The following is a 57,671-nucleotide window of genomic DNA, read 5'->3' on the forward strand; positions in this document are numbered from 1 at the left end:
AACATGGCTCGTGGTATGGCTGAATACAAAATTGCGTTTGACAAAAAAGTACCAACAACAATCACGGAGACATTTAAAGTCCTATCCATGGCTTTGATTTCAAAAGTTGGCGGAGCTTCTGGTCCTTTATATGGTACTGCGTTTATGAATATGACTAAAGCGACAAAAGATTTGGAAACCATCAGTTCGCCAGAGCAATTAAAAGAAATTGTTCAGCAAGGTCTAGCTGGGATTCAGATGCGTGGCAAAGCTGAACCAGGAGATAAAACGATGGTTGATGTCTGGGCACCTGTTGCTGAAGTAATTGGAACGGAACAATTTAATGAAGAAAAAATTGAACAATTTGCTGAAGCAACAAAAGATTGGGTGGCGAAAAAAGGACGTGCCTCTTATTTAGGGGAACGAGCAATTGGTCATATTGATCCAGGAGCAGCATCTAGTGCATTATTATTTGAAGAACTAGTCAAAGTAATCAATCAATAACAGTGAGAAAAAAGTTTAGCAAGTGCCTCTCTTGAAGCGCTTGCTAAACTTTTTTTATAAATAATGGTTTCTTTTGTTCATCTATGGGATAATTTAAGTAACAAAAAATAACAAAGATAGACAAATGGGGGATTTAAAGATGAAAAAGCATGTGATTGTGGGATGTTTATTAATCGTTAGCTCAATGTTTGTAAGTGCTTGTGGAAATTCGTCAGACGTGACCACGGAAAAAACCAGTGTCACAAAACAAGTCGAAGCTACGGGACAAAGCACATCCTCTTCTGTAGACCAAACCAAGTATGATGCCATTATTACAGAAGCTAAAAAGTTAACGGCAGAGGGGCAATATAAAGAATCAGAAGAAAAATTAGCTACGATCCCTGTTAGCGATTTAGGGAAACCACACTATTCGATCGTTAAAGAAACGGTTGAGAAACTAAATAATCAAAATAATGAAGGCTTAAAAAGACAAGAAGAAGTCGCGGTTGAAAAGCAAACGAAGTCGAGTCCGGCACCAACGGAATCACTTAAACCAATTCCAGATGAATTTGCTAAATGGGCAACCACGTATCTTTTTTATTATCCACGAGGAGATCAAAAGCAAGCGGGTTTAATCATTGAAGCGAATGGAGCGGTCACGCAGACGAATACGAATGGCGAAATTTACACAGGAAAAGCCGAAATAAGTGGAGCTTCGGGCACTATTTTAAGTTATGATACGACTAGTTATCGCCCGACGACCCAACCAGCTACAAAATCGATTACTCCAAATGTTAAAATCACTGTTACTTGGAACAATGGCGGCGGTGTTGATGTTTATTATGGCTACGTTTCTTATTCACAACGTTTAGCTTTGACAGATGGTATCGCCGTGACAGACGGGGTCAAAGAAGTTTGGCTTTCATAAAAAGAGCTAGACATTCAAGCAAAAACTTGAATGTCTAGCTCTTTTGTTGATTGAATCGGGGGATTTAAATACTTAGTTTCGATAAGAACGAACGGTATTATTAATAGCAGAAATACTATATTTTAATTCATCTTCTAACGTTTGATCAATGTCTGTGTCTAAAGTTTCTGCAAACATGGCTTCATATTCAGCGATAGAAAGTTCTGTCCGATTATCCAGCAGTGCTAAATGAGTTTCTTTTTGTAAATGATTTTGATAACCAGCTACTAATTCACCAGTGAAAAATTCAGCGACAGCACCAGAACCATAACTGAATAAACCAATTTGATTGCCTGCGGTTAAAGTCGTTGCATTTTCTAAAAGGGAAATGAGTCCCAGATAAAGTGAACCCGTATACAAGTTTCCTACGCGACGACTATAGATGATGCTTTCTTCATAACGAGCTAAAATTCGTTCCTGTTCTGCTTCAGTTTGGTCGGAGATTTTTGCTAATAAGGCTTTTTTGCCCATTTTTGTGTAAGGAATATGGAACGCTAAAGCATCATAATCTACAAAATCAAGACCGGTTCGTTTTTTATGTTCATCCCAGACTTGGGCAAAAGATTGGATGTAGGTTTCGTTTGACAAAGGACCATCGACCATAGGATATGGATGGCCTGTTGGACGCCAAAAGTCATAGATATCTTGCGTCAGCATCACATTATCCTCTTTTAAAGCCAAAATGCGCGGTTCACTAGCAACTAACATTGCAACCGCCCCAGCTCCTTGTGTAGGCTCACCGCCAGAATTTAAGCCATATTTTGCAATATCTGCCGCTACGACCAAGACTTTTTTATCTGGATGTAAGGCTACGTGATTCTTAGCTAACTGTAAGCCTGCTGTTGCTCCGTAACAAGCTTCCTTGATTTCGAAAGAGCGAGCGAAAGGTTGAATCCCCATTAAACGATGTAAGACAACTGCGGCCGCTTTTGACTCATCGATACTGGACTCAGTCCCGACAATCACCATATCAATGGCCTCTTTATCTTCTTTGGTCAAGATCGCTTCTGTGGCATTGGCTGCAAATGTCACAATATCTTGGCTGATTGGGTTCACCGCCATTTGGTCTTGCCCAATACCAATATGAAATTTTCCAGGGTCTACATTTCTGGCTTCAGCCAGTGCCGTCATATCAATATAATAAGGGGGCACAAAAAAACTAATTTTATCAATCCCAATTGTCATTTCTTTAACTCCTTTACGATAAATAGATTCATTATATAAAATAGCACGAAATGAACCAAAATGGGGAATTTTTGTATTAACTTCATAGATTATTAAAAAATATCTTATAAGTCTGTTAACATTCAGTAATTGGCACTTGTGATTCTGGGATTTTATGATATATTTCAAGATGGAGGTGCATTTAGTTGAAAACAGTAGTTATTATTGATGCATTACGAACACCAATTGGAAAATATAAAGGCAGCTTAAGTCAAGTAAGTGCCGTAGACTTAGGAACACATGTTACAACACAACTTTTAAAAAGACATTCCACTATTTCTGAAGAAATTGATCAAGTAATCTTTGGAAATGTTTTACAAGCTGGAAATGGCCAAAATCCCGCACGACAAATAGCAATAAACAGCGGTTTGTCTCATGAAATTCCCGCAATGACGGTTAATGAGGTCTGCGGATCAGGAATGAAGGCCGTTATTTTGGCGAAACAATTGATTCAATTAGGAGAAGCGGAAGTTTTAATTGCTGGCGGGATTGAGAATATGTCCCAAGCACCTAAATTACAACGATTTAATTACGAAACAGAAAGCTACGATGCGCCTTTTTCTAGTATGATGTACGATGGGTTAACGGATGCCTTTAGTGGTCAAGCAATGGGCTTAACTGCTGAAAATGTGGCCGAAAAGTATCATGTAACTAGAGAAGAGCAAGATCAATTTTCTGTACATTCACAATTAAAAGCAGCTCAAGCACAAGCAGAAGGGATATTCGCTGACGAAATAGCCCCATTAGAAGTGTCAGGAACGCTTGTGGAGAAAGATGAAGGGATTCGCCCTAATTCGAGCGTTGAGAAGCTAGGAACGCTTAAAACAGTTTTTAAAGAAGACGGTACTGTAACAGCAGGGAATGCATCAACCATTAATGATGGGGCTTCTGCTTTGATTATTGCTTCACAAGAATATGCCGAAGCACACGGTCTTCCTTATTTAGCTATTATTCGAGACAGTGTGGAAGTCGGTATTGATCCAGCCTATATGGGAATTTCGCCGATTAAAGCCATTCAAAAACTGTTAGCGCGCAATCAACTTACTACGGAAGAAATTGATCTGTATGAAATCAACGAAGCATTTGCAGCAACTTCAATCGTGGTCCAAAGAGAACTGGCTTTACCAGAGGAAAAGGTCAACATTTATGGTGGCGGTATTTCATTAGGTCATGCGATTGGTGCCACAGGTGCTCGTTTATTAACGAGTTTAAGTTATCAATTAAATCAAAAAGAAAAGAAATATGGAGTGGCTTCTTTATGTATTGGCGGTGGCTTAGGACTCGCTATGCTACTAGAGAGACCTCAGCAAAAAAAAAACAGCCGATTTTATCAAATGAGTCCTGAGGAACGCCTGGCTTCTCTTCTTAATGAAGGCCAGATTTCTGCTGATACAAAAAAAGAATTTGAAAATACGGCTTTATCTTCGCAGATTGCCAATCATATGATTGAAAATCAAATCAGTGAAACAGAAGTGCCGATGGGCGTTGGCTTACATTTAACAGTGGACGAAACTGATTATTTGGTACCAATGGCGACAGAAGAGCCCTCAGTGATTGCGGCTTTGAGTAATGGTGCAAAAATAGCACAAGGATTTAAAACAGTGAATCAACAACGCTTAATGCGTGGACAAATCGTTTTTTACGATGTTGCAGATCCCGAGTCATTGATTGATAAACTACAAGTAAGAGAAGCGGAAATTTTTCAACAAGCAGAGTTAAGTTATCCATCTATCGTAAAACGGGGCGGCGGCTTAAGAGATTTGCAGTATCGTGCTTTTGATGAATCATTTATATCTGTCGACTTTTTAGTAGATGTTAAGGATGCAATGGGGGCAAATATCGTTAACGCTATGTTGGAAGGTGTGGCCGAGTTGTTCCGTGAATGGTTTGCGGAGCAAAAAATTTTATTCAGTATTTTAAGTAATTATGCCACGGAGTCGGTTGTTACGATGAAAACGGCTATTCCAGTTTCACGTTTAAGTAAGGGGAGCAATGGCCGGGAAATTGCTGAAAAAATTGTTTTAGCTTCACGCTATGCTTCATTAGATCCTTATCGGGCAGTCACGCATAACAAAGGAATCATGAATGGCATTGAAGCTGTAGTTTTAGCTACAGGAAATGATACACGCGCTGTTAGCGCTTCTTGTCATGCTTTTGCGGTGAAGGAAGGTCGCTACCAAGGCTTGACTAGTTGGACGCTGGATGGCGAACAACTAATTGGTGAAATTTCAGTTCCGCTTGCTTTAGCCACGGTTGGCGGTGCCACAAAAGTCTTACCTAAATCTCAAGCAGCCGCTGATTTGTTAGCAGTGACGGATGCAAAAGAACTAAGTCGAGTAGTAGCGGCTGTTGGTTTGGCACAAAATTTAGCGGCGTTACGGGCCTTAGTCTCTGAAGGAATTCAAAAAGGACACATGGCTCTACAAGCACGTTCTTTAGCGATGACGGTCGGAGCTACTGGTAAAGAAGTTGAGGCAGTCGCTCAACAATTAAAACGTCAAAAAACGATGAACCAAGACCGAGCCTTGGCTATTTTAAATGATTTAAGAAAACAATAAAAAAATAGTTCAGCAGAAATTATTCTGCTGAACTATTTTTTTTCACATTAGGTAGCCGTTTCAGGCCACGAATTGGTTTTACTTTTAAGACATCTAAGAAGAAAGTGAACACAGGGATTCCTACAATAAGTCCCCATACACCAAAGAGACGCTCACTAACTAATAAGATGACAAACGTATAAAAGATTGGTAACTCTGTTTTACTAGACATGAATTTAGGATTTAGCACGTAAGATTCAAATAAATGGACGATTGTAATTAAAGCTAAGATATAAATCACATCGTTCAAGCCACCTTGGGAATAAGCGATGAAACTTAGCGGAATGCAGGAAATAATCACACCAGCAACTGGGACTAAGCTCAAAATGAAGATCATAATGGCTAAACTAGGTAGCTGAGTAAAGCCGATTATCGCCAAGGCCAAGGTAGTAATGACTGTATTCACCACAGCAATGAAAAACTGAGCTTCCATTACGACACCAAATGTGTTGACGAACTTGTTGGCAAAATAATAGATATCCTGAAAAAACCAATCAAAATCACTTTTTAAAAATAACTTAGAAAAATCAGCCATTTGCTTCTTCTCAATCATAAAGAAGAAACTTAAAATAAAGGACATGACAAATGATAAGCCGACAGCACCAATATCTTGAATGTAGCGTAAAATCATTGAAGCGCCATTCTGGAGTTGAGAGAGTAAGTTAGATTTTTCCAAGTATTGATCAATAAATTGCAATACTTGATTTGTATCTGTATGTGGACTTTGATAAAAATCAACTACAGAATTAATCATTTGAGTCGTTTGGTTAACTAGAACGGGAACATATTTAGTAATCGCTAAATAGATTAGAAAAACAACCAATGCATAGGTTAAGAGAACGATGACAATCGTCGGGATTTTCATATAGCGTTGAACAAAATGGACCAAACGAACAGCTAAATAGGTAAAGATAAATGTTAAAAGAATTGTTGTAATCATACTTCTGGATAAATAAAGCACAAAAATAATCAAAGCAAGGACGCAAAAACGTCGCAAACGTTCATTTTGAATAAATTTTTGATACAAACTCATAGGGGAAACTCCTTCTTTACTGAATAATCAATCCTGTTAAGAATAACATAACCATACCGATGGTAGCTAGGCCGCAAACAATAATATGGCGGCGTTTGTACATCACTACAATGGCGATGAACTCTCGAATAAACGCGTTAGGTAAAAAATAAAAAGCGGTTTTTGCACCAATGCCATCAGCTTTTAAGCCAGCCATTCGAGCGAAAAGACCCGCTCGGAAAAGGTGATAATTGTTTGTAGTAAAAATGGCTTGGAAATTAGCATTTCCAAAATCCTCAATCATTGTTTCTTTGGAAAAACGCATATTTTCTAGTGTGTTTTTTGAATGAGCTTCTACTAAAATATCATCATCAGGAATACCTTGTGTTAAAGCATACATTTTCATCGCGACACTTTCAGGAAGTAATTCATCGGGGCCTTGGCCACCAGACATGACGATTTTTGGTGGATTTAACGTTGCGCGATTTTGAGCCTTGTAAAATTGAATGGCTTTGTTGATGCGGGCTTGCAATAACGGCGGCACAACCTCACCATTGATTAACCCCGAACCTAACACAACAATATAATCCTGTGTATATTTTGGCTGATTAAATTGATACAACGTAGAAACAGTTAAAAAATTATAAAAAACAAACGCGAAATAAGTCAAAATAAATGGCGCAATAGTTAAGGGTAAGGAGAGCCAAGTTGGTAACAACGATTGAAAAAAGAAATTATAAATTAATAGTAATGTTAAGCCAATTGCCAGCAACAACGTCAACAAGTTCCCTAGAGACCGACCTTCTTTTCTCATAACAACGACCGCATTCCAATAGAGGAAAATAATTAAGGCATAGAGTCCTAAAGCCAAAGCGATAAAAATTGCCAGCAGGGCAATAATTGCTAAGGTGATTAGAAAGTAGTTGTTTGTACGAATCGCAGTAATCCCTAAATAAGTCGCTAGAACCACAAGAAAAATATTAAATAATGTTCCATTCAGTAAACGCCTTTTTTCTTTGAAGTAGAAGAGCGCAAACAAGCCAAAAAAAGCAATGGGAATTAAAAAGAAGGCTGTGCCACGAATGATTTCTAAATATAAAACATATGAGAAGAACATAAAGACGGTCCAGCCAAACATCCACGGCAACCAATCGTGTTCTTTTTTCTTTTTCCGCCACGAGGGAATGAAAAAGAGACCCAATAAATAAACACCTAAAAAGGTTAAATCACCATAAAATTGCATAAATAAACTCCTTTAAAACATTTTTCCTCTTCAGTATAACGAAAACTCTTCAAAAAAAATAGAGGAAGCACTTAGTTTCAGAAAGTTTTCTTGTTCTTTTTTTTATAAAAAAAACCTGACGATTAACGTCAGGTTTTTAAGTCAGTATTGTTTAATTAAGCTTTAGTAACGTTAGTTGCTTGAGGGCCACGTTGACCTTCTTCGATTTCGAAAGTTACTGCTTGACCTTCTTCTAAAGTTTTGAAGCCGTCACCTTGGATAGCTGAGAAATGTACGAATACATCGTTTCCGTTTTCTGCAGTGATGAAGCCAAAGCCTTTGTCTGAGTTAAACCATTTTACTGTACCTGTTTCCATAATAAATATCCTCCTAGATGTGTGTTATAACACATTCATATTTTGCAATTACTTGAAAGGTGAAAAATGTGGAAGATGTTTATTTGAAACAGCTACCCATATTACCGAACAAAAACTACATCTATTACTATAGCATACTAACTGGTTTTTGTATAGCGATAACCTTATTTTCTTTTTTATCGGATGTTTTTTAAAAACTAGAAAGTGAAGATAAGGCTGTTATAGTGCTGTTTCAATAAGTCTCAGAAAAAAAGCCCATTGTAAGGCGCTTTCTTACAATGGGCTTTTTGCCTGTTTTTAATAACGGAGGATAGCCGCTAAAGATTTTTCATCTGGTGCAGCTTTTTGGTCTAAAACAAAAACTTGACCGCCGTTTTGAATGACTTGGTAAGCAATGGTGTTTAAAAGTTTGCGACGATCATACTCTTCAGATGACATTTCATTGTTTTCAGTAACAAAGAGTGACGTTGCAATAAAAAGATGGGAAATTTTGCCGTCAGCTGCCGCTGGCGAAATATCTGTAAATTGATCTAAGAATTTACGATCTAGTAATTTGTTATAAGAAGCTGTTTCTTTTTCTGTTAACTCTGCAGCTATTTTTTCACTAGCGCTGCGGATATCTTGAATGGTTGCTTGTGCAGGTGAAGCAGCAACTGAAATTGAGCAATCATAATAAGGATTTTTAGCAATCTTTTTAAAGAGTGTTTGGTTTTCTGGTAAAGCATAAAGATAAAGCGGTAATTTTTCAGGATTATCCAGTTGATCTTTTAAGAAAGTATCGACTGCTTGATAGTAGTTCACCCAATCAATTTCAACTTCTTTATCTTTAGTATTGATGCTATGATAAGCGACACCTTCTTTAGAACCGTTAGAACTACCTTGAGTTGAAAAGTTTAAATTACCACCCGTTAATTCATCACCTAAAGCTGTGACCACGTCTGTTGGCGCGTCTTTAGGCAATTCAACAGGAGTCACAGTCGTATGATCAACCTTGTAAAGTTTCATTGAATCGCGATTTAGAGCAAGTAGGTAATAATGGTAGTTAAATTGTTTGTCTTTGACTAGTCCAAGTAAATAAGGAATCGTGTCCACGTAATATTGATCGTCAACGGGCACATCTAATCGTTGAACAAAGGTGTTTTCTGGAGATAAGATGATTGAAACACTTGCTGTGCCGTTGCGCCAGAAGGAAGCATCAGCTAGAAGTGCGTCAATTTTTTCTTGGAAAACAGACCATTTTTCCTCAGGAAATTTTTTTTCAAAGCGTGTTTTTGCCGCTTTTGCAAAATTTTTCAAAACAAGCGAATCTTTTTCTACGTTTTGATGAGCGACATGGGTGTTAAACAAGAAAGTAACAAACGGTCCATGAACTTCTTCAGAAAATAATGTTGATAAGCTATCTTTTTTTTGATTTGCCATAATAAAATCCCCCTTCTAAAAGTAAGTGTAGCACAGGAAATCGAATGTTTAAAACAATATGTTCAATAAAAGAAAACGCTTTAAATAATCTAAATAAAGGACTGTTAATGGTGTTCTAATAAAAGTTTTATAAAAAATATAGCTGAAACTCATGATAAAAAAGGCACAAACCACTATACTTACGTTATGCCAATTATCCCGAATTGGTTTTTTCATACTTACTCCTACCAAGAGTAAATAACAACCTTCATTTCCACCACAGACGACGGTCGTGGTGGTTTTTTTTGTTTAGGTTCTAGTTTTTTTTGCTATCAACTTTTGAGAAGGACAGAGCAAGATAGTTAGAGAGGTTATGACAAGTACGAGAATGGAGAGAAGAGTTATTAAGATACCGTTTTGATAGGTTAACAATGGATTTCGCAAAGGTCTCATAATGTCACCACCTAATAGAATATGAGGCATATCCAAGTAGCTTAAGAGAATGTAAGGTTTTAAGTTCTCGTTAAGTAACGTATTGAGTACATCGTATTGTCCGATCACTAATGGAATAATTAAAACAGAGAGATTTAGAATTAAATTACTTGTTAGAATGCTGAATACTAAACTTAACAATGCTAGAAATGCTAGAAATAATATAAAAAAGAAGATTGTTTTAACGACAAAGTCACCTGTTGCTATCAAATTGACTTCCGTATTTTTCGAACTGGTGGCAATCGGGTAATTAAACACACCCAGTCCATTTTTCAGAAAGACAAATGCAAGTACAAGGAGAAATGCGCTGAGTAGGTTTGCAAAGAGCGACAAAACAATGGCAAAAAGTTTGGTGTAATATGTTCGTACATAAGAGTTAGGAGAAACACAATACCAAATGAAATTATGTTTTTTATAGTCTAAATTAAATAAATAAGCAATCTGGAAACTAACCAGAATTAAAATAATTTGCATTAATTGAGGAGAAGAAAAAACCAAATTTAGATATTGGATCACGCCCATCTTTTTTGGATTATCACTCGTTTTATTTAGCCCATTGTTTTTTAAATACTCCAGTACGGCCACTATACTTTTTTGTTCACTAATTGATCTAGCTTGCAAACTACCATCTAGAATTCCTTCTAGCGTTTTTTTTTCCAAGTTATACTCATTTTCAACAATCGCTTTTTGATCTCCTTTCTTTAGAGAATCAATGAGTTTTTTTTAATAACCATTTGTTTCCTTGATGTCTTCAACGATTTTTGTTGCAGTTGGGTCATCTTTGATACTTTCAATCGTTGTTATGCCGGCATAGTAATTATCTTCGTAATATTTTACATAATTAAAATTGGCATTTCCTAGAAAAAAAGGAACGCTAATAACGAGAACGAATAATGCAAACAGAAAATAAGTGGTTTTCTCTCGAAAAATTTTAATTAGTTCAAATTTTATCATTTAGGCACGACCTTTCGTTGCATATAGTTCGTAGTATTCTTCTTTTAATTGTAGATAGTCTAGTGACGCTGATTTCAGAATACCGCTATCTAAAAAATAAATTGCATCACAAAGCTTGCTTATTTCGAAAATATTATGAGATGACAAAAGTAATGTTTTTCCTTGCTCTTTTAAAGTAAGAAAGACGGTTGCTAGGTACTCAACATTTTCAATATCGAGACCATTTAATGGCTCATCAAAAATCAGAAAAGACGCACCACTAGCGATGGCGACTGAGAGCAAGGCTTTTTGCTTCATACCTGCAGAAAGGTGTTTAATTTTTTTGTTTATGTACGTGTTAACACCGACTAAGTTAATGATTGATTCAAAATTAGCATCATGTTTCCATAACTTGGCCGCTACTTGCATATTCTCGTAAATGTTAAGATTTGCAAATAATTGATTCGCGGATTCTATGAAAAAGATTTTTTTATTGTAGTCAGTTCTGTTTTTGATTGATGTTTTGTCAACTATTACTTCACCAGATTCGAGCGGGATAAGTTGGACGATTGATTTAAAAAAAGTCGTTTTTCCTGTACCATTTGGGGCAACAATACATGTGATTGATCCCGTATTTAATGTAAGCGACAAGTTATTCAAGATGTTTTTATTGTTCAATGCTACGCAGATCTTGGTTATTTCTATTGAATTATTCAATTTTTCCCTCCTTTTATTAGAAATTAGTTATATAGATTATGTTAACATTAAATTAAAGAAAGAGAAAGGTTGTTTTTCGAATGATTATTTGATGGTATAAATTATAAATAGTGAAAGTATATATTATGTTAGGAGTAGAAACAATAGAAAAGAAAGTTATGTATGGTTGTGTTCTAACAAATTTGTTGGGTGTTAGTTTGGTGTTTAATTCACCAGTAGAGGCAGAAGAAGTCATTCAAAATGATGCGTTAGTTGAATTGCAAAACGAAATTGGTAGTCAATCTGTTAACCCAAGAAACAGAGCTTATGTTGATTGGGTCGTGAGGTATTTCCATCAATATCAAACTCGAGCAACAGGGAACTGGGCGCCAAATTTACATGGATATGTTTATGGGAAAATCAATGTGCGTAATGGTTATTCTGCGAATGGATGGACGTATTTGGGAACAACGAATAATTCTAATTGGTTTATTATACAATGAATACGCTAGTTGTCGAATAAATTAATAAGTACAAACAACACAGAGCCGCTGACTGTCGTATTACTTAAGAATTTGTCATTTCAAATTTACGGAACCGCAAGAAACGATTTGCTTCTTCCTCTAACTGAGTAATTTCTTCTTCTGTTAACTCTTCCGTAGTAATGTGAATATGTAACTCTTTTTGTGTGCTTGTCATAGGTGCCTGATGATTAATCTCTGTTTGTTGGGTGCGGCCCATTAAATAGTCCAAGGAAACAGAAAAATAGTCTGCTATTTTTAAAAGATTCTCTACTTTAGGCGAAGAGGTATCCCAACGACGAATTTGTCCATTGGAAATGCCGACGTTTCTTTCTAATTGGGCGAGGGTTAATTGCTTTGACTGAGCTAGTTGTTTAATGCGAGAAATTAAGGTCATTTCAAGTCCTCCTTGCGTTTTCCGTTTGCTAATTTTAAATTAGCGTAAAAGCGAATGGTTGTCAATTGCGAGCGTGTAATAAGAAGGTGAACATCTCATGAGTGATTTTTTAGAAAATTTCCGATGAAAAAAAGAAGAAATAGAGTTATTATTAGTAAGTAAACTGTTTTGGAGCGAGAGGGGATGAATCAATGGAGAAAATTAAAAGTTACCAAGAGGATTCTGAAGTGCAGAAAAATCGTTGGTGGATCTTAGTTTCTGTGGCTATGTTTACCTTCATGTCTACATTAGATTCCAGCATTGTAAATATTGCTTTACCGACTATTTCAAAAGAAATGTCCGTACCCATGAATCAAGCGGAATGGGTCGTATCTATTTATTTAATGGTTGTCTGTGCTTGTTTATTATTATTTGGAAAAATTGGCGACAGTTTTGGAAAAATAAAAGTTTATCGAATTGGCACGGTTATTTTTACGATTGGTTCGTTACTTTGTGGCTTTAATCAATCGCTGAGCTTTCTATTATTTGCGCGAGTCGTTCAAAGTATTGGTGCTAGCATGACCATGGCGACCAATTCAGGAATTATTACGGAAGTATTCCCTTTAAATGAAAGAGGGCGGGCGCTTGGTGCAGTAGGTGCCTTTGTATCTTTAGGCGCGATTGCTGGTCCTGGGATTGGTGGATTGATCTTATCAAACTTTTCTTGGTCGTATATTTTTTGGATTAATGTTCCCGTGGGGCTAATTACAATTTTAATTGGCGAAAAGTTTCTACCAAAAGATATTACAAAAACAAAAGAAAAAATCGATTTTCCAGGATTTGCTTGTATTGCCATTGCGATTATGACGTTCTTCGGCGGGATTTTCCTCGGACAAGAGAGCGGGTTTGGCTCGTTACAATCCTATTTATTGTTCATTATTGCAGTAATCGCATTAGGATTATTTATAATGGTTGAACGAAAAAGAAAAAGCCCACTTATTAAGTTCGCAATTTTTAAAAACAAAATTTTTACTTTAAGTTTATTGTCCGCCGTTTTAATTTTTGCCTCAAACTTTTTTGTAAATGTTGTCATTCCATTTTATTTGCAGGATGCACGCAAACTAAGTGCTAGTTATGCTGGTCTATTAATGATGGTATTTCCGTTATTAATGGTGGTTGGGGCTCCTCTGAGTGGCTATTTGACGGATAAAATTGGCCCAGGTATTTTAACATTTGGCGGATTGTTGCTCTTGTGCTGTACGTCGTTAATGTATATGTTTTTAGATATGAATTCGCCTATCTGGTATTATGTGATTGCAACAGCCATTATGGGCTTGGGAAATGCACTTTTCCAGTCTCCAAACAATACAATGGTTATGAGCAGTGTTGAAAAGCAAGATTTAGGTGTAGCAGGAAGTATGAATTCTTTTGCTAGAAACTTAGGGATGGTCATTGGGATTGCGTTGTCAACGACCATTTTATATCGTGGTATGAGCGAAGCCTATGGTGAACGAGTAACCACGTATCTGGCTAATCGCCCAGATATATTTATTGTGGGAATGCGTGAAACCTTTTTTGTCGCCTTTCTATTATGTGTGGCGGCCTTTATATTAACGATTTTACGTTTTCGGAAAACAACCAAATAAGTAAAAAGAAGCAGACGAGAAAGATTCATGATTTTTCTCGTCTGTTTCTTTACTAGCTAAGAAAATAAGCAAATGCGATTGTATATTTCTAATTCTCTGTTACAATAAAGAAAGTAAACTGTACTAAACTGTACTACTTTTAAGAATGAATTTGACGATTAATTATCATAAGAGTGTGTAGAAAATACCGTAGGAGGAATACAAATGGAACTGATAGGACATGGACATTCATGTATTGAAATTCGTCTAAACGACGGCACGAACCTTTTATTTGATCCTTTTATTAATGGCAACCCTTTAGCGGACGTTTCACTTGAAGATTTACACCCTGATTACATCTTAATCACCCACGGACACAGCGATCATATTGGCGATATGCTAGCAATTGCTCAAGCCAACAAGGCAACGATTATTGCGATAGCTGAAGTGGCTACGTATGCACAGTCGCAAGGGGTAAAAGCGCATGGAATGAATCTAGGTGGGCGTTATGTCTTTCCTTTTGGTTCGGTTAAATTTGTGCCAGCTTTGCATAGTTCCGGTTATGAAATAGACGGCGTAATGACCTACATGGGCGAAGCAAGTGGGATTATTTTAGAAGCAGAAGATAAAAAAATTTATCACGCTGGTGATACGGCGTTGTTTTCAGATATGCGCCTTTTTGTAAAAGACAAATCCATTGATGTAGCGTTCTTACCAATTGGCGATAATTACACGATGGGACCAGAGGATGCGCTACAAGCAGTCTCTTACTTAAATCCCAAAATAACCATTCCAATTCATTACAATACCTTTCCTGTTATCCAACAAAATCCAGCAATATTCGTAGAGCAAGTAGTTGGCGGGAAAGTATTAAACCCAGGAGAGACGATCCTAGTTTAGGAGGAAATTATGGCGACGAAACATGATCAAATTTTAAAACATATTGAAGAATTACCAATTGGCGATCGAATCTCTGTTCGAAGCATTGCCAAAAGTTTAAGTGTTAGTGAAGGAACAGCGTATCGGGCCATCAAAGATGCAGAAAATATTGGGCTTGTTTCCACCATTCAACGTGTTGGTACGATACGAATTGAGCGGAAGTTAAAAAAACATATTGAAAAATTAACATTTGGTGAAGTGGTCCGGATTATTGAAGGGGATGTGTTAGGCGGTAGCTCTGGTCTAGACAAAGTCCTTAATAAATTTGTAATTGGTGCGATGACAGAAACCGCGATGACGCGATATATTACTCCCGGATCCTTAATGATTGTTGGTAACCGCCAAGGCGTGCAAAAGCTTGCTTTAGAAAATGGGGCAGCCGTTTTAATTACAGGTGGATTTGAAACATCTGAAGAGATTGCGCAGTTAGCAGATCGTCTGGGTATGCCTGTCTTGAGAACCACATATGATACATTTACTGTGGCTACTATGATTAACCGTGCTTTAAGTGATCAGCTGATTAAAAAAGACATTTTACTCGTCAGTGATATTTATACAGCGCTTGAAAAAACCAATTATTTGTTGACAACTCAAACGATTGCAGATTATCAGGCATTATCTGAAAGTACCCATCATTCTCGTTTCCCAGTAGTAAATAAGAAATTACGTTTAGTGGGGATTGTCACAGCCAAAGATGTCATTGGTAAAAGTGAACATTTAACCGTGGATAAAGTCATGACAAAGGATCCCAATGTTGTGAAAAAGATGATGAGTGTAGCGAGTGTCAGTCATCAAATGATTTGGGATGGTCTAGAAGTCATGCCAGTGGTGGAAGATGATTTAGCGCTTGTTGGAATTGTTTCTCGCCAAGATGTGATGAAAGCCATGCAATTGGTGCAACGACAACCACAAATTGCAGATACAATTTCAGATCAAATTTCCGGGGAAGTGATGCCTGTAGAAGAAAATGGCAAAGAAACAACCCGTTTTCGTTTTTCGGTTGCGCCCCAAATGGTTAACAGTGTTGGTACCATCTCGTTCGGTGTCCTAAGTGAAATTATTTCTAACGTGACACAACGAACAATGTTGATGAATCAAAAAAGAAATGTATTAATTGAACAAGTGAATCTACATTATTTGCGGCTAATCCAGTTGGAAAGTGAATTGGACATTCGTCCACGTATTTTAGAAATTGGTCGTCGCTCTGCAAAATTAGATATCGAAGTTTATTTAGAAAATGTCATTGTGGCAAAAGCAATTGTTGTTTGCCAAGTGATGGAGAGAACGTAGGAGGCTACAAAGAATGGACGTAGTAAAAGAAATTATGGCAGCAATTAAACAATATGAAACAATTATTATTCATAGACATCAAAGGCCCGACCCAGATGCGATTGGCTCACAGGTTGGGTTAGCAGAACTCTTAAGAGCGAGCTTTCCTGAAAAAAATATTTATCAAGTAGGCGGACCAGTGGAAGGCTTAGAGTTTTTAGCTGAAATGGACGTTATTACTGACGATGTCTATCGAGGTGCATTAGTCATTGTAACAGATACTGCAAATGCTCCACGAATTAGTGATGCGCGTTTTTCTTTAGGCGATCAATTAATTAAAATCGATCATCATCCGAATGATGAACCTTATGGAGATTTAGTTTGGGTGAATACAAATGCAAGTAGTTGTAGTGAAATTATTGTTGATTTTTGGCAACAGCATTTAGCAGAATTAACGATGACAGATAATGCAGCTCGTTTATTGTATGCTGGGATTGTGGGGGATACAGGACGTTTTCTTTATCCTTCCACTTCGGCGCATACACTCGCTGTCGCTGCGCAATTGCGTACGTTTAACTTTAATGCCGCAGACTTAAATCGTGAGTTAGACCAAATGCCTTTAAAGGTTGCTAAATTAGCGGGTTATATTTATCAAAATTTAGAAATCGATGCAAATGGCGCTGCTCGTGTCGTTTTACCACAAAGTATTTTAAACAGTTATGATATTGTCGATTCTGAAACGGCAGCCATTGTTTCAATGCCAGGAAAAATTGAAGATGTTCTCTCATGGGCAATCTTTGTTGAACAGCCGGAAGGTTATTATCGCGTTCGGTTACGTTCCAAAGGACCAATCATTAATACAATTGCTAAAAAACATCATGGCGGCGGCCATCCTTTAGCAAGTGGCGCTAATGCACGTGATGCGGCTGAAATTGAAGTGATTTACCAAGAAATCCAAGCAGCTTGCCAAGAGTGGGCTCAAAAATAAATAAGTAATTAGAAAGTAGTTATCGGTCGTTGATAAATCATTCGGACTACTTTTCATTCACTAGAAAATAAGGTAAAATGAAAAAGAATTATTTTTTACAAAGGAGAACGTTAATGACAGAGCAATTACCAAACTGCCCTGAATGTGGGTCGGCATATGCCTATGAAGATCGCGGATTATTTATTTGTCCAGAATGCGGTCATGAATGGTCACCAACAGAAGAAGTTGCAGAAGAAGGCTTAGTAGCCAAGGACTCAAATGGCAATCTTTTAGCGGATGGTGACAGTGTTACTGTAATCAAAGATTTGAAAGTTAAAGGTGCCAGTGGCGCAATTAAACAAGGCACAAAAGTGAAAAACATTCGTTTAGTGGAAGGCGATCATAACATCGACTGTAAGGTAGATGGCTTTGGTCCAATGAAGTTAAAATCAGAGTTTGTTAAGAAAAATTAAATTTCATTTGAATGATGAGACAGTAAGAGTCTAGGACACAACCATCGTCCTAGACTCTTACTAATGTTTATCGGTCTTGTATTTTATCATTGTACGAAGGCCGTGCCAAGCGTTGTAAAGTGTGAGGATTAACCCGATACCTAAAGGAATCCATAACCATTGCGGAGAATAAGCGGCATCTTTTAACGTTTCAGGGTTGATGGTCCATGATTCTTGCAATACTTGGAAACTAAAAACCATGAGAAATGTTGAAATAAGTAACAAAATAAACCGTAAATAATGAATCGTTGTTTGACGGTGAATCAGTGCAAAGAGTAAGTAGAGCACAAGTAAAAATAGCGGCACTCCAAACGCAAAATATGGCTGTAACATGAGAACGTCCTCCTTTTTCTTAATGATACTGCAAAGGAGAGGATTTGCAAAATAAAATTTATTGTTGGTACATTTTTTTAGAAACAAGTATAGTGTTATTGAGGCATTCATACTTGAAATTGTTTATCTTGGAGGAATTTTTATGGCAGTATATAGCGAACCAATTAAATGGGCAATCATTATTTTCCCGTTTCTAGCATTTTTTATTTCTGGGGCATTATTAATCTATGAATACCGCAAATATGGTTCATTTGTTTGGACACGAGCAATGATTTTGTATTCATTTGTTTTTTATTTATTATGTGCCTATTTCTTGGTAATTTTACCGTTGCCATCTCGGGCAGAAGTGGCTCAATACACAGGACCAACAATGGAACTGCGGCCTTTTCATTTTATTTCAGGGATTTTAAACGAAACTGTTTTTTCGCTCAAAGATCCTAGTACGTATTTGCCAGCATTAAAACAGCATGCCGTTTTAGAACCACTGTTTAATGTTTTATTAGTTTTACCTTTTGGTGTGTATTTACGGTATTATTTCAAATGTTCATTTTTAAAAACAGTTCTTGCGAGTTTTTTATTGTCATTATTTTTTGAATTAACACAGTTATCTGGCCTTTATTTTATTTATCCACGTTCGTATCGCTTGGCGGATGTCAATGATTTAATTAATAATACCGTCGGAGGCATGGTCGGTTATTGGTTGACGCCACTCTTTACCTTTTTATTGCCAACAAGAGAAGAAATTGATGCCACCTCTTATGAAAAAGGGCAGACAGTTAGCCTGTTAAGACGTTTCTTTGCATGGGGGATTGATTGGTTGGTGATTGGCTTTGTGCAAGGCCTGCTCGTTTTTGGACTAAATTTCATTCCAGCTTATAAAAATTGGGCAACCAATTATCCGATTTTTTCAGATCGGATGTGGTTCTTTATCATGGTGTTTGCGGTCTTTATCGTCATGATGAAACTGACAAATGGTCAAACGTTAGGGAAAAAAGTTGTTCGCATTCGGGTGGTTGAAACAGGACATGAAAAAATTCGTTTAAAAGCCTTGTTTGTTCGCTACGGTTATTTGTATTTTGTGTATGGTTTAATTAGTATTTATCTAGCCAATGCCACTGATTTATTGAATTCTTCTAATCGGATGTTGCAAATGGTGTCACTGCTTCTGTATTTGTTCTGTTTAATTTTATATTTACTGTTTTTGATCAACGTTTTGTTAACCTTGATTCGTAAAAAACGGCGTTTGTTTTATGAAAAAGCCAGCCATACTTATACAGTCAGTACATTAGAAATTGCGAAAACAAAGGAATCAGCAGGTGAGTAAAAGTTGTTTTTGTGTTATAATGCCAAAGTGCATAAAGAATTTAACGAGAAGAGGTGAGGCAAGTGCCTTCATTTAAACAATTTCAATTTCAACCTTTTATCAACGAAGCACTCGCAGAAAAAGGGTTTGAAGAACCAACAGAAGTCCAAGAAAAATTAATCCCAATCATTAAGAAAGGGAAAAGTGTCATTGGACAATCGCAAACAGGAAGTGGAAAGACGCATACTTTTTTACTTCCATTAATGGATAAAGTTAAGCCAACTATCGACGAAGTACAAATTGTGATTACTGCGCCTAGTCGTGAATTAGCCAATCAAATTTATCAAGAAGCGCAGCAACTGGCTCGTTTCAGTCAACCAGAAATTCGAGTGTCAAATTTTGTTGGCGGAACAGATAAACAACGTCAATTAAATAAATTAAAGCATCAGCAACCTCATGTGGTGATTGGTACACCAGGGCGTATTTTAGATATGATGAATGAACAAGCCTTGAAAGTGCATACGGCTTTTGCCTTTGTTGTCGATGAAGCAGACATGACATTAGATATGGGCTTTTTAGCAGAAGTCGATCAAATTGCCGGTCGTTTGCCAGAAAAATTACAAATGCTCGTTTTTTCTGCAACCATTCCAGAAAAATTACGACCATTTTTAAAAAAATATTTAGAAAATCCAGTGATTGAACATATCAAACCAAAAGCAGTTATTTCAGAAACAATTGACAATTGGTTGATTTCCACCAAAGGAAAAAACAGCAATCAAATAATTTATCAATTATTGACTATCGGGCATCCTTATTTAGCGATTGTTTTTGCAAATACTAAACAAAGAGTTGATGAAATCACCGATTACTTAAAAGATCAGGGACTAAAAGTTGCCAAAATTCATGGAGACATCACACCACGCGAAAGAAAACGTGTGATGCGTCAAGTTCAAAATCTTGACTACCAATATGTGGTAGCTACAGATTTAGCCGCACGTGGGATTGATATTGAAGGGGTTTCACATGTCATCAATGCAGAAGTTCCACATGAATTGGACTTCTTTATCCATCGGGTTGGCCGCACAGGACGTAATGGATTGAATGGGACTGCCATAACATTATATTCACCAGCGGATGATGAAGCGATTACTCAGATTGAGCAGTTAGGTGTTTCTTTCAAACCAAAAGAAATTAAAAATGGTGAGATTGTAGAGACGTATGATCGCAACCGTCGAACAAAACGAGAAAAATCTCGAGAAGAATTAGACCCAACGTTAATTGGTTTAGTGAAAAAGAAAAAGAAAAAAATTAAACCAGGATACAAGAAAAAAATTAATTGGGCAATTGAAGACAGCAATAAGAAAAAACGTAAAATTGAACGTCGTCAAAAAGATCGTTCTGCTAGAAAAGCAAAAAAGAATTCTTCTAACTAAAAACGTTGTGGATTATAAAAAGTAAGGGACTAGAATCGTAAAGATTTTAGTCCCTTACTTTTTATATGATAAATATTTAAGTCACTTTTAAAATAACTCTTTTTTAAAAGTAGTTATCGTTAAAAGTAGAGAAAATTACCGATTAATTGTAAAGATTTTTGTCGAAAACATCAAAATGTTAGTGTTAAACATCAACATTTTGATGTTTTCTCGAGAAAAAAATAATAAAATTACAGAATTTTTGGCGTGTTTTAGCAAAAAGTAGGAAGTTTCGGCACTTTTTTTGTTAAAAAATCAGCTTTATTAGTTGATATTAAAGGAAATTCATTTTTTTTTACGGAGGATAAAAAAATTTTACACACAAAAAAAATCATTTTCTAATATAATATAAATAACCACCAAAATAAAGAATAAAGGAGCGAAGAGAGATGAAGATAAAAAGGTGTTTATTAACCAATCGATGGAGAAAACACGCGATTTGGTAACGTATTTTGATTGGTGCGTTTAGTTATTGGTAGCAGAAAGAGTTCTAGGAGGAAAGAAGAAATGAGAAGGATTTTGGTATTAACAAAGAACATTTTAGTTGAGCAAACATTTCAGCAGCAATTACAACATTTAAATTATGAAGTCTTTTGTACGAACTGCTGTGAAGAAACTATAGAACATGAGTTAACTTTTTTTAATTATTTTGATGCAATTGTATTAAGCGAAACACTTTCTCAGAACGATTGCTTGAGATTATTAGGAAGTCTTTCATCGTTAGAGAAGCCGATTTATCGACGTTCACAATCGATGTGTAATAAACGTGAAGCAGAGATTTGGCAGGAAAGAGGTATTATCCGGTGGTTAGGCCTCAAAGATTCATTGGAAGATATTCGTGAAAAAATTGACACGGTCGATCAAAGTTTTGCCGAAGTCACAGCCGAGCTACTTGATGACCAAGTAAAAAAGATTCGCTTTACAAAAAACGAACAACGCTTTTTAAAAATCTTGTATCAGCATGCCCACGAAGGGTTGGATCGTGATCAAATTTGTCGCTTGCTTTGGCAGAAAGAACCAGATGCTTCTACAAAATCGCAGCTGTCTTTCGTATGTAAACGAGTGAAACAAAAATTTAGTGATGCAGGTATGAACGAAGAGATTATTACAACCTCTTGGGGAAAAGGGTATCAAATAAATGAACAAATTTTGCCTTATTTAGAACAAACGTTATTTGAAACAGCTCAGTAAGGAAAGATTCCTACGAAAACAATTGACTTTTTAGCAGATCTTTCTTATACTTTTGACTATAAGCTAAAGGATATGAGGAATCTTATTTTGATCACAGAAAGCCGTTCATTGCTGAGAGAAGGGCATCAGATAAATTTACTTGCTCCCTTTAGATGGACTTGATAGAAATATCAACGCGACTCTGCGTTATAGAGCTTAAGAGGTAATGATCCAACATCATTGCAATCAAGGTGGTACCGCGAGCAATCGTCCTTGACTGCAATGGTGTTTTTTGTGTTAACAATCTGCCACTTAAGAGGGTACAAAATATAAATAGTTAATTATTAATAGAAAGTAGGAAAATCAATGAAAGAATTAACAAGTAGTCAAGTTCGTCAAATGTATTTAGACTTCTTTAAGTCTAAAGGACATTCAGTAGAACCAAGTGCTTCTTTAGTACCAGTAAACGATCCAACATTATTATGGATTAACTCTGGTGTTGCAACCTTGAAAAAATATTTTGATGGCTCTGTTGTGCCAGAAAATCCAAGAATTACGAATGCTCAAAAATCTATTCGTACAAATGATATTGAGAATGTTGGGAAAACGGCTCGTCATCATACAATGTTTGAAATGTTAGGGAACTTCTCAATTGGAGATTATTTTAAAAATGAAGCGATTCACTGGGCTTGGGAATTTTTAACTGGTGCTGAATGGCTTGCTTTTGACCCAGAAAAATTATATGTGACTGTTTATCCGAAAGATACAGAAGCAAAACGCATTTGGCGTGATGAAGTTGGTTTATCTGAAGACCATATTATTGATGTAGAAGATAACTTCTGGGATATCGGTGCTGGTCCAAGTGGTCCGGATACGGAAATCTTTTATGATCGCGGCGAAGAATTTTTAGATATTCCAGAAGATGATCCAGAAAATTATCCTGGTGGCGAAAATGAACGCTATTTAGAAATTTGGAACTTAGTGTTCTCTGAATTTAACCATACACCAGAAGATACGTACGAACCATTACCACATAAAAACATTGATACGGGCATGGGCTTGGAACGTGTTGTATCTATCATTCAAGATGCACCAACAAATTTTGAAACTGATTTATTTATGCCAATCATTCATGCGGTAGAAGCTTTAGGAACCAACGTGAAATATGGAGATGCACCACAAACGGATGTTTCCTTTAAAGTGATTGCTGACCATATTCGTGCCTTATCCTTTGCAATTGGTGATGGTGCGCTTCCTTCAAATGAAGGTCGTGGCTATGTGTTACGTCGTTTATTACGTCGTGCGGTAATGCACGGGAAAAAATTAGGCATTAATGAAGCCTTTTTATACAAATTAGTGCCTGTTGTTGGCGAAATCATGGTAAGCTACTATCCAGAAGTATTACAACAAAAAGACTTCATCGAAAAAGTGGTTCGGACAGAGGAAGAACGTTTCCATGAAACCATCAATGAAGGTTTGAGCATGTTAAATGAGGTTATTAAAGAAGTTAAAGATGCAAAAGGCGATACATTAGATGGAAAAATTATCTTCAAACTTTATGATACTTTTGGCTTCCCAGTAGAATTAACGGAAGAAGTTGCAGAAGATGAAGGCTTGAAAGTCGACCATGCTGGGTTTGAAACAGAAATGGAAGCACAGCGTGAACGCGCTCGTTCTGCCCGCAGTAAAGAAACTTCAATGGGTGTTCAATCTGCTTTATTAACAGATATTAAAGTAGAAAGTAAATTTGTTGGCTATACAGAATTAACACATGATAGTGAATTATTTGTTATTATTCAAGGTGACGCACTAGTAAATGAAGCATCTGCAGGAACAGCCGAATTAATTTTTGCTGAAACACCATTTTATGCGGAAATGGGTGGACAAATTGCTGACCGCGGCTATGTAAAAAATACCGCAGGGGAAGTCGTTGCCAACGTGGTGGATGTGAAAAAAGCACCAAACGGTCAATTTTTACACAAAGTAGAAGTTTTGGCGCCATTAGCTGAAGGCCAAATTTATCAATTGCAAGTGGACGAACGGATGCGGACACGTATTTTGAAAAACCATACGGCAACCCATTTATTGCATCGTGCTTTAAAAGATGTGTTAGGGGAGCATGCCAACCAAGCAGGCTCATTAGTTGCACCAGGACATCTACGTTTTGACTTTACTCATTTTGGGCAAGTTACATCAGAAGAACTAGCGCGGATGGAAGCCATCGTTAACGAAAAAATCTGGGAAGCTATTCCTGTTGTCACAATTGAAACAGATATTGATACAGCGAAAAACATGGGCGCAATGGCGTTATTTGGTGAAAAATATGGCAAAGAAGTCCGTGTAGTTAATATTGGGGATTACTCTATCGAATTATGTGGTGGAACACACGTTGCTAATACAGAAGATATCGGGATTTTCAAAATTGTTTCTGAATCTGGGATTGGTGCAGGAGTACGCCGTATTGAAGCAGTGACGAGTAAAGAAGCGTATCAACTTTTACAAGAAGAAGAACGTCAATTGAAAGAGATTGCTACATTAGTTAAATCACCTCAATTAAAAGAAGTGGTTACGAAAACAGAGCAATTGCAACAACAATTACGTGATCTACAAAAAGAAAACGAACAATTGGCTGGCAAATTAGCGAATCAACAAGCTGGTGACATTTTTAAAGATGTCAAAGACGTCAACGGTGTTCGTTATATTGCCGCTCAAGTCAATGTTAAAGACATGAATCAATTACGCCAATTGGCCGACCAATGGAAACAAAAAGAATTGTCTGATGTACTAGTTCTGGCAACTGCACAAGATGAAAAAGTAAGCTTGTTAGCGGCTATGACAAAAGACATGAACGGAAAAGGCTTAAAAGCCGGTGACTTAATCAAAGCAATTGCGCCAAAAGTTGGCGGTGGCGGCGGTGGTCGTCCTGATATGGCTCAAGCTGGTGGGAAAAATCCAGCAGGGATTGCGGATGCCTTAGCAGAAGTTGAAAACTGGTTGGCAAATGCCTAATTAAAAATGTTTTCCCTATTATTAATATAAGGAGAATGCTCTTTATAGCAATAATGACAGCCCTCTTCAAAGTTATGAAATTGATTTTGAAGGGGGTTCTTTTTTATAAGTGATTAAGGAGAGAAAACAGTAGATTGCACGAATGTGTAAGTTTTCATCTTCAATTGACAATGGTATAATAAGCAACGGAGGAATCAAAAATATGAATGAAAATCAATTATCAAAACGTCTCGCAACGGTTGGTGATTTAATCCCTAGAGGAAGTCGCTTAGCAGACATTGGTTCAGACCATGCTTATTTACCAGTTGCTTTAATGTTAGAAAATAAACTGTCTTTTGCTGTGGCTGGGGAAGTGGTAGAAGGCCCTTATCAATCTGCCAAAACCCAAGTCAGTAAATCTAATTTGACGGATAAAATTATCGTACGTTTAGCGAACGGGCTAGATGCAATTGAACCTGAAGATCAAATAGACGTCATTAGTATTTGTGGAATGGGTGGCACATTAATCCGAGATATTTTAGAAGCTGGACGCAAAAAAAATCGTTTAACAGGGAAGGAACGCCTTGTTTTACAACCGAATATTGGTGAACCAACTTTACGCCGCTGGTTAATGGCAAACGACTACAGTATTATTGATGAAACAATCGTGGAAGAAAACCGTAAGTTGTATGAAATTATCGTAGCTGAAAAAACAGAGCAATCCGTTTCTTATACGGACCAAGAATTACTATTTGGGCCAGTTTTAATTAAAAAACAAGGACCGGTTTTTACCAAAAAATGGCATCGAGAATTAAAACAGCGCAAAACTGTTCTTGCACAACTAGCAAAAACAAGTGGAGAACATATTGAAAAACAAGTAAAACTACAGCAAGACCAACAATTAATTGAGGAGGTGCTGGCCAATGGCTGTGAACGGTAAGACATTGATTCGACGCTTCAATGACTATTGTCCCGAATGGTTAGCAGAAACGGGAGATCCTGTGGGCTTGCACATTGGTACGTTAGATAAACCAATTGAAAATGTGATGGTTACCTTAGATGTTCGTCCTGAGGTCGTTGCAGAAGCAATTGAGAAGCAGGTTGATTTAATTATTGCGAAACACCCACCTATTTTCCGCCCAGTTAAGCGATTAACCACAGATAATTTTCAAGAAAAAATGTACGCTGATTTATTAAAACACGATATTGCTGTTTATGCAGCGCATACTAACATGGATATTATTGACAATGGGCTAAATGATTGGTTTTGTGAATTATTGGGAATTAAACAGACCACCTTTTTAACTAAAACACATACTGTTCCTTATAAAAAATTAGCCGTTTTTGTGCCAATTGATGAAGCTCCCCAAATGAGAGAAGCTTTAGGTCTAGCTGGCGCTGGAGCTCAAGGTGATTATTCTAAAACAAGTTACTCTTTAATTGGAACAGGACGTTTTACACCAACACAAGGAGCAAATCCAACGATTGGCGATATTGGTCAAGAAAGTGTCGTCCAAGAAGCAAAAATCGAAGTGATTTTCCCTGAAACTAAACAAGAACAAGTTCTTGCAGTTATGTTACAGGCGCATCCTTATGAAGAACCGGCGTATGATGTTTATACCATTGAAAATCAATCAAAAGAATTTGGTTTAGGTCGGGTTGGAGTATTAGACAAGCCTGTGAGACTCTCTGATTTTGTACAGCAAGTCAAGGAAGCTTTCCAATTGGATGGCTTGCGGGTCATTGCAAAAGATGATACTAAAATGATTCAACGGGTAGCCATTTGTGGTGGAAGTGGTGAAAAGTTCTATCATGATGCATTACGTAAACAAGCCGATGTCTATATTACTGGTGATGTGTATTATCATACGGCACATGACATGATTGCTGAAGATTTACCAGTCATCGATCCTGGTCATTACATTGAAGCGCTTTGTAAGCCAAAACTTGTGGAATTAATGAATCAATGGAAACAAGAAAATGAGTGGGATGTATCCATTTTTGAATCAGAAGCGAATACCAACCCATTTCGTTTTAAATAAAAAAATGAAGATTAAAGGAGTGTTCTTTTATGTATGAAAATTTATTACCTCGTTTTTTACGCTATGTGAAAACAGAAACACGCTCAGATGCAACAAGCACAACGACACCATCAACACAAACACAAGTAGCCTTTGCACAAACCTTAAAAAAAGAATTAGAAGAATTAGGGATGAGCGATGTTATTTATAACGAAACGAATGGTTTTGTAATTGCTACGTTACCTAGTAACGTGGAGAAAGACGTTCGTTCAATCGGCTTTATTGCCCATATGGATACGGCTGATTTTAATGCAGTGAATGTTTCTCCGCAAATTGTTGAGAACTATGACGGAGAATCAACGATTCCTTTAGATAAAGAAGGCAAATTCACTTTAAATACGAAAGACTTTCCTAACTTAAAAAATTATCGTGGTGAAACACTTATCACAACAGATGGTACCACTTTATTAGGGGCTGATGATAAATCAGGTATTGCGGAAATAATGACAGCCATGGAATATTTAATTAATCACCCAGAAATTAAACATGGCACCATTCGTGTGGCTTTCGGTCCTGACGAAGAAATTGGTGTAGGTGCCGACAAATTTGATGTCGCTCAATTTAACGTGGATTTTGCTTATACAATGGATGGCGGACCAGTAGGTGAATTACAATTTGAAACGTTTAATGCGGCGCAAGCAGAAATTACAATTCAAGGGAAAAACGTTCATCCAGGAACAGCAAAAAATACAATGATTAATGCGTTACAATTAGGAATTGATTTCCATAATGCCTTACCTGCTGACGAAGTTCCAGAAAAAACAGCAGGTGAAGAAGGCTTTTATCATTTAGCAGCGTTTGCTGGAACGCCAGAAGAAGCTACAATGACGTATATTATTCGCGATCACAATCGCGAGATTTTTGAAGCACGTAAAGCTAAAATTAAAGAAATTCAGCAAACATTGAATGCACCATTTGATGAAGAACGAATCAAAGTTGATTTATTTGATCAATACTATAATATGCGAGAAGTGATTGAAAAAGATATGTCCATTGTCGAAATTGCTAAACAAGCAATGGAAGAATTGTCAATTCAACCAATTATTGAACCTGTTCGCGGTGGAACGGATGGCTCAAAAATTTCTTATTTAGGGATTCCAACACCAAATATCTTTGCTGGTGGCGAAAATATGCATGGCCGTTTTGAATTTGTTTCATTACAAGCCATGGAAAAAGCGACCAATGTGATTATTAAAATTGCTGAATTAAATGCAAAATAAATGAGGCACTCAATAGGAAAGTAAGAAAACGGGCAACCGAGAGCTTACTTTCCTGTTGTAGTTTCATGAGTCATTGAAAATTTTTTTGCAATTAGAATCAGAACAAGGTATCCTAGTACAGTAACTAGTTAGGAGGCCAGAAAGAATGCTTCAGTGGATAGTAATCATTTATTTCCTCGTCATTAATTTAGTATTGTTTAGTATGATGGGTTATGATAAAAAACAAGCAAAACGTGGGAACTGGCGTATTCCAGAACGCCGCTTATTGACGATAGGACTTGTCGGTGGCGGTCTAGGTGGGCTAATGGGACAAAAGAAATTTCATCATAAAACCCAAAAACCAGTTTTTGCATTGTGTTATTCAATTGGCGTAATCGCGATGATTAGTTGCATCTATCTAACGTTTAAGTAAGAACAAAAAAGGAGAAGCGATGAAAGGAAAAGTAAAAATTGGCTTAAATATGTTGTTAATGATTATCGTTTTAGGCGTAATCTTTTATGTCATGGATAATTCATTAAGTGATATTTTTGCTCAACTGATGGAAACGAGTTGGCTGGTGCTGATTGCTGTTATTTTTTTTGGAGTAGTTTATCAATTTGCAGAAGGGCGCTCAATCAAGGAAATAGCTCGTTATTTTAACAAAGACTTTACAACAGTGGATGGTTTTTTTACTTCTTGTTATGTAGCATTTTATCGGATTATTTCATTTGGCACGGGAACCTTGCTTTCAGAAATTTATTTTTATAAGAAAAAGGGAATTCCTGTTTCTAAAAGTGTAGGGATAACGGCATTACATATGATTATGTACAAAGCAGCCGTGATTTTTTTAGCAATTATTGGTTTGATTATTCAATTTTCCCTGTTTTATGAAAATGCGCCTAAGATGATTCCATTCATTTTAGCAGGTGTTATTTTAACATTAGTAATAATTGCAGCATTACTTATTTTATCTAGTAGCTTAAAGTTCCAAGTTTTATTGGTTAAGTTTGCCAATCGTTGGTTTAAACGACCAAAACTAAGAGATTGGGTGGATAATTGTAATTTACAAATCTATTCCTTGCGGGCGGCTGTCCAAACAATTACACAAGATCGCTCAGCGTTGCTTCGAATCTTTTCATGGAATGTATTTAAATTATTATTTTGGTACATTATTCCTTACATTGTTTTAGTAGAAAATCACCCGAATATTGATTTATTATTAGTGATGTCCTTTACCAGTTTTGCTGTTATTCTTTCAGGAGTTATTCCAACACCTGCTGGCATTGGTCCATTTGAATTTGTTTACTTATTGTTGTTTAAACCATTGGTCGGCAATGTTGATGCTGTAGCATCTGTTTTACTGTATCGATTTGGTAGCTTTGTGTTACCCTTTTTGATTGGCTTGGTTTATGTCGCCATTGAGAAACGAAAATCATTACGCATTGAGATTGAAGAAATAAAACGTCAAACAGATGAATAAGGTAGAACGAGAAAAAGAGTCGCTCTTTTTCTCGTTCTTTTTTTTTAAAAGGAATTGACTTGTACGAGGGATGTCTTATAATAGACTTAATACATGACTAAAAAATATTTTTTTGAACTAATAAAAATTATGGTAAAGGGGTGGCGAAAATTATTGCTGATTGTACAGCAGTGCTGTTATGCGGCGGGAAAAGTTCACGGATGGGATTTGATAAAGCATTATTGAAAATTCAAGGCCAATACGTGATCTTGCAAACAGCTGAAAAGTTAATGGAACTGTTCGAAGAGGTTATTTTAGTAACGAATGATAGCCAAAAATTTCCTAAGGCGTTTAGAAAATGCACAATCATTCAAGATATGTATCTTGGAAAGGGGCCATTAGGTGGGATTGTGACAGCAATGAACTATACTCAGAAAGCTGAAGTGTTTGTAATTGCCTGTGATATACCAACTTTTTCTTCTAAACTTGTGTATCAGTTAGCCTCTAAGCGTGGACAAAATCAAGTAACAATCTTTGACTTTGAAGGTCGTCAAGAACCATTATTTGGCTTTTATCGATGTTCTTGTTTACCAACATTTCAAAAACAGCTTGCGCAAAATAACTATCAGATTCGGCAAGAATTTGAGCATCTATCTGTAAAAACGGTGCAACTATCAAAAGAGAATCAACTTAAAAATGTCAATCGAAAAGAAGAATTGTCTCAGTGGTATCGATAAAAAGGAGGAATCGTAATGGATTTTTTCAGTAGTGAAGAAATAGTTGCAAGCTTAGGTGATAAGGCAGAAATGAAAGGGAAATTATCGTTTGTTCGACTCTGTATTTTAGGCATCATGGCTGGTTTTTGTATTGCACTGGGTTACTTGGCGTTTATTCGTATCACTGGAACTGCCCCCACAGAATGGGGAAGTTTTAACAACTTTCTGGGTGGAGCTTTATTTCCAGTTGGATTGATAGCGCTTACTTTTGTTGGTGGTGAGTTAGCAACAGGCAATATGATGGTAATGACATTAGGCGTATTACAGAAAAAGGTTCGAGTGGGCGCTCTTTGTTATAACTGGATAGTTGTTTTATTGACCAATTGTCTAGGCGGATTTCTTGTGGCGTATTTATTTGGCCATATTGTTGGGTTAACCGAAGGTGCGTTTCTGGATAAAACAGTCGCAGTTGCTCAGGCGAAAATTGCTGATCCACCGCTAGTTGCTTTTGTTTCAGGGATTGGCTGTAATATTTTTGTTTGTTTAGCGGTTTATCTCGGAGCGTTGGCAAAATCATATTTAGGTAAAATGTTTGGCTTATGGTTTCCTGTCATGGTTTTCGTTGTTTGTGGGTTTCAACACGTGGTCGCCAATGCATTTATTATTCCAGCGGCAATTTTTTCACAAAGTACCACAATCAGTTGGTGGGATTATTTGCAGAATACATTATGGGTATTTTTAGGCAATGCAGTAGGGGGCAGTCTTTTTATGGCCGTACCATTGATCTTTATGACAAAACCAGCAACTGTCAAACCAAGAGTTGAGAAAACGATTCAGACGGAGGAGCTCTATGGCAATTGAGGTACCAAACATGATTCAAATTGGATCTACTGGTCGGAATAGTGGCAAAACGACATTAGCCGAAGCTCTTATTAAACAGTACCAAGAAGTCTATCCAATTTATGGCTTGAAGATTATTACGATTAGTGGTCAACGAGGGGTGTGTCAACGAGGCACAAAAGGATGCGGAATTTGTACCAGTATTACAGCTGGTTATGAATTAGTAGAAGAGCAAGAGACGATTGGCAATAAAGATACCATGAAATTATTAGCTGCAGGCTGTCAAAAAGTTTTTCTATTGAAAGTTTTTCAAGAAAATTTGGCGGAAGCCATTCAGCAATTTCTGAAAGCTGTGCCGGCCCAAGCATTAATCATTTGTGAATCAAATTCATTACGTAATGTTGTGCAGCCAGGACTATTTCTTATGATGAATAACCAGAATCGCCAAAAAGAATCAGCAAAAAAAGTCATAGATAAAGCCGATTTTTGTTTACTATCTGCTGAAATACCAAAAGAATTGCGTATCTATTATCAAGGAGAACAACTTCAAGTTTCACTAAAAAGGGGGAATAAAAAGGAATGTGTGCATTAAGCTTAATTGAAAAAGAAGCGATTATTCTAGAAAACGATGCTGATCCACAACGAATTTTAAATATTTTAATTGAATTACAATTTGCTTCAGAGGAAGGGTATATAGATCAGGAGACAGCTCAATTAGTTGCAGAGCATCTACATTTAACGGAAGCGCGAGTCTATGAAATCGTCAGTTTTTATGCCATTTTAAAGACGGAACCGCAAGCGAAGTATGTCTTGAAGATTTGTAACAGCACACCGTGTCATTATACTGGTGGGGCGATGGTTGCCGAAGTTTTAGAAACTATTTTAGAAGTGCCAGAGAATCAGCCGACCCCAGATGGCTTATTTATGTATCACAGTATTCCTTGTATCGGGGCTTGTGATTTGGGTCCAGTGATTAAAATTAAGGACACCGTTTTTAGTCAACTAACAGAAGAGAAAATTTATCAATTAATTCAACATTTACAAAATGATTGCTATGAAGGATTGTAGGAGGTGAGTCAATGCTTAAGAGAAACCAACCAATGTTATTAGAGAGAATGGGGAAAATGCAATCTGCGACCGATGTTGCTGAATATTGTAAATACGATGGATTTGATGGTTTAAAAAGAGCAATTTCACTATCGGATGAAGAAATTTTAAACGAACTGGATATTGCGCACTTAAGAGGTCGCGGTGGAGCAGCCTATCCTTTAGGAAAAAAATGGCGCCATCTTTATCATGCAAAAGGAACCACAAAGTACATTGTTTGTAATGCTGATGAAGGCGAACCAGGGACCTTTAAGGATAAAGTACTTTTATCTGAAGATCCATTGAGTGTGATTGAAGGAATGATCATTGCTGGCTATTTATTTTCAGCAAAAGCAGGTTATATTTATATGCGAGGAGAATATCGCAGAATTCAAAAAACATTTCAAGAAGCACTCGATAATGCACGACAAGCTGGCTTTTTAGGGGAAAACATTTTAGGAATTGAAGGATTCAATTATGATATTACGATTATTTCTGGTGCTGGCGCCTATATTTGTGGGGAAAATTCAGCACTTTTAAATTCAATTGAAGGAAAAACGGGGCGGCCGCGTGTCAAACCACCACACTTAGCAGATGTTGGTTTATATTTGCAACCAACATTAGTGAATAATGTTGAATCATTTGCAAGTGTTCCTATAATTTTACGAGAAGGTGGACAAGCCTTTTTAGAGATGGGTACTGCCGATGGTGGCGGCACAAAGCTAATTTGTTTGTCTGGACATATTAAAAATCGGGGCTTATACGAGGTCAACCTTGGAACACCATTAGAAGAAATAATTTATGGCGAGCAATACGGCGGAGGCTCTGCAACTGGTCGACCATTAAAATTTATTCACTTCGGTGGACAATCCGGTCCAATTGGTGCTGTCGCAACGTTAAGGGATTGTTTGTATTCTTACGAAGATTTATGGGCGCATGATTTATCTGTCGGCTCTGGCGCAATTGTAGTAATGGATGATTCAGTCAATGTTGTGGACTATTTAGTACACGTGGCGGCCTTTTTTGCTCATGAGTCCTGTGGTAAATGCACCCCTTGTCGATTGGGAACAACTAGGATTTTGGAATTATTGAGTAAATTTAATCGGAACGAGGCAACAGCTAGTGATTTGCCGCGATTGGAAAAGATGCTCACGCATGTCACGCGATTATCAGCTTGTGGTTTGGGCCAATCAGTCGCAAATCCAATGAAGAGTGCATTGGCTTTGTTTCCAGAAGAATTTGAAACGACTGCTGAAACAGAAATCTATGCCACCAGCAAAGGAGGTTGGTAAAAATGAAAACTAAGTTGCATACGCAAACAGTTACGTTGTCTATTGATAACCAAGAAGTAACTGTGCCTAAAGGGACTACTATTCTCGAAGCAGCGAAAGGGCTAGGTGTTGAAATTCCAACGCTCTGTCATTTAAAGGAATTAGCACCTGATGGTTCTTGTCGGATGTGCGTGGTTGAGGTGGAAGGCGGCCGACGTGGTGGCTTAACAACTGCTTGTACGGCACATTGTCAAGAGGACATGGTTGTGTCAACACATTCTGAAAAAGTTGCTGATTCCAGACGTTTTATTCTTGATTTATTATTGAGTAATCATAAATTAGAATGTTTTTCTTGTGGAAAAAACGGGGATTGTCAATTACAACAGTATGCGCTAGATTATCGGATTGATGCCACTAGCTTTACCGAGGGAAAAAGAATGCCTTGCCATCAAGAAGATACCAGTAATCCATTTTTCTCTTATGATCCAGAAAAGTGTATCATGTGTCGTCGTTGTGCCCGTGTCTGTCAATTGCGGCAGGGAAGAGATGTACTTAGTATTGCTAATCGTGGCTTTGAAACAAAAATGATGCCGAGTTATGGGCAGGCGTTTGATCAATCTATCTGTGAATCATGTGGCAATTGTGTCTCTTCCTGTCCTACAGGAGCGTTAACAGCAAAAGATACGAAAGAGTACCGCAAATGGGAAACCCAGAAAATCCCTACAACTTGTCCGCATTGTGGGACAGGCTGTCAGATGAATTTACTCGTTAAAAATAATCGTTTGGTGGGTGTTGAACCCCTGGATGGACCAGCTAATAAAAATTTACTTTGTGTGAAAGGAAAATTTGCTTCATATAAATTTGTTGGGTCAGGAGATCGCTTAACGGAGCCATTAATTAAACGGAATGGGATTTTTGAACCTGCTTCTTGGGAAGAAGCCTTAACGCTTGTTTCGTCAAAATTTAACGAAATTAAAGCAGAAAACGGCGCGGATGCTCTTGCTGGTTTTTCGTGCTCTAGAGCGACAAATGAAGATAATTATGTCTTTCAAAAAATGGTGCGTGCTGCTTTTGGGACCAATAATGTTGATAACTGTGCCCGTGTTTGTCATTCGGCTTCGGTCCATGGTTTAGCCCAAACCTTAGGATCTGGTGCGATGACCAATCCTATTGCTGATATCACTGAAGATGTCGACATGATTTTATTAGTAGGTTCCAATCCAGAGGAAGCTCATCCAGTTATTGGTGCGCAAATTCGCCAAGCCATCCAAAGAGGAACGCAAGTTGTTGTTGTTGATCCGCGGAAAATTAACTTAGTGAAGGATAGTGCACTGCATTTACAAGTTCAGGCGGGAACGAATGTCGCATTTGCTAATGGCATGATGCATGTGATTTTGAAAGAAGGTTTAGCAGATCGCCATTTTATTGAAGAACGGACAGAAGGATTTTCAGATTTAGAAAAAATGGTGGCTGATTATACGCCGGAAAAAGTCGCAGAAATTTGTCATATTCATCCAGAAGATTTAATTCAAGCAGCACGCATGTATGCAAAAGCAGAGAAAGCACCAATCATTTATTGTTTAGGCGTAACGGAACATTCGACAGGAACTGAGGGTGTTATGAGTATGTCTAATTTGGCAATGTTGGTTGGTAAAGTTGGAAAACCAGGCTGTGGTGTCAATCCTTTGCGAGGTCAAAATAATGTTCAAGGTGCTTGCGATATGGGCTGTATGCCTTATGATTTCCCAGGCTATCAAAAAGTCAATAATCCAGAAGTAATCGACAAATTTGAAAAAGCTTGGCATGTGCCGTTAAATCGAAACACAGGTTTAACTTCTACTAAAGTCTTGCCAGCAGCAACGGCAGGAAATGTCAAAGGCCTTTATATTTTTGGAGAAGATCCAATTGTTACGGATCCAGACACAGGACATGTTCGTCAAGCTTTAGAAAGTTTAGACTTTTTAGTTGTTCAAGAATTATTTATGACAGAAACGGCTGCTTATGCAGATGTCGTTTTACCAGGTATCAGTTATGCAGAAAAAGACGGGACATTTACAAATACAGAACGGCGCGTGCAAAGAGTCCGTAAAGCTGTTGAACCAAGAGGACAAGCGCGAGAAGACTATGAAATTTTTTGTGAAGTCATGACACGAATGGGCTATCCTTGTGCGTATGAATCTGCAAAAGAAATTATGGAAGAAATTTCAGCTGTGACGCCTTCGTTTGGTGGAATTAATTATGAACGATTAGAGAAGGAGAGCTTACAATGGCCTTGTCGGAGCTTGACAGATCCAGGTACGCCGATTATGCATGTGGGCAGTTTTGCTCGTGGGAAAGGTTTATTTAAAGCAATTCCGTATAAGCAAGCACAAGAATTACCAGATGAAGAGTACCCGTATTTAATGTCGACAGGCCGAATGCTTTACCATTACAATACCCGAGCAATGACAGGACGAACGGAAGGGATTAACCAAATAGCGAATCACTCTTATATTGAGATAAATGCAGTCGATGCACAAGCTCTGGGAATCCAAGAAGGTGACAAAGTTGAAGTTCATTCTCGCCGTGGCAAAATCGAAACCTATGCGGCTGTCGGAAATCGAGTATTTCCGCAAGAAGTCTTTATGACATTCCACTTTCCAGATGGGAATGTTAACGAAATCACCAATGCTGTATTTGATGATATCGCCACAATTCCTGAATATAAAGTTTGTGCCGTTGCGATTAAACCAGTGAATAAATAAAAAAGGATGGTTAAAACATGATCGAGTTGGAAGAAGCACGAGAGAAAATGACCCAACATATGAAGAGTCAATGTGAAACAGAAGAAGTGGCGCTGCTTGATTCCTTGGGACGGATTAGCGGAGAAACCATTTTTGCAGAAACAGCGATTCCTCATTTTCCTCGTGCCGGGATGGATGGGTATGCCGTTCGTGCAGTAGAAATACGAGGTGCGACTGCTGAAAGCCCAAGTTGTTTAAAAGTCGTCGGTTCTTTAGTGGCAGGGGATTCCATGTTTTATTGTAATCAGACGAATAACTGTGCGATTAAAATAACAACAGGTGCTTTTATTCCAACCGATTTTGATGCTGTAGTGCCACAAGAATGGACGGATTTTGGACAAGACCATGTTAAAATTTTTCGCTCTGTCACTGCGGGCCAAAACTATGCGGAAATTGGAGAAGATATTGCTTTTCAGCAAAAAATTTTAGCAAAACATCAACAGATTAATAGTCGCATGATTGGTTTGTTGGCAATGCAAGGGATTGATAAAGTTGTTGTTTTGAAGCGCATGAAGGTGGGGATTTTAGCGACGGGTAGTGAGTTAGTTTCTTTGGAAGAACCACTGTCAGTTGGGAAAATTTATAATAGTAATCTCTACATGTTAGCAGCTTTTGTCAAAGCGAGTGGCAATGAAGTAATCCACCTAGACCATTGTTCAGATGACCCTGAAGAATTAGCGAAGAGGCTGATTGAGATTTCACCAAAACTTGATTTATTAATTACTTGTGGTGGTGTTTCGGTAGGTGAAAAGGACAATTTACCTTTAGCGATTAAACGTATCGGAGGAACAGAGTTGTTTCATTTTGTAAATATGAAACCTGGAACCCCAGTTATGGGAAGTAAATTTCAAGAAACACTCATTTTAAGTGTTTCAGGCAATCCGTTTGCGGCAATGGTTAATTTACATCTTTTTTACTGGACATTATTAGCTACTTTTTTTAATTGTGTCGAGTTAAATCTCAAGGAACGAACAGTAATTTTAGCGCATGAATTAACCCCTAGTAGACTACGTCGATTTTACCGAGCGAAAGAAATAGATGGCAAAGTAAATTTAGTGACAAAAAGTCATCTTTCATCCAATTTATCAAATACTTTAGAAACAAATTGCCTGCTAGAACAACCAGCTGGTGTACTACTCAAAAAAGGCGCGCTTGTAAAAGTCTATTATTGGCAAACTTGATGACAACCTGACCTAAGATTAGTATGAAAGTAAGCCATCAGTCGAGTCGACTGGTGGCTTATTACTTATCAAGTTTTAAGACTTAGACAAAAGTCTGGTCAGGCTAAGCGAAGCACGTAATTTTTGTCGCTTAACATTTTTAACTTCGATTTCTCGCTAAAAAAAATTATGGATGCCAGATTGTTTTTTTGATGCAAGAGTGATACACTTGAAAAAGAAGTGTTGTGTAAACGTTAACAAATGTCAAATGTGAGGTGGAGAAATGGTTCAAAGTAAGGAATTTACGCACTTGAATACACAAGGAGAAGTGCATATGGTTGATATTTCGGAAAAAAATGACACTCAAAGAACAGCCCTCGCTTATGGAGAAATTCACATGTTGGAAGCGACAGCAGAAGCGATCCAGACCCAAATGATTAAAAAAGGTGAAGTATTACAGGTAGCAAGAGTCGCTGGGATTACCGCGGCAAAACGAACGTTTGAATGGATTCCTTTGTGTCATTTGGTTGCTTTGACAAAGTGTGAAATTCAGTTTAATTGGCGCAATCAAACTTGTTTAGAAGTACGTTGCTTTACAAAAACAGTGGGTTCAACTGGCGTTGAAATGGAAGCGCTAACAGGTGTGCAGGCAGCACTCTTAACAATTTATGACATGTGTAAAGCAATTGATCGCGGAATGACAATGACAAACATTGGTTTATTAGAGAAAAATGGTGGACGCAGTGGTCATTTCATTCGTTCTTCAATTAAATCAAAGGAAAGTGATGAGTGAACAGCATGAAAGATGCATTTAACCGTGAAATTGATTATGTTCGTTTGTCTTTAACAGATCGTTGTGACTTACGTTGCACGTATTGCATGCCAGCAACAGGTCTTTGCTTTTTAAAAAAAGAGCAGCTTCTAACAGATGATGAGATTATTTTTTTACTGAGGATATTAGCGAAAGAAGGCATCAAAAAAGTTAAATTAACAGGTGGTGAACCGCTTGTTAGACCAAATTTACTCTCTTTAATTAAAAGGATAAAGCAAATCTCAGGCATCGAAAAAGTAACCTTAACGACTAATGGCATGAAGTTAGCTCGTGAGGCTCAAGGGTTAAAAGAGGTGGGCTTGGACGGCATTAATATTAGCTTAGACACTTTGGATCCAGAAGAATTTCGAGAAATAACAAGAGTTGGTCAGTTAAGGAATGTTCTGGCGGGCTTAGAACAAGCGATTGATGTGGGATTACCTAATATCAAAATTAATACTGTAGCTAGGAAAGAGCTAAGTGAAGCAACAATTGTAGAACTGGCTGAAATCGCTAAGAAAGAGACTGTGCATCTTCGTTTCATTGAAATGATGCCAATTGGATTAGGGAAGGAGCATCCAGGTAAGCAACAAGAAGAAGTAGAAGCCATTTTAACCAAATATTATGGAACGTTGCAACCATACCAAAAACCATTGGGCAATGGCCCTGCTAGTTATTACGCCTTAAAAGATTTTAAAGGGAAAATAGGTTTTATTAGTGCATTAGGGCATTGTTTTTGCGAGACGTGCAATCGAATCCGAATTACTGCAGACGGCCATTTAAAAACGTGCCTGCATTCTGCAGACGGCTACTCGTTAAAGGAAGCTTTAGCTAAGGAACAAACAGCAGAATTGTTAGGGATTATCAAGAGTGGCATTGCCTGTAAGCCTGAAAAACATCTTTTTTTGGAACAACAAGGAGAACAACGATTTATGTCACAAATAGGAGGGTAAGTATGAAAACAGGAGAAATTATTGCAATAAATATTAGCCCGCGAAGAGGCACACAGAAAAAGGAAATTCCTGAAGTCAACTTAATTAAAGGTTTCGGATTAGAAAATGATGCGCACGGCGGTAATTGGCATCGACAAGTCAGTTTGTTATCTTTTGAAGAAATAACGGCTTTCAATGAAAAAGGAGCTCGGGTTGGCAATGGTGCTTTCGGGGAAAATATTATCGTCTCAGGGATTGATTTACGTCAATTACCTGTTGGAACGAAAATGAAAATAGGCGATTCCGAATTGGTGGTTACTCAAATTGGGAAAGAGTGCCATAAACACTGTCAGATTTACGCGCGAGTGGGCGATTGCATCATGCCTAGAGAAGGAATCTTTGCAGTCGTTGTGACAGAAGGTCATATTAAAAAAGGAGACCAGTTAGACGTTGTTTAAAGTGGGCATTGTAACATTAAGTGATCGTTGCTTTCAAGGGCTTGCTGTCGACCAATCGGGTCCCTTGATTCGTGAACAGTTACCTGCGCTCTACCAGGTAACCAAACAAACCATTTTACCAGATGAAGAAAATCAATTAGTAGAGCTATTGCAAGAGTGGTCTAAGACCTGTGATTTGATTTTAACAACAGGCGGCACAGGATTGAGTGAACGGGATCGGACCCCAGAAGCAACCTTACGTGTAGCAGAACGAGTCATTCCTGGAATCAGTGAGGGCTTGCGTCAACTTAGCTTGGAAAAAACACCATTTGCTATGTTAAGTCGAGGCGTTTCTGTTCAAAGAGGACGCACGCTCATTGTTAATTTGCCTGGTAGCCCGAAAAGTGTAACAGAACATTTGCATTTTTTGTTGCCTGTTTTGCCCCACGCTTTGGATTTAATCACAAATAAAAAAATCATACATGATGAGGAATAAACCATGAAAACAATTCGAACAGAAGAGGCAGTTGGCCTTCCGTTGAGTCATGATATTACGCGAATTGACTATGGAAAGACCAAGGAAGTGTGTTTTAAAAAAGGACATATAGTTGTTCAAGAAGATATTCCAATTCTTTTATCATTAGGGAAAAAACATCTGTTTGTTTCCTTGGATCCAGCAGAAATACATGAAGAAGAGGCAGCGACATTTTTGTATAACCTGTTAACAGATGACTCATGTCAGCCGAGTGAAGTCCATGAAGGAAAAATTGTTGCTAAAGCTAGCACGAGAGGTCTTTTAAAAGTCAATCGAGAAAAATTAATTGCTTTAAATGAAATTGAAGGTCTCGCCTTGTCAACTAAAGTTACCAATATAGAAGTTCAGAAAGATGAAAAAGTTGCAGCCTTCCGAGTGATTCCACTAACAATTTCTAAAAGCCAATTAGAAAAGGCACGCCAGCTCAGCACGTCTGAGCCACTAATCTCTGTGAAACCTTTCAAAAAAATACGGGTCGGGATTGTAACTACTGGCAGTGAAGTTTACACAGGATTGGTTGAGGATGCTTTTTACCCTGTGTTAAAAGCCAAGTTCTCCGCGTATCCTTTAGTTACGATTGTCAAGCAAGAAATTGTCGATGATCAGCCGCAAAAAATTACTGTTGCGATCAAAAAGATGTTAGCACAAGGGCTTGATCTGATTGTTTGTACAGGTGGTATGAGTGTAGATCCTGATGATTTGACACCGTTAGCAATTAAGCAGACAGGTGCTGAAATCGTAACCCATGGGACACCAGTCTTACCAGGCTCAATGTTTTTGCTAGCTTATAAAGGAGAGCAAACGATCATTGGCTTACCAGGTGGTGTTTTATTTTCAGAAAAAACTGTTTTTGATTTGTTGTTACCAAGATTAATGGCCAAAGAAGTGATTAAAAAATCTGAAATTATTGACTTGAGTTATGGTGGGTATTTATAAAAGAAAAGAGGCGTTCAAATGTCTAAACAAAAAAAGACTGTGTTCTTGCTTAGTTTATTCAGTTTAGTTGCCCTAATTGCTGCATGTACAAATCAGCCGCAAAAAGAAACAGTTTCAACAAAAAAAGAAGAAATAACCCTTGCGGCAGCAGCTAGCTTAGAATCAGTCATGGAGAAGAAAATTATTCCAGCCTTTGAAAAAGAGCATCCAGATATTCAGGTAACTGGAACCTATGATAGTTCTGGAAAATTACAGATGCAAATTGAAAAAGGCCTAAAAGCCGATGTATTTTTCTCGGCTTCGACAAAACAAATGAATGCATTGGTTGCAGAAAAACTAATTAATAAGAAAAGTGTCGTTCCTTTATTGGAAAACCAGCTTGTTCTTATTGTGCCTAACCAAGATCAAGCAAAGTGGCATGATTTTTCTGATTTAAAAAAAGCCCAAATGATAGCAATTGGTGATCCTGCGAGTGTTCCAGCTGGTCAATATGCCGAAGAAGGCTTAAAAGCTTTAGGCGCTTGGTCTTATGTAGAAAAACACGCAAGCTTTGGCACGAATGTAACAGAAGTCCTTGAATGGGTGGCTAATGCAAGTGCAGAAGCTGGCTTGGTTTATGCGACAGATGCAGCAACCAATTCAAAAGTAGCGATTGTTGCGGCCATGCCTGAAGCTGCTTTGAAAAAGCCAATTATCTATCCAGTTGGTAAAGTTGCCGCCTCTAAGAAACAAAAATCAGCGGATGCTTTTTTAAATTTTTTACAGAGTCAACAATGCAGAAAATATTTTGAAAATATTGGCTTTAAGTTAACAAAGTAGGTGGGAAAATGGATGTTCGACCAATTCTTTTATCTTTTCAGACAGCAATAATCGCCATTTTATTTACTTTTGTTTTAGGAACAGGCGTTGCGTATATTGTTTTTCGTTTGAAAAATCGTAAATTAAAAATTCTTTTGAATAGTTTATTTACGTTGCCATTAGTTTTACCGCCGACTGTTTTTGGTTTTTTTCTCTTAACTATTTTTGGTGTTCAGCAACCAGTGGGCCAGTTTTTACTTGATTTTTTTGCCATTCAAGTTGTTTTTTCATGGCCAGCTACGGTTATTGCTGCCGTTGCTGTTTCATTTCCTTTAATGTATCGTTCAGCCTTAACGGCGTTTGAACAAATGGATAGTGAATTGTTGGCGGTGGCCCAGACACTCGGGTTTTCGGAAAGTCGATATTTTAGAAAAATTGCGTTACCTTTGTCGATGAACGGTCTCTTGGCCGGTGGCGTGTTAGCCTTTGCCCGTGGGTTAGGCGAATTTGGAGCGACGACAATGTTAGCAGGGAATATTGCTGGCAAAACAAGAACGCTTCCTTTAGCTATCTACTCTGCTGTAGCAAGTGGGGATTGGCGCTTAGCCAATCAATATGTTGTGATTATGTTATTACTTTGCCTGATTATTTTATTTTTTACGGAATTTTTTAGTCAGCGCGCTTGGAGAAGATCGGAATGAGATTAATTGTTGATATTCAAAAAGAATTGAAAAGTCATACTTTGCAAATTCAGTTTGAAACAAAGACGCAAACAACAGGAATTTTAGGTGCTTCTGGTTGTGGCAAGAGTATGTTATTAAAATGTATTGCGGGTGTTGAGACTGCGGATAAAGGTCAGATTGTTTTAAATGATCAAGTCTTATTCGATGCTGAACAAAAGATCAATTTGTCGCCGCAACAACGAAAATTTGGTCTTTTGTTTCAACAGTATGCGTTGTTTCCTCATTTGTCGGTAGTAGAAAATCTGACGTGCGTGACAAAAGATTTACAATTGGTCACTCAATTGCTTGCATCTTTTCACTTAACTAAAGTCCAACAACAATATCCTAGTCAACTTTCTGGAGGACAAAGACAGCGAGTGGCTTTTGCGCGAATGCTAGCGGCTCAGCCGGCTTACCTGTTATTAGATGAGCCATTTTCCGCATTAGATGCACCCTTAAAGGAAGAGCTGCAAATTGAACTTCAACAGCGATTAAGTAATTTAAATCAACATGCCTTAATTGTGAGTCATAGTTTAGATGAACTGTATAAGTTATGTCAGAGTTTAGTGATAATCACAAAAAACCAAACACTTTTTGGTGCAACAAATCAATTATTTAACCAACCTCAAACGATTGAAGCAGCTAAACTCACTGGTTGTAAAAATATTTGGCCTGTCAAACGCATAGATGCGCACAGAGTCCAAGTGATTGGCTGGCAACAAACACTAACGGTTACACAAGAAGTTCCTATTTCTTGTCATTCTATTGGAATTCGGGCCCATGATTTCACAACAGAACCGCAGGCAACCAATCAAATCGAAGTGCATCACTTACAAACATTGTCAGCACCTTTTGAACAAAGTGCTTGGTTTCAACACCAACAAACCAAAATTTGGTGGAAAGGCAGCAATAGACTCAATCCGAAAGTTATTACTCAGTTATCCATTCCACCTACAGCAATTATGCCATTATGTCTATAAAATAGAAAAAGATTACGTGAAGCGGTTGACATATGATTGCATCTTCATTTATAATAGATTCATGAAAGGTTATTCATGTAAACGGAATAATCGCTATTATATAGGGAGTGAAGGTGTTTAAATGCAAAAGAGTTATAAACTAGAAGGACTTGATTGTGCAAGTTGTGCAGACAAAATTGAAAAATCTGTCCAAAAAATTCACGGAGTAGAAAAAGCGCGTGTGGACTTCATGGCTGAAAAGATGACACTGGAAGTTGAATCAGGACATGATTTAGAAGTCGAAAATGAAGCGCGTGCAGTGATTGGTAAGTTAGAACCAGATGTCAAAGTTATTTCTTTAAAAGATGTCAAAGAAGAAGAGGGACGTAATCCAAATAAGAATCGCTTAATTCGTATCATTATTGCATTTGTTTTATTTTTAGCACTTATTATCATTAAACCAAGTAATAATTGGGTTGCTTTGGCATCTTATTTAGTCGTTTATGTCTTAATTGGTGGCGACATTGTCAAACGAGCGGCAACGAATATTTTTCGCGGGGAAGTGTTTGATGAAAATTTCTTAATGTCTGTGGCAACGATTGGGGCATTCTTTATTGGGGAATATCCCGAAGCTGTGGCAGTAATGTTGTTCTACCAAGTCGGCGAATGGTTCCAAAGTGCTGCAGTTGATCAATCCAGAAAATCAATTGCCAAATTAATGGATATTCGTCCGGATTCAGCAAATCTTTTAGTAAATGGACAAATAAAAGCGGTCGCTCCAGATACAATTGAAATTGGACAACAAATATTAGTGAAACCAGGTGAAAAAGTTCCATTAGATGGTCAAATTATTGATGGATCAAGCATGGTAGATACCTCTGCGTTAACTGGTGAATCCGTTCCAAGAACGGTCAAAGTCGGCGATGAAATCTTAGGTGGTTTTATCAATAAAAATGGGGCCTTGACTATTAATGTTACGAAAAAATTTGGGGATTCAACAGTTAGCAAAATTTTAGATTTAGTTGAAAATGCTAGCAGTAAAAAAGCCCCTGCAGAAAACTTTATTTCTAAATTTGCTCGTTACTATACACCAGTTGTCGTTGTTTTAGCTGTCTTATTGGCAGTGATTCCACCATTTATTTTCCCTGATACTTCTATTAATGAATGGGTTTATCGGGCATTAACGTTCTTGGTTATTTCTTGTCCATGTGCCTTAGTCATTTCTGTTCCTTTAAGTTTCTTCGGTGGAATTGGCGGAGCTAGCAAACTAGGTGTTTTAATTAAAGGAAGTAACTATTTAGAAATTTTAGCGAATACGGAAACAATTGTTTTTGATAAAACTGGTACGCTAACAAAAGGAAATTTTGTGGTTCAAAACATAACTAGTGTTGTTTTACCTAAAGAAGAGTTGTTACGTTTAACAGCAACAGCAGAACAATTATCCACTCATCCTATTGCTATTTCTATTAAAGAAAGCTATGGCAAAGAAACTGTTCCAGCAACAGCAATTGAAGAGGTTGCCGGACACGGTATCAAAGCCACAATTGAAGGCAAAACAGTTTTAGTCGGTAATGCGAAGTTAATGAGACAATTTGGTATCGAAGCACCAGAAGTGAAGGAAGCGGGAACTTTAATTTTTGTCGCTATTGATAATCAATTTGCAGGCTACTTAGTGATTGCGGATCAATTGAAACCAGACGCCATTTCAGCAATAAAAGAATTAAAAGCTGAAGGGGTCAAACAAACTGTTATGCTGACTGGAGACAATCAACAAGTTGCAGAAGCTATTGCAAAAGAAGTTGGTGTTGACAAAGTTTATGCAGAACTTTTACCAGATGGCAAAGTGGATCGTTTAGAAGAGTTGTTAAAAGCATCTTCACCTAAAAACAAAGTTGCCTTTGTTGGTGACGGCATGAATGATGCACCTGTTTTAGCCCGGGCTGATGTTGGGATTGCCATGGGTGGTTTAGGAAGTGACGCGGCAATTGAAGCTGCTGATGTGGTGATTATGAATGATGAACCAAGTCGTATCGCCTCTGCGATTAAATTATCAAGAAAAACATTGAGAATTGTTAAACAAAACATTATCTTTGCGATTGCTGTTAAAATCATTGTCTTGGTACTAGGTGCATTAGGCTTGGCTTCAATGCAAGCAGCAGTCTTTGCTGATGTTGGTGTAACTATTATCGCTGTTTTAAATGCTATGCGTTGTTTACGTGTAGAAAAGATGAAAGATAATAACTAAGCCTTAAAAAGTACAGCTGAGACAAACATTTTTAGCTGATTATCAGAGTTTGAGCGTGGGACAAAAATCACTTTGACTTTTTGTTCCACGCTTTTTCACCTACACAATTTCTATTCGTTCTTAAATTGCCAGAGTTCTTGTAAAGAAATCTTTAAATTTTTCGCTTTGTGGCATATAATAAGAGAGAATTTGTACGAAAATTGCGCTTCGCTTTTTTTTCATGGTACAATAAGCAAGAATGGATTGATTTACAGGAGGGAACCTCAACATGGCATCAAATGAAAAAACACGATATAAAGCAATCATTGCAGACCATACGTATACAATTATTGGCCAAGAGTCAAAACAACATATGGATTTAGTCACAAAAATTGTCAACGAACAACTGGCGGAAATTAAACATCTTTCTCCGCAAACTGATACGGAACAAGCTTCTGTTTTATTAGCAATTAATGCAATTTCAGATCAACTAAAAAAACAAGAATATGCTTTAAAATTGGAAAAACAAGTAGCAGATTTAAAACAGAAAACCATTCGTTTGGCTGAATTAGAGAATCGTGTGCGCCGAATGGAAATTATCGAAGAAGAAGCACGGGATGTTTTGAAAAAGAATGGACAAGAAGATGTAGAAATTCATAATCATGTGGAAGCCCAACAAATTTTGAATGAAAATCGAAAACAGCAGATTCAAAATAAAGGTGTTTCGGAGTAGTTCCTGAAAGGATGACAAGATGTTAACAATACTTATTTTATTACTTTTAGCCTTTGGATTTTATACAGGAGCTAAACGAGGCTTGATTTTACAAGTGCTCTATTCGGTAGGTTACTTAATTTCATATTTTGTTGCTCGAACTTATTACAAAGAGGTCGCTTCTCATTTAGAATTGTATATTCCATATCCATCGGTTACGCCAACGTCAAAGCTTGTCTTTTTTAATCAAGAGATTTCTTTAGACTTGGACAAAGCCTTTTATTCAGCGGTTGCGTTTCTATTATTGCTGTTTGCAGGCTGGTTGGTCGTTCGTTTTTTAGCTATCTTTTTACATGGATTAACATTTATTCCAGTTTTGAAACAGGTAAATGGACTATTAGGTGGCGTATTAAGTGTTCTTGTGTTATACGTGGGTCTTTTTCTAGTGTTAGCTACGGCGTCAATGATTCCGTCAGATATTGTCCAAAATCAGTTTCGGTCAAGTGGCTTGGCACGAGGCATTGTAAAAAATACCCCAATTCTAACAAAACAAGCATATGAATTATGGGTTGAACCAATTACGAAATAAAGCTGAATGGGACTGAGATAGAGATAAGAAGTAAGTGAGCAAAGCGAAACTTCTTATGTTATGTCTCAGTCTTTTCAACAAATGAAAAAGTTAGAAAAGTAGGTGGAAAAATGAATCAGCGTATTCTATCAACATTAGGGTTTGATAAAGTAAAACAACAGTTGTTGCAATTTATTGTGACAGCTCAGGGGACAAACGAAGTTTCGGAATTATTACCGATTGCTGATGAAAATAAAATTCAAGCATGGCTAAATGAAACACAGGATGGTTTAAAAGTTCAACGATTACGTGGTGGAATCCCCATTCCTAAATTAGAAAATATCCAACCACACATGAAACGGATTGAAATTGGTGCGGATTTAAATGGCATAGAATTAGCACAAGTAGGCCGTGTCTTGTCGACTACTTCAGAACTGACTCGTTTTTTTGATGAGTTAAGTGAAAATGAAGTGGATTTTGAACGTTTATATATGTGGCGAGAGCAACTAGAAGTTTTGCCTGAATTAAATCGCCAACTCAAACAAGCCATTGATGATGATGGCTACGTCACAGATGAAGCTTCGCCAGCTTTAAAGGCAATTCGGCAAAATATTCGTCGTAGTGAGCAGACCATTCGAGAAGAACTAGATAGTATTATTCGTGGGAAAAACGCACGTTATCTGAGTGATGCCCTTGTTACTATGCGAAATGAACGCTACGTAATTCCAGTCAAACAAGAATATAAAAATATTTTTGGTGGCGTGGTTCACGACCAAAGTGCTTCAGGACAAACCTTATTTATTGAACCTAAACAAATTTTAGAAATGAATAATCGTTTGCGACAACAACAAATTGCCGAAAGAAATGAGATTACTCGCATCTTGGCAGAACTGTCGGCTGAGTTGGTTCCTTATCGCCGAGAAATTACGCATAATGCTTATGTCATCGGTAAACTTGATTTTATTAATGCTAAGGCGCGACTAGGAAAAGAACTAAAAGCAGTTGTTCCAGAAGTTAGTCAAGCAAATCATGTAGTTTTTAAACAAGCCCGGCACCCACTATTAAATCCAGAAAAAGCTGTAGCCAATGACATTGTGATTGGAGAAGAATATCAAGCAATTGTGATTACAGGGCCTAATACCGGCGGGAAAACCATTACTCTGAAAACGTTAGGTCTTTTACAATTAATGGGTCAAGCTGGATTACCTATTCCAGTTGAAGAAGAAAGTAAAATGGGTATTTTTACAGAAGTATTTGCGGATATCGGGGATGAACAATCGATTGAACAAAGTTTAAGTACTTTCTCTTCACATATGACGAATATCGTGTCTGTCTTAAAGAAAGTCGATCATCAAAGTTTAGTACTATTTGATGAATTAGGTGCTGGGACAGATCCGCAAGAAGGGGCCGCTTTAGCGATTGCCATTTTAGATTCATTGGGTGCTAAAGGAGCCTATGTGATGGCAACAACCCATTATCCTGAATTAAAAGTGTATGGCTATAATCGAGCTGGAACAATCAATGCCAGTATGGAATTTGATGTAGATACCTTGAGTCCAACCTATCGTTTATTAATTGGCGTGCCTGGCCGAAGTAATGCTTTTGAAATTTCGAAACGTCTTGGATTAGACAATAGTATTATTGAAGCTGCAAAACAAATAATGGACGGTGAAAGTCAAGATTTAAACGAAATGATTGAAGACCTGGAAAACCGTCGCAAAATGGCCGAAACTGAATATTTAGAAGCTCGCCACTATGTCGATGAATCGGCCGCTTTGCATAAAGAACTGAAAGAAGCCTATCAAGTGTTTTTTGAAGAACGAGAAAAAGAATTACAAAAAGCGCGGAAAGAAGCGAATAAAATTATTGCAGAAGCGGAAGAAAATGCGGAAACCATTATTTCTGATATTCGCAAAATGCAATTGGAAAGTGGCCAACAAGGTGGTGTCAAAGAACATCAGTTAATTGATGCGAAAACACAGCTTTCTCAATTACACCATGAAGAAACCAAGCTTGCTAAAAACAAAGTGTTGAAGAAGGCCAAAGAACAGAAAAAATTAAAAGCTGGCGATGAAGTAATTGTCAATACTTACGGCCAACGAGGGACCTTATTAAAAGACAACGGCAAAGGACAATGGCAAGTCCAATTGGGCATTTTAAAAATGAACGTATCTGAAGAGGATATGACGCCTGTCGCTCCACAAAAAGAAGCGAAACCAAGAGTTACAACGGTTCGTTCTGCAGAAAGCAGTCATGTTGGCACACAACTAGACTTACGTGGCAAACGCTACGAAGAAGCATTGGCAGAAGTTGACCAATACATTGATGCTGCGATTCTAGCGGGCTATCCACAAGTAACCATTGTTCACGGCAAAGGAACAGGTGCATTAAGAACCGGAATAACGGAATTTTTAAAAAATCACCGCAGTGTGAAAAGCTATGAATTTGCGCCACAAAACCAAGGTGGTAATGGTGCGACTGTCGTAAAATTCCAATAAATAAGGACTTACAATAAGTAAGCAGAACACTCGCTATCTTAGAGATGACGTGTTATACTAAGCATGTAATAAGAGTAAAGAGTAGGAGGTTTGTGAAATGACACAAGCAATTACCGATAAAGATTTTGCAACAGAAACAGATGAAGGATTAGTCTTAATCGACTTTTGGGCAACTTGGTGTGGCCCTTGTCGTATGCAAGCACCCATCTTAGAACAATTATCTGAAGAATATGATGAAGACGAAGTGAAAATCGTCAAAATGGATGTGGATGAAAATCCTGCAACACCAGCAAGTTTTGGAATCATGAGCATCCCAACATTGCTATTGAAAAAAGATGGCGAAGTTGTTGAAAAAGCAGTCGGTGTTCATACAAAAGACCAATTGCAAGCAATGATTGCCAAACACTTATAAACGTTGATTAGTCATTACGAATAGTTTGATTCAGTCTGAAGAGAAATCATTAGCGATTGTCTTTTCAGGCTGTTTCTTTCGTACATAAAGTAGCGGCTTTTTTTGTTTAATTACAAAAAGAGGTGTATAATAGACGAAGCATTTTGTTAGAAAGGAAGTATCGTATGAACGAACGAATAAAAAATAAATTAGCACTGCTTCCTGATCAACCTGGTTGTTATTTAATGAAAGATAAAAACGGCACGATTATCTATGTTGGGAAAGCCAAAATTTTGAAAAACCGTGTCCGGTCTTATTTTCGTGGTAGCCATGATACTAAGACAGAACGATTAGTCAGTGAAATCGATGATTTTGAATATATTGTGACAGAATCGAATATTGAAGCACTTTTATTAGAAATTAATTTAATCCATAAAAATAATCCCAAATATAACATCATGTTAAAAGACGATAAAACCTATCCTTTTATCAAAATCACAAACGAAAAATATCCTCGTTTAATGATTACTCGAAAGGTTTTAAAAGACAAAGCGTTATATTTTGGCCCATATCCAGATGTAAATGCAGCGAATGAAACAAAGAAACTGTTAGATCGGCTTTTTCCTTTGCGAAAATGTAATCCGTCGCAAAAAACACCTTGTTTGTATTATCATTTAGGACAATGTCTGTGTCCCTATGCTTTTGATGTGGATCCGCAAGTCTACAAAGATATGGTGGAAGAGATTAAAGGGTTTCTCTCTGGTGGACATACAGAAATTCAGGACCGCTTACAAGAAAAAATGGCTTATGCAGCTGCACATATGGAATTTGAAAAAGCTGCAGAATTTCGCGATCAAATTAAAGCGATTGAAACAGTTATGACCCGCCAAAAAATGACGAATGTAGATTTAATTGATCGTGATGTGTTTGGTTATGCTGTTGATAAAGGCTGGATGTGTGTCCAAGTATTCTTTGTCAGACAAGGAAAATTAATCGAACGTGATGTATCGATTTTTCCATTTTATGATGATGCCAGTGAAGCATTTTTAACTTTTATTGGACAATTTTATCAAGAGAATGAGCATTTTGTGCCAAAAGAAGTCTTGATTCCTGATGACATTGATAAAGAAAGCGTTGAAGCTTTATTAGCTACGAAAATCTTGCAGCCGCAACGGGGAGAAAAGAAAAAACTGGTTAAATTAGCCAGTAAAAATGCTGCAGTTGCTTTAAATGAAAAATTCGATTTGATTGTACGGAAACAAGAACGAACAATTGGCGCAGTTGAAAAATTAGGCAATGCGATGAACATACCTGCGCCCATTCGAATTGAAGCATTTGATAATTCAAATATTATGGGAACAAACCCTGTTTCTGCGATGGTTGTGTTTATTGACGGACGGCCAGCTAAAAATGAGTATCGAAAATATAAAATAAAAACTGTCCAAGGTCCTGATGATTACGCTTCTATGAGAGAAGTCATTTATCGCAGATATTCACGAGTTTTAAAAGAAGGCTTGCCTTTTCCTGATTTAATTTTAATCGATGGTGGTAAAGGCCAAGTCGATGTTGCTAAAGATGTGTTAGCCAATCAACTAGGAGTCGATATTCCTGTAGCTGGATTAGCCAAGAACGACAAGCACAAAACGAGTGAACTTTTATTTGGTCCAAACTTAGAAGTTGTACCATTGGAAAGAAACTCACAAGAATTTTTCTTGTTGCAACGAATCCAAGATGAAGTCCATCGTTTCGCCATCACATTCCATCGTCAATTACGTAGTAAAAATAGTTTTGCTTCCAAATTAGATAACATTGAAGGCTTGGGACCGAAACGCAAAAAAAATCTTTTAAAAGAATTTAAATCGCTTAAAAATATTACGGCAGCCAGTGTTGAAGAATTAAGAAAAGCTGGATTACCTGAAACTGTCGCAAAGAATGTGTATCGTCATTTACACCAAGAAACAACCTCTGAGATAGAAAAATAAATGAAAATGAACCAGACCAATTAGGTGCTTTTCCTAATTTGTCTGGTTTTTTTATTCAATTTTTTCATGAAAAGTTGAACTCTCAAGAAAATATGATAACGATTTCTTTCGTGATATACTAATACTAACTTAAAAGAGAGGACGTCTGATCATGAAAATACTAACACCCGTTTATCAAATAAAATTTAAAAAAGTACCAAATCAATTACTGATTGATGAGCGTTTAATGAATGAATTGGGTACGTGGTTGAATCGTACAGGTCGAATTTGGGCCTGTCAATCATCAAAATCGGCAAAGGAATTTAAAAATACATTTTATGAAAGCACAGGCTTGACCGCAAATGAAGTGCATATTTCTGCCGAGACGGATGGTCTTTTTCGCTTAGCAGAAAATAAAGCGTCTGATTAAAGTGCAACATCTTTCCATAACAATTGTCATTGACAAGCCAACACAGGAAAGATACGATATGAGTAACTAAACAGCGGTTTAGAAAAAGTGAAGGGGGCGTTTATGTGTTAGAGGTAAAAGAGTTAGTCAAAACCTTTGGGGATTTTAAAGCAGTTGATCATGTATCCTTTACGATACCGGACGGGAAAATTTTAGGATTAATTGGCCAAAATGGTGCCGGGAAGACAACTACGTTTCGCTTGATTTTAAATTTTTTAACACAAGATAGCGGGTCAGTTTTATGGAATGGTCAACCATTAAACGAAAAAGAATACAATATTATTGGTTATTTACCAGAAGAACGGGGTTTATATCCTAAAATTACGATTGAAGACCAACTAATTTATTTCGCTTCATTGCGGGGGAAAACTAAAAAAGAAATTGAACCTAAAATTGACTTTTGGATGGAAAAATTTCAAGTTAAAGGCAAAAAAACGGATAAAGTTAAATCTTTATCAAAAGGCAATCAACAAAAAGTTCAATTGATTGCGACACTTATTCATGAACCAAAGTTAATTATTTTAGACGAACCATTCAGTGGCTTGGATCCAGTTAATGCAGAATTATTAAAAGACGGCATTATTGAATTGAAAAATCAAGGTTCTTGTGTCATTTTTTCCAGTCATAATATGGACAATGTGGAGAAAATCTGTGACCATTTAGTCATGTTAAAAAATGGACGCATGGTTTTAGATGGTCAGGTTCATGAAATTCGACAACAATTTGGTCGAACAAAATTATTCTTAGAATCACCGTTATCTGTTGAGGAAGTTGCTGCTACAGCAGGTGTGAAAGAAGCACACTTGCGACAAGATGGCGTCTTAGAAGCGACATTAGAAAACGCTGAAGTGGGCAAAGTGTTGTTTGATAAAGCGACAGCCAACGGCTACATTCCAATGTTTAATCAACAACCACCAACATTGGAAGAAATTTTCAAAATGAAAGTAGGTGGGCAAGATGAGTAAATTTTGGATTATTGCGACTGATGTCTATAAGAAAAATGTGAAGTCGCTGTCTTTCTTAATCATGATTTTAGCGCCATTTCTTCTTGTAGGAATTGTTTACTTAGCGGGCTCTCTAGCTAGCGGTTTTTCAGGAGATACTACCATTGGTCTGGTTTCGGAAAATCAAGCGCTCGTTAAAGAGTTGACAAAGAATAAAACAGAGGACTTTTCTTTCAAAGCTGTTTCTTCTGAGAAAAAGGCCCAAGAACAATTAAAAGACGAGAAAATTGATGCCTATTTACTTTTGGACACTACAGATAATCAGATTTCTGGTCAGCTTTACTCTGAACGCTCTTTAGGAAATGCAACCGAGATGCTAATCCCTCAAATGTTAAACCAATTACAAACAATGGCGAATGCCAATCGTTTAAACCTAACAGCTGAGCAAGTTGCCATGTTGAATCAACAAGCAACATTTAAAAAAGCCAAAATTAGTTTTGATGAAAATGGCAAAATAAAAACAGGAGAAGATAACACAGGGATTCAAATGGCGTTAGCAATGGGGATAACAATTTTGTTATTTGTCTTCATCAGCAGTTATTCTTCAATTATTGCCCAAGAGATTGCTTCTGAAAAAGGCACTAGAATCATGGAAGTTATTCTCTCTAGTACAAAAGCGCAAACCCATTTTTATGGCAAATTAACTGGGGTTATTCTAGTAGCTTTAACACAAATTTTCATTTACGGAGTGGCGTTTGTTCTCGGCTATTCCCAATTGAAAAATCTTGATTTTATGAAAAGTCTATTAAGTGGTATTTCACCACAAAGTATTTTTTCATCAACCTTTATTTTTACATTAGGCTTTTTCATTATTGGTATTCTCGTTTTTGCTGTTTTGGCAGCACTTTGTGGTTCTCTTGTTTCCAAACCAGAGGATACAGCAAAAGCAGTTCAGCCCATCATGTATATTGGTTTAATCGGTTATATGATTGGCATTACGTTTGGGACGAATGATCCACAAAATATCGTGGTGAAAGTGACTTCCTTTATTCCGCTGATTTCGTCATACATTATGCCAGTACGCTTGGCGACCGAAACGGCATCAACAATGGAAGCAATTGTCTCATTAGTGATTTTGGCAGTTTTTGGAATTATTTTAACAATCTTCTCTGCTCGTTTATACAAATCAAACGTTCTTGTATACAGTGAAGGCGGCATGATTCAATCTTTAAAACAGTCAATTTCTATTTTAAAAAATGAACAAAAGCATAAATAATCCTTGTTTAACTCTAAAAGGACCCGGTAAATCAGTCAAAGTGACTGATCTGCCGGGTCTTTTTTAGGCACCGTTCGTCGTTCAACTAGACGAACTGTTAATTTTTTTTCAGGAATGTTCGTCTGATTTAATTGGTTGTATAGGTAAATAAATGAGTTTTCGGCTTGATACTGAATGGCATAATCAACAGTCGTAATATGCATCAATTCACTGACATAACTATTATCAAAGCCAATGACAGCGACATCTCGAGGAACGGCATAATTTAGATTTTCAAGTTCTGAAATAAACTCAGCTGCTACGTGATCATTATAAAAGGCCAAAGCTTCTGGCTTGTCGGTTAATTGTTGCCAGTAATGGGCAATTTTGCGACCAGAATGGTTAGTATACTGATCATTAATCAGCCACTCAGCTTGCCAAGGTGCCTGAGTGTTTTCATAAAAATCTTTCATTGCACGTTTTCGTGCGTGCGTGTTTAAATTTTCGGGATTACCGAGGACATGACCAATTTTTTGGTATCCTTGTTGTTGTAAATATTCTAAGGAACGATAATAACCAGAGTAATGATCAATGTAGGAAGAGTATATATTAGGTGAATCGATACGATGCCAGGTTGCTAAAGGACCATACGCGCTGTATGGCTCAATCACCGACCATTCATTTGTTCGTGTCAATAAAAACAAACCATCTAATTGTTTGTATTTTAATTGGTTCAAGGCATCAATTTCTTTCTGCTGATCGCCATCTGTAAAAAATAAGGTTACGGAATAATTGTATTTTTTGGCAATTGAAATAAAGCGATTCAAGAAAATGCCTAAGGAACCTAAATAGCTAGGGGCTAAAAAGCCAATGGTTTTTGTGGCACCTGCTCGTAAATTCCGCGCCACATAATTCGGGGTATAATTTAATTCTTTCATTGCTTTGAGAATTTTTTCTTGACTATCGGCACTCACATATCCTTTTCCAGAAATTAAGCGAGAAACAGTCGATTTCGAGACACCGGCAACTTTTGCTACATCAATGATAGACGTCATTTTTTACCTCCAAAGTGGAATGTATTCTTATAAGAAGTATAGCATACATTTTTTTGAAAATAGTGCTTGACATGGGAACATTCCCATAATTTATCCTAAAGATGTAAACGATAACAATTTAATCAAGGAGGAAGAAGACGGATGACAAGAGGAGCATTAAAAATTGCAACAATTGGTGGCGGTTCTAGTTATACACCTGAATTAATTGAAGGATATATTAAAAGAAAAGATGAACTGCCAATTAAGGAAATTTGGTTAGTCGATATTGAAGCTGGTAAAGAAAAATTGGAAATCGTTGGGGCAATGGCGAAGCGCATGATTAAAGCTGCTGGTTTAGATTGGGAAGTTCATTTAACATTGGACCGTGAAGCAGCCTTAAAAGGGGCGGATTTTGTTTCAACACAGTTTCGTGTAGGATTATTAGATGCTCGCATTAAAGATGAACGGATTCCTTTGTCCCATGGAGTATTAGGCCAAGAAACAAATGGCGCGGGAGGAATGTTTAAAGCATTTCGAACAATTCCTGTCATTTTAGCTATTATTGACGATATGAAACGCCTTTGCCCAGATGCTTGGTTAGTGAATTTTACTAATCCAGCTGGAATGGTTACGGAAGCTGCAATTAAACATGGCGGTTGGAAAAAAACAGTTGGCTTATGTAATGTGCCGATTGGTCATAGAAAACAAGCGGCCGAAATGCTGGGAATTCCAGAAGAAGACTTATTCTTTAAATTTGCTGGAATTAATCATTTCCATTGGCACCGCGTTTGGGACAAAGAAGGACAAGAGCGAACACAAGAACTCATTGATTTAATTTACGGACCTAAGCAAGAGCAAGAAAGTCATTTGAAAAATATTTTTGATGCGCCGTTCCATTATGAACAGTTAAAAGATTTAGGAATGTTACCATGTGGTTATCATCGCTATTATTATATTGAAGATGAGATGTTGAAGCATTCCATCGAAGAGTATGAACGGGGCGAAACAAGAGCACAAGTGGTTAAAGAAACGGAAGGTCGTCTGTTTGAATTGTATAAAGATCCCAAACTAGATTACAAACCAAAAGAATTAGAAGAACGGGGCGGCACACACTATAGCGATGCAGCTTGTGAAATGATTGCATCAATTTATAATGATAAACGAACGGATATGGTTGTTTCTACTGAAAATAATGGGACAATTACTGATTTACCGTATGATTGTGTTGTAGAAGTATCTGGACCTGTGACAGCACATGGACATGAACCTTACAACTGGGGGGCCTTTCCGCCAGCAGCACGAGGAATTATTCAAAATATGAAAGCTATGGAAGAAACGGTTATTCGAGCAGCCATCAATGGTGATTACGGCGCAGCATTGCATGCTTTCACTATTAATCCATTAGTTCCTGGCGGCGTCATGGCGAAGACCTTGTTGGACGAATTATTAATTGCCCACAAAGCGCATTTACCGAATTTTGCAGATGCGATTAATAAAATTGAAGAAACACAACCAGAAACAGTCACATATGTGGCCGAATTAATGAAAAGTAATTAAAAAATATCGCACGCTAAAGATTCGTTTAGTGTGCGATACTTTTTTTAGAATAGGAAGCAAAGGATTCCGTTTTTTTCTTGACAGTAAAATGATAGGTTTGTTGCCGGAACAGCCACTGAATACCAGAGTAAATTAAAATTTCAGCAATAATAAATGTCGAAAGTTTCTGTGCGGAAAGGAATAATAGCGTTAAAATTAAAAATAAGACGACACAGGTATAAAAAACGTGTTGCAATTTTTTAGAATTGATAATCGTGATTTCTTTGGTATCTTCAGTAACTTCAATGCGCCGATAAAATTGGAACCAGCCTTCATAGAACGTTAAAACATCTCCAGGATCAGCCTCAATTTCAATAGGTACATTAGTAAAAAGTTTCCCTTGATGCACACCATTTTTATAAAATGTAAAATAGCGTAACGCGCCCCAAGCTGATGTTTTTCGTGTCAATGTAATCTTCATGGTTTTCACCTCCGTCT

55 protein-coding genes (2 of these 55 cut by a window edge) are annotated in these 57,671 nt (G+C 37.3%); 43 read left to right on the top strand and 12 right to left on the bottom strand.

Annotated features, from left to right (window positions below; translation table 11 throughout):
- On the top strand, positions 1-483 hold the 3' portion of the coding sequence (gene dhaL, locus IGM04_RS05970; protein WP_002360441.1) for a dihydroxyacetone kinase subunit DhaL. The gene continues 120 nt to the left of window position 1, outside the view; 483 of the gene's 603 nt are visible here — the last part of the coding sequence; the start codon falls outside the window, past its left edge; the stop codon is at positions 481-483.
- 124 nt (positions 484-607) lie between these two features.
- Complete coding sequence (locus IGM04_RS05975; protein WP_002394413.1) at positions 608-1,390, top strand: hypothetical protein; 783 nt, start codon at positions 608-610, stop codon at positions 1,388-1,390.
- 72 nt (positions 1,391-1,462) lie between these two features.
- On the opposite strand, the gene IGM04_RS05980 is transcribed toward IGM04_RS05975, so the two are convergent.
- A complete protein-coding gene (locus IGM04_RS05980) occupies positions 1,463-2,614 on the bottom strand; it encodes a hydroxymethylglutaryl-CoA synthase (protein WP_086317843.1) in 1,152 nt (383 codons plus the stop codon).
- 185 nt (positions 2,615-2,799) lie between these two features.
- On the opposite strand from IGM04_RS05980, the gene IGM04_RS05985 reads away from it, so the two are divergent.
- A complete protein-coding gene (locus IGM04_RS05985) occupies positions 2,800-5,211 on the top strand; it encodes a hydroxymethylglutaryl-CoA reductase, degradative (protein ID WP_002393211.1) in 2,412 nt (803 codons plus the stop codon).
- 19 nt (positions 5,212-5,230) lie between these two features.
- On the opposite strand, the gene IGM04_RS05990 is transcribed toward IGM04_RS05985, so the two are convergent.
- From IGM04_RS05990 to IGM04_RS06020, 7 genes are all read right to left on the bottom strand, one after another.
- Positions 5,231-6,283 carry an AI-2E family transporter gene (locus IGM04_RS05990; protein ID WP_002357754.1) on the bottom strand — a complete coding sequence of 351 codons (1,053 nt, stop codon included), beginning with the start codon at positions 6,281-6,283 and terminating at the stop codon, positions 5,231-5,233.
- Positions 6,284-6,299: 16 nt separating this feature from the next.
- Entirely contained in the window at positions 6,300-7,505 is a 1,206-nt protein-coding gene (locus tag IGM04_RS05995) for a YdcF family protein (protein WP_010822771.1), read from the bottom strand.
- Between the two features lie 155 nt (positions 7,506-7,660).
- Entirely contained in the window at positions 7,661-7,861 is a 201-nt protein-coding gene (locus IGM04_RS06000) for a cold-shock protein (protein WP_002357750.1), read from the bottom strand.
- A gap of 297 nt (positions 7,862-8,158) precedes the next feature.
- The gene (locus IGM04_RS06005) at positions 8,159-9,280 is read right to left on the bottom strand and encodes a baeRF6 domain-containing protein (RefSeq protein ID WP_002365588.1); all 1,122 of its coding nucleotides are present in this window, start codon (positions 9,278-9,280) and stop codon (positions 8,159-8,161) included.
- 288 nt (positions 9,281-9,568) lie between these two features.
- A complete protein-coding gene (locus IGM04_RS06010; protein WP_256924914.1) occupies positions 9,569-10,411 on the bottom strand; it encodes a hypothetical protein in 843 nt (280 codons plus the stop codon).
- Positions 10,412-10,474: 63 nt separating this feature from the next.
- Positions 10,475-10,705 carry a hypothetical protein gene (locus IGM04_RS06015; RefSeq protein WP_256924915.1) on the bottom strand — a complete coding sequence of 77 codons (231 nt, stop codon included), beginning with the start codon at positions 10,703-10,705 and terminating at the stop codon, positions 10,475-10,477.
- The gene (locus IGM04_RS06020; protein WP_086317844.1) at positions 10,706-11,401 is read right to left on the bottom strand and encodes an ATP-binding cassette domain-containing protein; all 696 of its coding nucleotides are present in this window, start codon (positions 11,399-11,401) and stop codon (positions 10,706-10,708) included.
- 125 nt (positions 11,402-11,526) lie between these two features.
- On the opposite strand from IGM04_RS06020, the gene IGM04_RS06025 reads away from it, so the two are divergent.
- A complete protein-coding gene (locus IGM04_RS06025; RefSeq protein WP_086317845.1) occupies positions 11,527-11,883 on the top strand; it encodes a hypothetical protein in 357 nt (118 codons plus the stop codon).
- Positions 11,884-11,947: 64 nt separating this feature from the next.
- Here IGM04_RS06025 and IGM04_RS06030 read toward each other — a convergent pair whose 3' ends face one another.
- Positions 11,948-12,298, bottom strand: coding sequence for a helix-turn-helix domain-containing protein (locus IGM04_RS06030; RefSeq protein WP_002357747.1), 351 nt, complete (start codon positions 12,296-12,298; stop codon positions 11,948-11,950).
- Positions 12,299-12,489: 191 nt separating this feature from the next.
- Here IGM04_RS06030 and IGM04_RS06035 point away from each other — a divergent pair, with 191 nt between their 5' ends.
- From IGM04_RS06035 to IGM04_RS06055, 5 genes are all read left to right on the top strand, one after another.
- The gene (locus IGM04_RS06035; protein ID WP_010715153.1) at positions 12,490-13,923 is read left to right on the top strand and encodes an MFS transporter; all 1,434 of its coding nucleotides are present in this window, start codon (positions 12,490-12,492) and stop codon (positions 13,921-13,923) included.
- A 204-nt stretch (positions 13,924-14,127) separates the two neighbouring features.
- A complete protein-coding gene (locus IGM04_RS06040) occupies positions 14,128-14,802 on the top strand; it encodes a metal-dependent hydrolase (protein ID WP_002413842.1) in 675 nt (224 codons plus the stop codon).
- A gap of 9 nt (positions 14,803-14,811) precedes the next feature.
- Positions 14,812-16,131 carry a DRTGG domain-containing protein gene (locus tag IGM04_RS06045; protein ID WP_002357743.1) on the top strand — a complete coding sequence of 440 codons (1,320 nt, stop codon included), beginning with the start codon at positions 14,812-14,814 and terminating at the stop codon, positions 16,129-16,131.
- 13 nt (positions 16,132-16,144) lie between these two features.
- A complete protein-coding gene (locus IGM04_RS06050) occupies positions 16,145-17,098 on the top strand; it encodes a DHH family phosphoesterase (protein ID WP_002357742.1) in 954 nt (317 codons plus the stop codon).
- Positions 17,099-17,211: 113 nt separating this feature from the next.
- A complete protein-coding gene (locus IGM04_RS06055; RefSeq protein WP_086317846.1) occupies positions 17,212-17,550 on the top strand; it encodes a zinc ribbon domain-containing protein YjdM in 339 nt (112 codons plus the stop codon).
- 60 nt (positions 17,551-17,610) lie between these two features.
- On the opposite strand, the gene IGM04_RS06060 is transcribed toward IGM04_RS06055, so the two are convergent.
- The gene (locus tag IGM04_RS06060) at positions 17,611-18,009 is read right to left on the bottom strand and encodes a hypothetical protein (RefSeq protein WP_002382283.1); all 399 of its coding nucleotides are present in this window, start codon (positions 18,007-18,009) and stop codon (positions 17,611-17,613) included.
- Positions 18,010-18,064: 55 nt separating this feature from the next.
- Here IGM04_RS06060 and IGM04_RS06065 point away from each other — a divergent pair, with 55 nt between their 5' ends.
- The 33 genes from IGM04_RS06065 to IGM04_RS06225 all read left to right on the top strand — a co-directional run bounded on the left by IGM04_RS06065 (position 18,065) and on the right by IGM04_RS06225 (position 54,624).
- Positions 18,065-19,246 (top strand): VanZ family protein, encoded by a 1,182-nt coding sequence (locus tag IGM04_RS06065; protein ID WP_086317847.1) that lies wholly within the window; start codon positions 18,065-18,067, stop codon positions 19,244-19,246.
- A gap of 53 nt (positions 19,247-19,299) precedes the next feature.
- Positions 19,300-20,658, top strand: coding sequence for a DEAD/DEAH box helicase (locus IGM04_RS06070; RefSeq protein ID WP_002385937.1), 1,359 nt, complete (start codon positions 19,300-19,302; stop codon positions 20,656-20,658).
- Between the two features lie 546 nt (positions 20,659-21,204).
- Positions 21,205-21,888, top strand: a complete 684-nt coding sequence (locus IGM04_RS06075; RefSeq protein ID WP_002381934.1) for a helix-turn-helix domain-containing protein — start codon at positions 21,205-21,207, stop codon at positions 21,886-21,888.
- A 345-nt stretch (positions 21,889-22,233) separates the two neighbouring features.
- Positions 22,234-24,876 carry an alanine--tRNA ligase gene (gene alaS, locus IGM04_RS06080; protein WP_002366615.1) on the top strand — a complete coding sequence of 881 codons (2,643 nt, stop codon included), beginning with the start codon at positions 22,234-22,236 and terminating at the stop codon, positions 24,874-24,876.
- Between the two features lie 202 nt (positions 24,877-25,078).
- Positions 25,079-25,795: a tRNA (adenine(22)-N(1))-methyltransferase gene (locus IGM04_RS06085; RefSeq protein ID WP_086317848.1), complete on the top strand. Its 717-nt coding sequence runs from the start codon at positions 25,079-25,081 to the stop codon at positions 25,793-25,795.
- Positions 25,779-26,897 (top strand): Nif3-like dinuclear metal center hexameric protein, encoded by a 1,119-nt coding sequence (locus tag IGM04_RS06090; protein ID WP_086317849.1) that lies wholly within the window; start codon positions 25,779-25,781, stop codon positions 26,895-26,897. The genes IGM04_RS06085 and IGM04_RS06090 overlap by 17 nt, the downstream gene beginning before the upstream one ends.
- 29 nt (positions 26,898-26,926) lie before the next feature.
- Positions 26,927-28,156 carry a peptidase T gene (gene pepT, locus IGM04_RS06095; RefSeq protein WP_002360428.1) on the top strand — a complete coding sequence of 410 codons (1,230 nt, stop codon included), beginning with the start codon at positions 26,927-26,929 and terminating at the stop codon, positions 28,154-28,156.
- Between the two features lie 145 nt (positions 28,157-28,301).
- Entirely contained in the window at positions 28,302-28,568 is a 267-nt protein-coding gene (locus IGM04_RS06100) for a DUF1294 domain-containing protein (RefSeq protein WP_002360427.1), read from the top strand.
- Positions 28,569-28,587: 19 nt separating this feature from the next.
- Positions 28,588-29,616 (top strand): lysylphosphatidylglycerol synthase transmembrane domain-containing protein, encoded by a 1,029-nt coding sequence (locus tag IGM04_RS06105; RefSeq protein WP_086317850.1) that lies wholly within the window; start codon positions 28,588-28,590, stop codon positions 29,614-29,616.
- A gap of 140 nt (positions 29,617-29,756) precedes the next feature.
- Complete coding sequence (gene mobA / locus IGM04_RS06110) at positions 29,757-30,332, top strand: molybdenum cofactor guanylyltransferase (protein WP_163327346.1); 576 nt, start codon at positions 29,757-29,759, stop codon at positions 30,330-30,332.
- A 15-nt stretch (positions 30,333-30,347) separates the two neighbouring features.
- On the top strand, positions 30,348-31,172 hold the full coding sequence (locus IGM04_RS06115; RefSeq protein ID WP_002357725.1) for a formate/nitrite transporter family protein: 825 nt from the start codon (positions 30,348-30,350) through the stop codon (positions 31,170-31,172).
- Entirely contained in the window at positions 31,162-31,743 is a 582-nt protein-coding gene (locus tag IGM04_RS06120; protein WP_002363879.1) for a hypothetical protein, read from the top strand. Before IGM04_RS06115 ends, IGM04_RS06120 begins: the two co-directional genes overlap by 11 nt.
- Complete coding sequence (locus tag IGM04_RS06125; protein WP_002357722.1) at positions 31,731-32,219, top strand: NADH-quinone oxidoreductase subunit NuoE family protein; 489 nt, start codon at positions 31,731-31,733, stop codon at positions 32,217-32,219. Before IGM04_RS06120 ends, IGM04_RS06125 begins: the two co-directional genes overlap by 13 nt.
- An 11-nt stretch (positions 32,220-32,230) precedes the next feature.
- Positions 32,231-33,529, top strand: coding sequence for a complex I 51 kDa subunit family protein (locus IGM04_RS06130; protein ID WP_010822780.1), 1,299 nt, complete (start codon positions 32,231-32,233; stop codon positions 33,527-33,529).
- 2 nt (positions 33,530-33,531) lie between these two features.
- The gene (fdhF, locus tag IGM04_RS06135; protein WP_086317851.1) at positions 33,532-36,252 is read left to right on the top strand and encodes a formate dehydrogenase subunit alpha; all 2,721 of its coding nucleotides are present in this window, start codon (positions 33,532-33,534) and stop codon (positions 36,250-36,252) included.
- Between the two features lie 17 nt (positions 36,253-36,269).
- Complete coding sequence (locus IGM04_RS06140) at positions 36,270-37,472, top strand: molybdopterin molybdotransferase MoeA (protein ID WP_086317852.1); 1,203 nt, start codon at positions 36,270-36,272, stop codon at positions 37,470-37,472.
- Positions 37,473-37,734: 262 nt separating this feature from the next.
- Positions 37,735-38,244, top strand: a complete 510-nt coding sequence (gene moaC / locus IGM04_RS06145; protein ID WP_002360420.1) for a cyclic pyranopterin monophosphate synthase MoaC — start codon at positions 37,735-37,737, stop codon at positions 38,242-38,244.
- Positions 38,241-39,215 (top strand): GTP 3',8-cyclase MoaA, encoded by a 975-nt coding sequence (gene moaA / locus IGM04_RS06150; protein WP_086317853.1) that lies wholly within the window; start codon positions 38,241-38,243, stop codon positions 39,213-39,215. Before moaC ends, moaA begins: the two co-directional genes overlap by 4 nt.
- A 2-nt stretch (positions 39,216-39,217) precedes the next feature.
- Positions 39,218-39,652: an MOSC domain-containing protein gene (locus tag IGM04_RS06155; RefSeq protein ID WP_002357714.1), complete on the top strand. Its 435-nt coding sequence runs from the start codon at positions 39,218-39,220 to the stop codon at positions 39,650-39,652.
- Entirely contained in the window at positions 39,645-40,127 is a 483-nt protein-coding gene (locus IGM04_RS06160) for a MogA/MoaB family molybdenum cofactor biosynthesis protein (RefSeq protein ID WP_086317854.1), read from the top strand. Before IGM04_RS06155 ends, IGM04_RS06160 begins: the two co-directional genes overlap by 8 nt.
- 3 nt (positions 40,128-40,130) lie before the next feature.
- Positions 40,131-41,102 carry a molybdopterin-binding protein gene (locus IGM04_RS06165; protein ID WP_002371203.1) on the top strand — a complete coding sequence of 324 codons (972 nt, stop codon included), beginning with the start codon at positions 40,131-40,133 and terminating at the stop codon, positions 41,100-41,102.
- A gap of 18 nt (positions 41,103-41,120) precedes the next feature.
- Positions 41,121-41,921: a molybdate ABC transporter substrate-binding protein gene (gene modA, locus IGM04_RS06170; protein WP_002357711.1), complete on the top strand. Its 801-nt coding sequence runs from the start codon at positions 41,121-41,123 to the stop codon at positions 41,919-41,921.
- Positions 41,922-41,929: 8 nt separating this feature from the next.
- Positions 41,930-42,601 carry a molybdate ABC transporter permease subunit gene (gene modB, locus IGM04_RS06175; RefSeq protein WP_002357709.1) on the top strand — a complete coding sequence of 224 codons (672 nt, stop codon included), beginning with the start codon at positions 41,930-41,932 and terminating at the stop codon, positions 42,599-42,601.
- On the top strand, positions 42,598-43,602 hold the full coding sequence (locus tag IGM04_RS06180; protein WP_086317855.1) for an ATP-binding cassette domain-containing protein: 1,005 nt from the start codon (positions 42,598-42,600) through the stop codon (positions 43,600-43,602). The genes modB and IGM04_RS06180 overlap by 4 nt, the downstream gene beginning before the upstream one ends.
- Before the next feature lie 121 nt (positions 43,603-43,723).
- Positions 43,724-45,826, top strand: coding sequence for a heavy metal translocating P-type ATPase (locus IGM04_RS06185; RefSeq protein WP_086317856.1), 2,103 nt, complete (start codon positions 43,724-43,726; stop codon positions 45,824-45,826).
- 268 nt (positions 45,827-46,094) lie between these two features.
- A complete protein-coding gene (zapA, locus tag IGM04_RS06190; protein ID WP_002357706.1) occupies positions 46,095-46,538 on the top strand; it encodes a cell division protein ZapA in 444 nt (147 codons plus the stop codon).
- Between the two features lie 19 nt (positions 46,539-46,557).
- Positions 46,558-47,106: a CvpA family protein gene (locus IGM04_RS06195; RefSeq protein WP_002357705.1), complete on the top strand. Its 549-nt coding sequence runs from the start codon at positions 46,558-46,560 to the stop codon at positions 47,104-47,106.
- 110 nt (positions 47,107-47,216) lie between these two features.
- Complete coding sequence (locus IGM04_RS06200) at positions 47,217-49,583, top strand: endonuclease MutS2 (RefSeq protein ID WP_086317857.1); 2,367 nt, start codon at positions 47,217-47,219, stop codon at positions 49,581-49,583.
- Positions 49,584-49,680: 97 nt separating this feature from the next.
- Entirely contained in the window at positions 49,681-49,995 is a 315-nt protein-coding gene (trxA, locus tag IGM04_RS06205) for a thioredoxin (RefSeq protein WP_002357703.1), read from the top strand.
- Between the two features lie 164 nt (positions 49,996-50,159).
- Entirely contained in the window at positions 50,160-51,956 is a 1,797-nt protein-coding gene (gene uvrC / locus IGM04_RS06210; RefSeq protein WP_002366633.1) for an excinuclease ABC subunit UvrC, read from the top strand.
- Between the two features lie 151 nt (positions 51,957-52,107).
- The gene (locus IGM04_RS06215; protein ID WP_002369461.1) at positions 52,108-52,365 is read left to right on the top strand and encodes a DUF3884 family protein; all 258 of its coding nucleotides are present in this window, start codon (positions 52,108-52,110) and stop codon (positions 52,363-52,365) included.
- Between the two features lie 104 nt (positions 52,366-52,469).
- Complete coding sequence (locus IGM04_RS06220; protein ID WP_002357699.1) at positions 52,470-53,369, top strand: ABC transporter ATP-binding protein; 900 nt, start codon at positions 52,470-52,472, stop codon at positions 53,367-53,369.
- Positions 53,362-54,624 carry an ABC transporter permease gene (locus IGM04_RS06225; protein ID WP_002357698.1) on the top strand — a complete coding sequence of 421 codons (1,263 nt, stop codon included), beginning with the start codon at positions 53,362-53,364 and terminating at the stop codon, positions 54,622-54,624. The genes IGM04_RS06220 and IGM04_RS06225 overlap by 8 nt, the downstream gene beginning before the upstream one ends.
- Positions 54,625-54,659: 35 nt before the next feature.
- On the opposite strand, the gene IGM04_RS06230 is transcribed toward IGM04_RS06225, so the two are convergent.
- Entirely contained in the window at positions 54,660-55,658 is a 999-nt protein-coding gene (locus IGM04_RS06230; protein WP_002363900.1) for a LacI family DNA-binding transcriptional regulator, read from the bottom strand.
- 141 nt (positions 55,659-55,799) lie between these two features.
- On the opposite strand from IGM04_RS06230, the gene IGM04_RS06235 reads away from it, so the two are divergent.
- Entirely contained in the window at positions 55,800-57,194 is a 1,395-nt protein-coding gene (locus IGM04_RS06235; protein WP_002357694.1) for a 6-phospho-beta-glucosidase, read from the top strand.
- Between the two features lie 25 nt (positions 57,195-57,219).
- On the opposite strand, the gene IGM04_RS06240 is transcribed toward IGM04_RS06235, so the two are convergent.
- On the bottom strand, positions 57,220-57,671 hold the 3' portion of the coding sequence (locus IGM04_RS06240) for a hypothetical protein (protein ID WP_002357693.1). Its footprint extends 55 nt past the window's final position; only the last 452 of its 507 coding nucleotides appear in the window; its start codon lies beyond the right edge, outside the window; its stop codon occupies positions 57,220-57,222.

Origin of the sequence: Enterococcus sp. DIV2385 (assembly GCF_051711925.1) — a bacterium.
Lineage (GTDB): Bacteria > Bacillota > Bacilli > Lactobacillales > Enterococcaceae > Enterococcus > Enterococcus faecalis.

Coding starts and splice junctions, on each gene's coding strand:
- IGM04_RS06105 (WP_086317850.1), top strand. CDS start 28,588: ATGAAAGGAAAAGTAAAAATTGGCTTAAATATGTTGTTAATGATTATC.
- modB (WP_002357709.1), top strand. CDS start 41,930: ATGGATGTTCGACCAATTCTTTTATCTTTTCAGACAGCAATAATCGCC.
- IGM04_RS06130 (WP_010822780.1), top strand. CDS start 32,231: ATGCTTAAGAGAAACCAACCAATGTTATTAGAGAGAATGGGGAAAATG.
- IGM04_RS06050 (WP_002357742.1), top strand. CDS start 16,145: ATGGACGTAGTAAAAGAAATTATGGCAGCAATTAAACAATATGAAACA.
- pepT (WP_002360428.1), top strand. CDS start 26,927: ATGTATGAAAATTTATTACCTCGTTTTTTACGCTATGTGAAAACAGAA.
- moaC (WP_002360420.1), top strand. CDS start 37,735: ATGGTTCAAAGTAAGGAATTTACGCACTTGAATACACAAGGAGAAGTG.
- IGM04_RS06075 (WP_002381934.1), top strand. CDS start 21,205: ATGAGAAGGATTTTGGTATTAACAAAGAACATTTTAGTTGAGCAAACA.
- IGM04_RS06225 (WP_002357698.1), top strand. CDS start 53,362: ATGAGTAAATTTTGGATTATTGCGACTGATGTCTATAAGAAAAATGTG.
- alaS (WP_002366615.1), top strand. CDS start 22,234: ATGAAAGAATTAACAAGTAGTCAAGTTCGTCAAATGTATTTAGACTTC.
- IGM04_RS06065 (WP_086317847.1), top strand. CDS start 18,065: ATGGCAGTATATAGCGAACCAATTAAATGGGCAATCATTATTTTCCCG.
- IGM04_RS06140 (WP_086317852.1), top strand. CDS start 36,270: ATGATCGAGTTGGAAGAAGCACGAGAGAAAATGACCCAACATATGAAG.
- IGM04_RS06035 (WP_010715153.1), top strand. CDS start 12,490: ATGGAGAAAATTAAAAGTTACCAAGAGGATTCTGAAGTGCAGAAAAAT.
- IGM04_RS05990 (WP_002357754.1), bottom strand. CDS start 6,283: ATGAGTTTGTATCAAAAATTTATTCAAAATGAACGTTTGCGACGTTTT.
- IGM04_RS06195 (WP_002357705.1), top strand. CDS start 46,558: ATGTTAACAATACTTATTTTATTACTTTTAGCCTTTGGATTTTATACA.
- IGM04_RS06085 (WP_086317848.1), top strand. CDS start 25,079: ATGAATGAAAATCAATTATCAAAACGTCTCGCAACGGTTGGTGATTTA.
- IGM04_RS06040 (WP_002413842.1), top strand. CDS start 14,128: ATGGAACTGATAGGACATGGACATTCATGTATTGAAATTCGTCTAAAC.
- IGM04_RS06180 (WP_086317855.1), top strand. CDS start 42,598: ATGAGATTAATTGTTGATATTCAAAAAGAATTGAAAAGTCATACTTTG.
- IGM04_RS06015 (WP_256924915.1), bottom strand. CDS start 10,705: ATGATAAAATTTGAACTAATTAAAATTTTTCGAGAGAAAACCACTTAT.
- IGM04_RS06165 (WP_002371203.1), top strand. CDS start 40,131: ATGAAAACAATTCGAACAGAAGAGGCAGTTGGCCTTCCGTTGAGTCAT.
- modA (WP_002357711.1), top strand. CDS start 41,121: ATGTCTAAACAAAAAAAGACTGTGTTCTTGCTTAGTTTATTCAGTTTA.
- uvrC (WP_002366633.1), top strand. CDS start 50,160: ATGAACGAACGAATAAAAAATAAATTAGCACTGCTTCCTGATCAACCT.
- IGM04_RS06090 (WP_086317849.1), top strand. CDS start 25,779: ATGGCTGTGAACGGTAAGACATTGATTCGACGCTTCAATGACTATTGT.
- IGM04_RS06200 (WP_086317857.1), top strand. CDS start 47,217: ATGAATCAGCGTATTCTATCAACATTAGGGTTTGATAAAGTAAAACAA.
- IGM04_RS06235 (WP_002357694.1), top strand. CDS start 55,800: ATGACAAGAGGAGCATTAAAAATTGCAACAATTGGTGGCGGTTCTAGT.
- IGM04_RS06115 (WP_002357725.1), top strand. CDS start 30,348: ATGGATTTTTTCAGTAGTGAAGAAATAGTTGCAAGCTTAGGTGATAAG.
- IGM04_RS06155 (WP_002357714.1), top strand. CDS start 39,218: ATGAAAACAGGAGAAATTATTGCAATAAATATTAGCCCGCGAAGAGGC.
- IGM04_RS06100 (WP_002360427.1), top strand. CDS start 28,302: ATGCTTCAGTGGATAGTAATCATTTATTTCCTCGTCATTAATTTAGTA.
- IGM04_RS06185 (WP_086317856.1), top strand. CDS start 43,724: ATGCAAAAGAGTTATAAACTAGAAGGACTTGATTGTGCAAGTTGTGCA.
- trxA (WP_002357703.1), top strand. CDS start 49,681: ATGACACAAGCAATTACCGATAAAGATTTTGCAACAGAAACAGATGAA.
- IGM04_RS05975 (WP_002394413.1), top strand. CDS start 608: ATGGGGGATTTAAAGATGAAAAAGCATGTGATTGTGGGATGTTTATTA.
- IGM04_RS06215 (WP_002369461.1), top strand. CDS start 52,108: ATGAAAATACTAACACCCGTTTATCAAATAAAATTTAAAAAAGTACCA.
- IGM04_RS06120 (WP_002363879.1), top strand. CDS start 31,162: ATGGCAATTGAGGTACCAAACATGATTCAAATTGGATCTACTGGTCGG.
- IGM04_RS06125 (WP_002357722.1), top strand. CDS start 31,731: ATGTGTGCATTAAGCTTAATTGAAAAAGAAGCGATTATTCTAGAAAAC.
- IGM04_RS06045 (WP_002357743.1), top strand. CDS start 14,812: ATGGCGACGAAACATGATCAAATTTTAAAACATATTGAAGAATTACCA.
- IGM04_RS06025 (WP_086317845.1), top strand. CDS start 11,527: ATGTTAGGAGTAGAAACAATAGAAAAGAAAGTTATGTATGGTTGTGTT.
- IGM04_RS06000 (WP_002357750.1), bottom strand. CDS start 7,861: ATGGAAACAGGTACAGTAAAATGGTTTAACTCAGACAAAGGCTTTGGC.
- IGM04_RS05980 (WP_086317843.1), bottom strand. CDS start 2,614: ATGACAATTGGGATTGATAAAATTAGTTTTTTTGTGCCCCCTTATTAT.
- IGM04_RS06030 (WP_002357747.1), bottom strand. CDS start 12,298: ATGACCTTAATTTCTCGCATTAAACAACTAGCTCAGTCAAAGCAATTA.
- IGM04_RS06005 (WP_002365588.1), bottom strand. CDS start 9,280: ATGGCAAATCAAAAAAAAGATAGCTTATCAACATTATTTTCTGAAGAA.
- zapA (WP_002357706.1), top strand. CDS start 46,095: ATGGCATCAAATGAAAAAACACGATATAAAGCAATCATTGCAGACCAT.
- fdhF (WP_086317851.1), top strand. CDS start 33,532: ATGAAAACTAAGTTGCATACGCAAACAGTTACGTTGTCTATTGATAAC.
- IGM04_RS06055 (WP_086317846.1), top strand. CDS start 17,212: ATGACAGAGCAATTACCAAACTGCCCTGAATGTGGGTCGGCATATGCC.
- IGM04_RS06230 (WP_002363900.1), bottom strand. CDS start 55,658: ATGACGTCTATCATTGATGTAGCAAAAGTTGCCGGTGTCTCGAAATCG.
- IGM04_RS05995 (WP_010822771.1), bottom strand. CDS start 7,505: ATGCAATTTTATGGTGATTTAACCTTTTTAGGTGTTTATTTATTGGGT.